Genomic DNA, 57,671 nt, shown 5'->3' on the forward strand with positions numbered 1-57,671 from the left:
TCGACGCGCGCGCGTTTCCGACAAGGGCTGTGTCAGGGTGTTTCGACAGTAGCTTCAGTGAGTGTGGGTGTCCATAGTCTGTCGAAGCGCTTCGACTCCCTCGCTCGCCTTCCCCGCGGGACGAGCGCTGACGCGGGCGGTGACCCGCGACCGGACTCCTCGGCCGATCCTCGGCGCAACTCCCCTGACCGGAACGTCCACCGTGTCATCATGGCGCTTGCCGTGGCACCGGGGGCGGTGCCGTTACGGGGACGCGAGGGGGGCTCGTGGGGACGACGGTGCTGGGGGAGCTGCGCGGGGCGCAGAAGTCGGCGAAGGGCGTGTCGCTGTACTCGCGGTACGTGAACCGGCCGGCGGGCCGCTACCTGGCGGCGGTCGCGTACCGGGCGGGGCTCAGCCCGAACCAGGTCACGCTGGTCAGCGCGGTGTTCACCCTGGCGGGCATCGCCGCCGTGGCCCTCGTACGCCCCTCCTGGCCGCTCGCCCTGGCGGTGTACGCCGCCCTGGCCGTCGGCTTCGCCTTCGACTCCGCCGACGGGCAGCTCGCCCGGCTCACCGGGAAGGGCGGACCGGCGGGGGAGTGGCTGGACCACGTGGTGGACTGCGTGAAGATGGTCGCCCTGCACACGGCGGTGCTGATCTCCTTCTACCGCTTCTTCGACCTCCCGGGCGACGGCTGGCTGCTGCTCCCGCTCGGCTTCCAGCTGGCGGCCGTGGTCACCTTCTGCGGGGGCCTGCTCACCGAGCAGCTCAAGCGCGCCGCCACCCGGGCTGGCGCCCCGGCCGCCACCCGGGCGGCCCCGGAGACGGCCGGGAACCCGGGCGGCGGCGCGCCGGCCGCGGCCCCGCCCTCCCGGCTGCGGGCGGTCGCCCTGCTGCCGGTGGACTACGGGGTGTTCTGCCTGGTGTTCCTCACGCTGGGCGCGCCCGGGCTGTTCCGCGCGGTCTACGCCGTCCTCGCCGCGGTGCACGCCGTCTTCCTCGTGGCGTTCCTCGCCAAGTGGTTCAGGGAGCTGTCCGCGCTTCCCCGGAACCCGGCGTGACCAGCGCGTCCAGCGCCCTGGTGAGCAGGGTGCTGGAGGTGTGGACGGTGTACGGGAAGTACACGACCTCCACGCCGACGGCCGCGAAGTCGCGCTCGAGCTTCTCCCCCTTCTCGGTGCCCCGCCAGTCGTCGCCCTTGAAGATCACGTCGAAGCGGACCTGCTTCCAGGTCTCCAGCTTGTCGGGCACGGTCTCCACGAACGCCGCGTCCACGTGCCGGACGCTGCGCACGATCTCCAGCCGCTCCGGCAGCGGGACCACGGGCCTGCGCCCCTTGGCGAGCTCGGCCATCTCGTCCGACACCACACCGGCGACGAGGTAGTCGCACTGGCTGCGGGCATGGCGCAGGATGTTCAGGTGGCCGATGTGGAACAGGTCGTAGACCCCGGGTGCATAACCGACACGATGGACCATGCGTTCTCCCCCCACGGTGAACGTCACGAGTGCGCGTCACGAGTGACCGCCACGGCGGACGCCGTGCGCATGCCGCGGCGAACGCCCACCCGTCGAAACCACTCGTCAAAGACGATTGACGGTCCAACGACCTTACTGTGAAGCCGCCCTGGAGATCCGGTGAACGGTTAAGGTGGACCAGGATCACTTCTGGGGGGAAGGGGACCAGTGTTGACCGGATTCGAGTCCGGCCGGGCCGGCGAGGGGCAGGACCAGGGGGGCGCGCTCACCGGCCGCTGCCTGCTGCTGGTCTCCACCAACTACGCGCCCGAGCACACCGGCATCGGCCCCTACGCCACCCAGCTGGCCGAACACTGGGCGGCCCGCGGCGCCGACACCCACGTCCTGGCGGGCATGCCGCACTACCCCTCCTGGCGGCTCGACCCCGAGTACGCGGGCTTCTGGCGGACCACGGAGTCGCGCGGCGGCGTGACCGTGCACCGGCGCCGGCACACCGTGCCCGCCCGGCAGACCGCCCTGCGCCGGGCCCTGTTCGAGGCCTCGCTGCTCGCCCACCAGCTCGCCGCCCCGCCCCGCATGCCCCGCCCGCACGCCGTGGTCGCCCAGATGCCGTCCCTGGCGGGCGCGGTGGCCGCGGCCCGCATCGCCCGCCGCCACCGGGTGCCGTTCGTGCCCGTCGTACAGGATCTGATGGGCGCGGCGGCCGCGCAGAGCGGGATCAGCGGCGGCGACAAGGCGGCCGCCGCGGCCGCCCGCGCGGAGCGGTACGCGCTCGGCCGGGCCGCCCTGGTCGGCGTCATCCACGACAGCTTCCGGCCCCGCGTTCAGGCCATGGGCGTCGACCCGGCCCGCATCCGGCTGGTGCCCAACTGGTCCCATGTCGCCCGACCTTTGCGCCCGCGCGCCGAGACGCGGGCCCGCCTCGGCTGGGCCGAGGACCGTCAGGTCGTCCTGCACTCGGGGAACATGGGGCTGAAGCAGGGCCTGGAGGTACTCGTGGAGGCGGCCCGGCTCGATCCGGGCGTCGACGTCGTCCTCATGGGCGACGGCAATCAGCGCGCCGCCCTCCAGGAGGGCGCCCGCGACCTGCCCAACCTGCGCTTCCTCCCGCCCGCCGCCGAGGCCGACTTCCCCGACGTCCTCGCCGCCGCGGACGTCCTCGCGGTCACCCAGCGGGCCTCCGTGCTCGACATGAGCGTGCCGTCGAAGCTCACCTCCTACTTCGCCGCCGGACGACCCGTGATCGCCTCGGTGGCGGCCGAGGGCGGCACGGCCGACGAGGTGCGCCGCTCGGGCGCCGGGGTGCTGGTCCCGCCGGAGGACCCGGCGGCCCTGCTGAAGGCCCTGAAGGACCTGGCGGCCGACCCGGAGGCCGCCGACCGGCTGGGGGCCCGCGGCCCCGCGTACGTGGACGAGCGGCTCAGCCGCGCGGCCGGACTCGGCCGCCTGGACGACCTGCTCGCCGAGGCACTGGAACAGGGCACCACCGCCCACGAAGGAGCGGCACGCGCATGAACGAAGAGGCACGGGGGCAGCAGGACGAACCGGAACTCCTGCGCGACCAGGTGCAGCAAGTCCTGCGGCACCGCGTCCTGGTGGGCTCGGGCCTGCTCGCCGGCCTGCTCGCCGGCTCCTGGTTCGCCTTCGGCTCGGCGCCGACGTACGAGTCCTCCAGCGAGGTCCTCGTCCGCGCGGCCACCGTCAACCCGTACGTGTCGAACGGGGTCTCCGCCGACAAGCAGATCAACATCGGCAGCGAACGCCAGACCGCCGCGGGCAACGCGGTGGCCGCCCGCGCCGCGCAGAGGCTCGGCCGCGGCACCTCCGAGGTCGGCGCGCTTCAGAGCCACCTCCAGGTCACCAACCCGCCCAACACACTGGTGCTGAAGTTCTCCTACGTCGCCGGCACCCCCAGGGCCGCCGCCGAGGGCGCCAACGCGTTCGCCCAGGCATACCTCGACTACCGGGAGAAGCAGACCGAGGGCACCGTCGCCAAGATGGTCCAGGGCTACAAGGCGCAGCTCGACCCGCTCGCCAAGCAGCGCGACGACCTGATCAAGCAGATCAACCGGCTCCAGGGCGACACCGAGAAGAGCACCGTGCTGGCCGCGCAGGCCAACCTGCTCGGCCAGATCACCCAGCTCACCAACAACATCACCGAGCTGAAGTCCCTGGACACCACGGCGGGCTACGTCACGGTGACCGCCGAGCCCCCGAAGAAGGCCGAGGGACTGGGCACCCCGCTGCTGATCGCGCTCGGCGGCGTGCTCGGCCTGGCGGTCGGCCTGCTCGGTGCCTGGCTGCGGATGATCTTCGACCCGGCGGCCCGATCGGCCGAGACCGTGGCGCGCGCCCTGCGCGCCCCGGTCCTCGGCGCCCTGCCCAAGGCCCCCGACGGGCCGCTGCTCGCCGCCGACGACGACGCCCTCGCCGAGCAGTACCGCTCGGTGGCGTTCCGGCTGGCCTACGACCGCCACTTCGCCGACCGCCGCAGGCTGCTCGTCGTCGAGCCGAACGGCGAGGGCACCACCGCCGGGGCCGTCGCCGTCAACCTCACCGCCTGCTTCGCCGAGACCGGCATGTCCGCGCTGCTCGTCGAGGCCGACCTGCGCCGCCCGGGCCTGGCCGGCCGGCTGCCGGAGGCGTCCCGCGGACGCGCCACATGGGCCACCGGCCGCTCTGGCGACGGCACGCCGTGGCCCGCCGGCCGGATCGTCACGGTCGACGCGGGCGAGTCCGGCACGTTCGAACTCGTCCCCGGCACCCGGGTGCCGCACGTGGCGCGCACCCTCACCTCCCCGGCGACCACCCGCCTCCTGGACCAGGCGGACGCGCCCGGCACGACGGTCGTCGTCCTGGCCCCGCCCGTGCTGTCCTACGCCGACGCGCTCGCGCTGGTCGACCGCGTGGACGGGGTGGTCGTGGTCTGCGACCCGCGCACCACCGCCCGCACCGCGCTGGAACGGGTCCGTGAACTCATCGACGGGGCCGGCGGCCAGGTCCTCGGCGCCGTCCTGCACCCCGGCGCGCGCCGGCGGGGGAAGAAACGCCGCCGGGCCCCGAAGGCCGCCACCGTCCCGGCGCCCTCCACCCCGCTGCACGACGAGACCGTCCCCCTCAACACCCTGTCCTCGGGCAGCCGGTGAGAGCCCGCACCGCCGTCGTCTGCTCCGTCCTGGACCAAGCGGTCAGCGCGCTCACCAACATCGCCGTCCTGGTCCTGGTCGCCCGGCACAGCGAGGCCGCCACCTTCGCCGTGTTCGCCACCGCCTACGTCGTCTTCAGCGTGCTGCTGGGCGCGTTCGGGGCCTACGTCGGCCAGGAACTGGTGCTGCACCGGGGCGAGCCGGAGACCCTCGGGCGCGCCTGCCGCGGCGCCGCCGCGTTCACGGCGACCGCCTCCACCGTGCTGGGCGCCCTGCTCGCGGGCGGCGCCGCGCTGGCCTCCTCGGACGCGGCCGTGTACGGGGCGCTCGGTCTCGTCCTGCCGATCACCCTCACCCAGGACACCCTGCGGTACTGCTTCTCCGTGCTGCGCACCCCCCATCTCGCGCTCCTCACCGACCTGGTGCGGCTCGGCGCGGCACTGCCCCTGCTGGCCGTGCAGCCGAACGGCGCCTCCGCCGCCCGGACGACGCTGGCGTGGGGGCTGTCCGCGCTGCCCGCCCTGCTGCTCGCCTTGATCCTGCTGCGCCCGCACGTCCGCGGCGCGCGCACCGACCTGAGGCGCTATGTCGCCCGCGGCCACCTGGGCCGCCGCTTCCTGGTGGAGTTCGGCGTCGGCAACGCCACCAGCCAGCTCGCCGTCCTCGCGCTCGGCCTGTTCGCGACCCCGCTCGCGGTGGGCGCGCTGCGCGGCGCGACCACCCTCTTCGGCCCGCTGAACGTGGCCTTCAACGCGGCCACCGGCTTCGGCCCGCCCCTGCTCACCCGGCATACCGCGCCCCGGCGCGCGGCCCTGGCCGCGGGCTGCGCGCTCGCCGCGGTCGCGGCCGGCTGGGCGGCCGTCCTGTACGCGCTGCCCACCCGCTACGGCCGTCAGCTCCTCGGCGACACCTGGGAGTCGGCGGCCAAGGTGCTGCCCGCGACCGGCGCCCAGTACGCGGCCATGGCGTTCGGCGTGTGCGGGCTGCTCGCGCTGCGCGTGCTGGCGCCGCGCACCACGCTGCCGGTGCAGCTGGTGTTCTCGCCGGTCTCGGCCGGGCTGCTGCTCGCCGGGTACGCCTGGTCGGGCGTCGCCGGTGCGGCCTGGGGGCTGTGCGTCGGCTCGGTGCTCAAGGGCGCGGCGGCCTGGTGGCGGGCCGCCCGCCGGCCCGAGAGCAAGGCGGCCGTCAGCGCAGCTGCCGCCACCGCTCCGGGCGCAGTGTCGTGATCAGCGCCAGGCACATCACCCCGATCGCGATCCGCCCGGACGCCTGGAGCAGCGGCCCCCGCAGCAGGATGAAGGAGTAGCCGGCGACGAGCGGGACGGCCAGGGTGAGGATGCTCGCGGGGCCGGCCCGCACCACCTTGTGCGCGTAGCGCCGGTCCACCCGGGCCGCCACCCAGCCGATCAGCCCGAACCCGGCGACCATCCCCACCGAGCCGAAGTCCAGCCACAGTTCGGTCCACAGCGGGGAGGAGCGGTTGGTGTTGGCCGCCGCCATCCACTCGCTCACCATCACCCCGGTGTCCTTGGGCTTGGACGTCCACACCGAGCGCGGCACGAAGAACAGCACCGAACCGGTCAGCTGGCGGCCGTAGGTGTGGCCGTTGCCCGCGTCGACGTAGGTGATGGTGTTGGCGAACATCGCCATCTGGTCGTAGTCCTTCTCCACCAGCGGGTCGAGGACCGAGGAGTTCTGCCGGGCGGCGGGCGTGTTCGCGCTGTCGTAGCGGAACTTGTCCGCGAAGGGGAAGATCAGTACGGCCGCGGCGACGCCGAGCGTCAGCGCCGTGCGGTACATGGTGGGGCTCTGCGGGAACACCGTGAACAGCAGGGCGAGCAGCACGGTAAGGAACCAGTAACGCGGGTTGGAGACCGGGTTGTTGACGACCAGGTTCACCCCGGCCAGCGCGGCCAGCGTCAGCCACGGCAGCGGGCGCCTGCGCGCCCTGGGCGAGGTGATCAGCCAGCGCGTCACCACCATCAGCGCCAGCAGCGCCGGGACCGTGCCGAAGCCGCGCAGCATCGCCGTACCGGCCTGCGAGCCGCCGTCGCCCAGCCCGCTGTCGTCGATCGACTGGGTGATCTCCATCCGGCTGGAGAAGAACACCCCGAGCCCGCCGAGCTTGAGCACGAACAGCCCGCTGCCCGCGAACGCCAGCGCCACCAGCAGCGCCAGGCGCCGCCGGGCGACCATCGCGGGCCGGAACACGGTACGAGCCGTCGGCCCTACCCCGGGCCGCACCAGCAGGGCGCCGGCGTCGAAGGCCGCGCACGCCGCCAGCACCAGCCCGACCGCCAGCGCCAGATCGCTGCGGGAGCCCGCCACCGGCACCGGGTAGGTGCCCATGACGGCCTGCGCGAGCGGCGCGATGCCCATCGCCATGTAGACGAACAGCCAGAACGTGCCCTGGAGCAGCTTGCGGTGCCGGCCCAGGATCATCGTGGACAGCCGGGCGCCCGCGTACACCGTGAGGACCACTTGCAGCCAGTACGCCTGGTCGCGCAGCCCCGCGCCCTGGCGCAGCGTGACGAACGCGGGCAGCAGCACGGTCAGGCCCAGCACCAGTGGCAGCGCCAGCACCCGTCGCAGGGCGCCGGGCAGTACCCGCGCGACGGCGGGCGCCTCGACCGCGTGCGGCGCACGAGCCGCACGCGTCGCGTGAATTCCCGCCGCCATGAACCCCCCTGTCGCCTTTCGTTCACAGAGTCTACGGATTTGTGTGCGAGTGACGGTGGAAATCCCTAGGGTGGATCACGGAGGGGGAACGCGTGCGCGATCTACGAACGTTCACACTGTCCGGATACGACAAGGGGCGCGGGATCGTCACCCAGGCGCTCTGGTTCTGCGTGATGAACACGCTCTTCATGGCGTGGTTCTGCCCGGCCCGGCTGCGCGTGGCGCTGCTGCGGGCCTTCGGCGCGCGGATCGGCGAAGGGGTGCTGATCCGGCACCGGGTCCGGGTGCTGTGGCCGTGGAAACTGACCGTCGGCGACCACACGTGGATCGGCGAGGGCGCCTGGCTGCTGAACCTGGAGCCGGTCACCATCGGCTCCCATGTGTGCGTCTCCCAGGAGGCGCTGCTGTGCACCGGCAGCCACGACCACCGCACCACCGACTTCCGCTACCGCAACGCGCCGATCCGGGTGGAGGACGGCGCCTGGATCGCCGCACGGGCCACCGTGCTCGCCGGGGTGACCGTCGGACGGCACGCCGTGGTCTCCGCGGGCACGGTCCTGAACCGCGACCTGCCGGAGCTGACCCTGCACACGGCCGACGGCACCCGCGCGCTCGAGGAGCCCGCACCGCACCCGGCTGCGAAGGCGATGAAGGCCGTGAAGGAGCGCGCCCGGTGAGAGTCCTGCACGCCGTCACCCTGCACACCCCCACCCAGTCCTTCGGCGGCCCCGTCCGGGTCGCCGTGAACCTCACCACGGGGCTCGCCGCCCGCGGCGTCGACAGCAGGATCGTCGCCCTCGGCTCCGGCTTCGACGGGCCGCTGCCCACCGACGTCGACGGGCGCCCCGCCCGCCTCTACCCGGCCCGCCGGGTCCTGCCCGGCGCCGGCTTCAGCGGGATCACCTCACCCGCGCTGCTGGCCGCCGCCCGCCGCCTGGTGCGCGACGCCGACGTGGTCCACGTCCACCTCGCCCGCGACCTGGTGACCCTGCCCCTCGCGCTGGCCGCGCTCGGCGCCCGGCGCCCGCTGGTGGTGCAGACCCACGGCATGGTCGACCCCAGCGACAAGGCGCTCGCCAAGCTGCTCGACCTGCTCGCCGTACGCCGGGTGCTGCGCCGCGCCTCGGCCGTGCTGCACCTGACCTCCTACGAACGCAAGGCGCTGGACGCCGTGCTCGGCGGCCCCGACCCCGGCAACGGCGTACGGCTGGTCAACGGCGTCCCCGCGCAGGACCGCCGCCCGCACCCGCCCGGACCGCCCCGGCTGCTCTATCTGGCCCGTATGCACGCCCGCAAGCGCCCCGCCGACTTCGTCGCCGCCGCCCCCGAGGTGCTGCGCCGCCACCCCGACGCCCGCTTCGTGCTCGCCGGGGCCGACGAGGGCGAGCTGGGCACGGCGCTGAAACTGGCCGAGGAACTGGGCGTGGCCGCCTCCGTCGACTATCTGGGCACCCTCGCTCCGGGCGCCGTCCTGGACGAGCTGCGCCGCACCCATGTGCACGTCCTGCCGTCGGTGGACGAGCCGTTCCCGATGTCGGTGCTGGAGGCGCTGTCGGTGGGGGTGCCGTCGGTGGTGACCCCGACCAACGGGCTCGCCGACGACCTCGCCCGCACCGGCGCGGGCCGCGTCTGCCCGGACCGGCGGCACCTGGCCGGGCAGATCCTGGACCTGCTGGACGCCGGCACCGGCGAGCGCGCCTCGAAGGCCGCCTGGGAGCTGTCCCGTACGTCCTTCTCCCTGGACGCGGTCACCGACCGGCTCCACACCCTGTACGAGTCCCTGCGCTGAGCCCGCCCGCCGTGGGGGCCGCGTTCCGGCGGTCCCCACGCACGGTGCCGTCAGGTACGGGCCCAGGCGTAGCACCCGGTGGACGTGAACGTCTTCGTCCCCTTCCGCACGGTGATCGTGTGCTGCCGGCCCGAGGCGCCGTCCAGCGACCAGGAGCAGTCCTTCGACTCGGTCAGCGCACGGTAGGTGCCGGGCGCCGGAGCGGCGTGTGTGCCGTCCGCGTAGCCGCCCTCCGCCGCCGCGAGCAGCGGTTTCTGATCCGGGCACAGGCCGTTGACGGCGGCGTCGGCCCCCTTGATGTCACCCGCGATGACCGCGCCCACGGCCGCGTCCCGGTCGACCTTCGCCGTGTACGCGAGCCGGTCGCAGACGTCCTGCCCGGCCTGGAGGATCGCCGCCGGGTCCATGCCCTTGGGCACCCGGCCCGACAGGTACTTCTTCTCCTTCTTGGTGAACGACCCGGTGGCCGGGGTGAGTTCGGCGTCGGGAACCGTGGTGCGCGGACCCTGGGCGGTGCCGCCCGCCGCCTTCCGGCCGCCCGCCGAGGGCGTGGCGGACGACGGCGGGGCGGACGGGTCGTCCCCGGACGGTGCGGAGGCGGCCGGGGAGGCCGGGGCGGCCGGGCGCGGCGTCGCGCTCCCGTCCGCCCCGGTGTGCCGCCCGCCCTTGTCCGAGCTGCCGCAGCCGGCCAGCAGCAGCGGCGCCAGCAGGGCGAGCGCGGCCAGCGAGACTCTCTTCATCAGCCGCCCGTCCCCGCCTTGTAGTGGGCCAGGACCTGGCTCGCCGTCAGCGCCTTGCCGTAGACGGCCACCTCGTCGAGCCGCCCCGTGTAGAACCGGCTCGACGGCTGGTTCGGCCAGCCGTTCACGTTGTCCCCGCCGATCCGCCAGTAGCCCGTGAACGACTGGTTGCCGGTGACGAGCGCGTTGGCGGCGCGCAGGCTGCCGTCGACGTACAGCTTGATGCCGTCGGAGCCCTCGGTGGCGACCATGTGGTGCCATCTGCCGTCGTTGTACGACTGGGAGGTGGTGATCGTCTTCGCCGTCGTCGGGTGCACGCCGAAGACGAGCCGCCCGTTGTCGGTCATGTACACGTGCTTGTCGTAGAGGTTCGACACCAGCTGCACCTTGTTGCCGAAGCCGATGAGCCTGCCGCCGGTGGTGCTGGTGGTCTTGAACCACAGCTCCAGCGAGAAGGCGGACGGCGCGCCGTGCGGCTTGTCGGTGTACGTCCACTCGCTCTGCGAGCCGGTGTAGGCGATCGAACGGCCCGAACCGGCCGCCCCGTCCGCGACGGCCAGCGTCGGCGCGTTCCAGTGCACCCCGCTGTCGTCGCCGCGGGAGCTGTCGGCCGCGTACGCGCCGGAGGTCTCGTTGAAGCGCCAGTACAGGGAGGCGCCGTCACCGCGGACCTTCGCGGCGTAGGCGTCCGCCGCCGAGGCCACCCGCACCGACTGGGCGGCCGACTTGCCGGAGGTGTTGGTGCCGTCCGAGGCGGTGATCCGGTACGAGTGCGTCTCGCCCGCCGCCACGCTCGAGTCCGTCCATGTCAGCTGCGGCCGCGACCAGGGCAGCGAGTTGCCGGTCACCTGGTAGACCGGGGTGGTGCCGTCGTCCTTGTAGACGCGGTAGGTCAGGCTGCTGTCGTCGGTGTCGTAGCTGGAGCGCCAGTGCACCGCGACCTTGCCCGCCTCGGTGCTCTCCACCTGCACCTGCGGCACGGTCGGCGCGCCGGTGTCCGGTCCGGAGGAGACCCGGGTCAGGGACTGCTGGGCGCTGCCGTTGACGGTGGTGAACTCACCGCCCACCCACAGGTAGTCGGTGCCGTCCTTGGGGGCGAGGGCGAACGCCCGCGGGCCGATGCCCTCGCCGATGCCGTCGTTGGTGTCCGGGGCCCAGCCCACCAGGTGCGGGTCGTTGATGCCCTCGGCCAGCAGATGGCGCCGCTGGCCGTCCGGGTACTCGCCCATGGAGGAGCAGTCGTGGGCGTGCGAGGCGCTGTAGACCAGGCCCTTGTACAGCTGGAGCGCCTGGGTGGCGCCGAGGCAGGTGTCGCGCCAGCGCTGGGCGAAGGTGTCCGGGTCGAAGGCCGTGCGCCCGTCGAACACGCCGCCGCCGGTGCCCTCGTTGGCGGTGTAGACGCCCGTCGCGTCGGCGGTGATGTCCTTGACGACGGAGGTGTCCGGGAAGAAGCCGCGCGGGTAGGACCGGGTCACCGCGCCGGTGGTGGCGTCGGTGACGGCCAGGGTGTGCGAGTCGCTGCCGTTGACGGTGAAGAAGTCGCCGCCGACCGCGACGTGCCGGCCGTCCGCTGTCACCTGCACGGCCCGGCCGGGCGCGTCGGCGTTCACGGTCCACCCGGTCAGCTGCCCGGAGGTGTCCACGGCGGCGAACCGCTGCCGGGCGGTGCCGTTGACGCTGGTGAAGTCGCCGCCGAAGTAGACCGTGTCGCCGGTGACGGACAGGGCGCGCACGGTGGCCGGGACGGACGGGCGGAAGTCGGTGCGGGGCGTGCAGGTGGCGATGTCGATGGCGGCCAGGCTGCTCGCGCCGACCCCGTTGACCGCGCCGAAGTATCCGCCGGCGTACAGGGTGTTGCCGTCCGGGGACACCGCGAGCGCGCGCACCGTCGCGGTGCCGCTGCTCACCGTGAACGACAGCCGGCAGTCGGTGGGGGCGCCGGTCGCCGCGTCGAACGCCGCGAAGTTCACCGCGGACCACTCAGCGGGGTCTCCGGCGGCGGTGCCGGCGGGCCGGATCGCCGAGAAGGTGCCGCCGGCGAACACCACGCCGTGGGCCTGGGCAAGGGCCCACACGACGCCGTTGGCCTGCCAGGTCGGCAGCTTGTCGGCGGTCAGGGCGACCGGCGGGGTGAGCGCCCCGGCCTCGCCGGCGGTGAGCGGCAGGCAGAGCAGGGGAGTGGCGCAGGCCAGGGCGAGCGCGGTGAGGGTCTTGCGGCGTCCTGGTCCGCGCTGTCCCGGTCGTCCGGGGCGTATGGATCTGCCGTGCATGGTTTCTCCTAGCGGTGCGAGCGGGTGCGTCTGTGCTGTGGGGGCATCCCTGTGGAGCGGGGTGCCGGGCGGCCCGGGGGAGGGGGAGACCGGGCCGCCCGGCGGTGGGAGAGGGCTCAAGGGGTGGCGTGCCGGCGGTTCACCGGTCCACGCGTACGGCGGTGCCGGCCAGCTCGGCCTCCAGGCGGGCCACATCGGCGTCCACCATGATCCGGGCGAGCTCCCGCACCCTCACCGAGGGCTTCCAGCCCAGCAGTTCCTCGGCCTTGGAGGCGTCCCCGATGAGGGCGTCGACCTCGCTGGGGCGCTCGTACTTGGGGTCGTAGCGGACGAACTCGGTCCAGTCCAGGCCGGCGTGCGAGAACGCGACCTCCACGAACTGCCGTACGGTCGCGGCCTCGCCGGTGGCCACCACGTAGTCGTCGGGCACGTCCCGCTGGAGCATCCGCCACATCGCCTCGACGTACTCGGGCGCGTACCCCCAGTCGCGCACCGCATCCAGGTTGCCGAGGTAGAGGCGGTCCTGAAGGCCCGCCTTGATCCGGGCGACGGCACGCGTGATCTTCCGGGTCACGAAGGTCTCGCCCCGGCGCGGCGACTCGTGGTTGAAGAGGATGCCGTTGACCGCGAACATGTCGTACGCCTCGCGGTAGTTGACGGTCGCCCAGTAGCCGAAGACCTTGGCGCAGCCGTAGGGGCTGCGGGGGTGGAACGGGGTCCTCTCGTTCTGCGGGGGCGGGGTCGCGCCGTACATCTCCGAGGACGACGCCTGGTAGAGCCGGGTCTCGACGCCGCTGGCCCGCACCGCCTCCAGGAGCCGGATGGTGCTCAGCCCGGTCACGTCGCCCGTGTACAGCGGCGCGTCGAAGGAGACCCGCACATGGGACTGGGCACCCAGGTTGTACACCTCGTCGGGCCTGAGGTCCCGCAGCAGGTTCACCAGCGCCACCCCGTCCGACAGATCGGCGTGGTGCAGCACGAACGTCCGCTCCGGCTGGTCCGGGCCCTGGTAGATGTGGTCGATCCGCTCGGTGTTGAACGTCGACGACCGGCGGATCAGGCCGTGCACGGTGTAGCCCTTGGCCAGCAGCAGCTCCGCCAGATAGGAGCCGTCCTGGCCGGTCACCCCGGTGATGAGTGCCGACTTGCCCATTCAAAACCCCCTCCGACGCGACCGATCGGTCACGTTTTCATGTGAATTAACCTGATCCGCCGAGGAACGGCCCCCGAGGTCATTCGGCGCTGGCACAATCCGCGCATGACAGCTGACGCTTCGCACCAGCCCACGGCGCCCTCGTCGGCGCACGCGCCCTCGCCCACGGCCCCTGGCGTGTCCTCGCCCTCGCCCTCGCTGCTCCCGCGCGCGGCCCGCGTGTTCGTCGCGGGCCACCGGGGCCTGGTCGGATCCGCGGTGGCCCGCCGGCTGGCGGCCGGCGGACACGAGGTGCTCACCCGCTCCCGGGACCGGCTCGACCTGCGCGACGCCGCGCGGACCGAGGCCTTCCTGCGCGACGCCCGCCCGGACGCCGTCGTGCTGGCCGCCGCCAAGGTCGGCGGGATCATGGCCAACAGCACCTACCCGGTGCAGTTCCTGGAGGACAACCTGCGGATCCAGCTGAGCGTCATCGCCGGCGCGCACGCCGCCCGCGTCCCGCGGCTGCTGTTCCTCGGCTCGTCCTGCATCTACCCCAAGCACGCCGAGCAGCCCATCCGCGAGGAGTCGCTGCTCACCGGCGCGCTGGAGCCGACCAACGAGGCCTACGCCATCGCCAAGATCGCCGGCATCACGCAGGTGCAGTCCTACCGCCGCCAGTACGGCGCCGCGTACATCAGCGCCATGCCGACCAACCTCTACGGCCCCGGCGACAACTTCGACCTGGCCACCTCGCACGTGCTGCCCGCGCTGATCCGCCGCTTCCACGAGGCCCGCGTCAGCGGCGCGCCGGAGGTCGTGCTGTGGGGTACCGGCACCCCGCGCCGGGAGTTCCTGCACGTCGACGACGTGGCGGCGGCCTGCGCCCTGCTCCTGGAGCGCTATGACGGCGACGGCCCGGTCAACATCGGCTGCGGCGAGGACCTGCCGATCAGCGAACTCGCCGAAGTGGTGCGCGAGGTGACGGGCTACGAGGGGTCCGTCGTCTGGGACACGAGCAAGCCCGACGGCACCCCGCGCAAGCTCCTGGACGTCTCCCGGCTCACCGGGCTCGGCTTCAAGCCGGCCGTGGCCCTGCGGGACGGCATCGCGGCGACGTACGAGTGGTGGCTGACCCAGCAGCGAAGCGGCTGAGCGGGCCCTCGGCTCCGGGGCCCGGCGCACGGCCGGGCCCCCGGGACGGGTGGCGACCATCGGGCCCCCTCAGTACGCCCCGCGGCCGTCGACGACCGCGCGCAGGGTCCGGGTCATGATCTCCACATCGGTGGCGACCGACCAGTTGTCCACGTACCACAGGTCCAGCGACACCGTCTCGTCCCAGGACAGGTCCGAGCGCCCGCTGACCTGCCACAGCCCGGTCATGCCCGGCTTGACGGCGAGGCGCCGCAGCTCGGTGCGGGTGTAGCGGGCCACCTCGTCGGGCAGCGGCGGCCGCGGTCCTATCAGGGACATGTCACCGCGGAGGACATTGAGCAGCTGCGGCAGCTCGTCCAGGGACAGCCGGCGCAGCACGGCGCCGAGCGGGGTGACGCGCGGGTCGCGCCGCATCTTGAACATGTGGCCGTCGTGCTGGTTGGCGCCCGAGTGGCTGAGTTCGGCCCGGCGGGCCTCCGCGTCGACGACCATGGTGCGGAACTTCCACATGGTGAACGGGCGGCCGTCCAGCCCGCAGCGGATCTGCCGGTGGAAGACCGGTCCCGGCGAGGTGCAGCGCACGGCCACCGCCAGCGCCGCGAACAGCGGTGCCAGCACCACCAGCCCGAGGGCCGCGCCCAGCCGGTCCAGCAGCGACTTCAGCAGCGGCTGCCCGAACTGCTGAGCGGGCGGTGCCACCTGCAGCACGGTCAGCCCGGCCGCCGTGGTGGGCCGTACCCGGGCCTCGGCGACCTCGGCGAGTCCGGGCACCACGGCGAGCTGGAGCCCGGCGCCGTGCAGCGCCCAGGCCACGTGCCGCAGCCGTTCGCCGGTCATCCGCAGCCCCGGCACGACCAGGGCGGCGTCCGCCCCGTGGTCCGCCACCGCCCGCAGGACGGCGTCCGCGTCCCCCGCGCGGTCGGTGCCGGTGTCCGGCAGCCGCTGGGCGACCGGCATGCCGCACTGCACGGCCCGCGAGCCGACCGGGACGACCCCGACGACCACGTAGGCGTGGTCCGTGCGGGAGGCGAGGCGGGAGACGACCCGGTCCACGGCGGCCGGCTCGCCCACCACCAGTGCCCGGCGCACCGCGCGCGCCTGGCGCCGCTGCCGGTTCAGATGCAGTTTCGTCGTCAGTGCGACGGCCGCGGCCAGGGCCAGACCGGGGGTGAGGGCGGCGAGCGCCAGGGTCGGCCGGGGACCGTCGTCCAGGCCGGCGAGGGTCAGCGCCAGCGCCAGTAACCCGGCCAGCAGCACCCAGTCCCGTACGGCGGCCAGCACGCCCCAGGACTCGCCGAGGCGCTGGGCGGCGTACCGGCGCCGGGTCGCCCGAATGGCGGTCCAGGCGCCCGCTCCGATCAGCCCGCCGAGCGCGGGCACGTCCTGGCCGTCCGCGGCCAGGGCCGCGGTCAGCGGGACACCGATGCCGCAGGTGTCGGCGAGCACCGCGAGCGGCCGGTACCAGCGGGCCTTCCCGTCACCCGTTCGGACCTGCGGTCTGAGCCGGCCCGGAGCGGGCCTCGCGAGGCGGCCGAAACCGGGCCTGGCGGGCCGCGACGCGTCCGGCGCCGTGGCCTCCGGCGCCGGCGTGGTGCGATGCACGGGCCGGGGAATCGTTTTGGCTGGTGCCGTTGGCCCCGGCACGTCCGAGCCCCGCGGCGCCGCGTCCGCCGATCCCACGGCGCCCGCGGTGCTCGCGTCCTCTCCTGTGCCCGCTGAGCCCGCTGTGGCGGCTCCCCCCGCCGTGTCCGTCGCTGTTGCCGCCGTCGCGTCCGTGGATCTCTCCGCCACCGGCTCCCCGGTGGACTCGGAGGTGGACTCCGACACGCCGACTTCTCGCATGCGCCCCCCAGCCATACGCCGTCGTCACGGGTCCATCCGTCTCCCTCGGTCCCCACCGAACGGATGTACCCAAGTGATCGTGGACCCTATGACAGAACTGTGGCCGTCGGCCGAGGTTTTCGAGAAATTCATAGGAATCCGGTGAAGAAGTTCACAACTGGCGTTCACACCTCCCTCATCCGATGCTGGCGGAAACCCCGACGAAACAGACCGTGTGTGGACGGTGGACCGTGAGTGTCCCTCCCCAGGGGTGGTGGGTCCGCCCGGTATCGGGTACATACGTTCCAGTAGCACCGGTCAGTAACGTACCGCCCCCAAGATCCCTATACGCGGCGAGGTGAGCCTCATGTCCGCACCAATGACCAACAAGCCCGCCGTCACCGAGCGCGAGGCGCGCCAGGTGGCGGAGGCGGCCCGGGAGCAGGACTGGCGCAAGCCCAGCTTCGCCAAGGAGCTGTTCCTCGGCCGCTTCCGGCTCGACCTCATCCACCCCCACCCGCTCTCGGCCGACGACGACGTCCAGCGCGGCGAGGAGTTCCTGGCCAAGCTGCGCGACTTCTGCGAGACGAAGATCGACCCGGCCCGCATCGAACGCGACGCGCGGATACCCGACGAGGTGGTCACCGGGCTCAAGGAGCTCGGCGCCCTCGGCATGAAGATCGACACCAAGTACGGCGGCCTCGGCCTGACCCAGGTGTACTACAACAAGGCCCTCGCCCTGGTCGGCTCCGCCAGCCCCGCGATCGGCGCCCTGCTCTCCGCGCATCAGTCGATCGGCGTACCGCAGCCGCTGAAACTCTTCGGCACCCCCGAGCAGAAGGAAACCTTCCTGCCGCGCTGCGCGCGTACCGACATCTCGGCCTTCCTCCTGACCGAGCCCGACGTCGGCTCCGACCCGGCCCGCCTGGCCACGACCGCCGTCCCCGACGGGGACGACTACGTCCTGGACGGGGTCAAGCTGTGGACCACCAACGGCGTGGTGGCCGACCTGCTCGTGGTCATGGCCCGCGTGCCGAAGTCCGAAGGGCACAGGGGCGGGATCACCGCCTTCGTCGTGGAGGCGGCCTCCGAGGGCGTCACCGTCGAGAACCGCAACGCCTTCATGGGCCTGCGCGGCATCGAGAACGGCGTCACCCGCTTCCACCGGGTCCGCGTCCCGGCGGCCAACCGCATCGGCCAGGAGGGCCAGGGCCTGAAGATCGCCCTGACCACGCTCAACACCGGCCGGCTCTCCCTCCCAGCGATGTGCGCCGGCGCCGGCAAGTGGTGCCTGAAGATCGCCCGCGAGTGGTCGGCGGCCCGCGAGCAGTGGGGCAAACCGGTCGGGCTGCACGAGGCGGTCGGCTCGAAGATCTCCTTCATCGCGGCCACCACCTTCGCCCTGGAGGCCGTCCTCGAACTGTCCTCCCAGATGGCCGACGACAACCGCAACGACATCCGCATCGAGGCCGCCCTCGCCAAGCTCTACGGCTCCGAGATGGCGTGGCGGATGGCCGACGAGCTGGTCCAGATCCGCGGCGGCCGCGGCTTCGAGACCGCCGCCTCCCTCGCCGCCCGCGGCGAACGCGCCGTACCCGCCGAGCAGATGCTGCGCGATCTGCGCATCAACCGCATCTTCGAGGGCTCCACCGAGATCATGCACCTGCTGATCGCCCGCGAGGCCGTCGACGCCCACCTCTCCGTCGCCGGCGACCTCATCGACCCCGACAAGTCCCTCCAGGACAAGGCGAAGGCGGGCGCGAACGCGGGCGTCTTCTACGCCAGGTGGCTGCCCAAACTGGTTGCCGGGCCCGGCCAACTCCCGCGCTCCTACGCGGAGTTCCACCCGGCGGGCCACATCGACCTCTCCCCGCACCTGCGCTACGTCGAACGCCACGCCCGCAAGCTCGCCCGCTCCACCTTCTACGCCATGTCCCGCTGGCAGGGCCGGATGGAGACCAAGCAGGGCTTCCTCGGCCGCGTCGTCGACATCGGCGCCGAACTGTTCGCGATGAGCGCGGCCTGCGTACGCGCCGAACTCCTGCGCACCCGCGGCGAGCACGGCCGCGAGGCCTACCAGCTCGCCGACGCCTTCTGCCGCCAGTCCCGCATCCGCGTCGACGAACTCTTCGACCGCCTGTGGACCAACACCGACGACCTCGACCGCAAGGTCGTCAAGGGCGTCCTCGGCGGTGCCTACGAGTGGCTGGAACAGGGTGTCGTCGACCCCTCGGACGACGGCCCGTGGATCGCGGAGGCGGAACCGGGCCCGTCGCAGCGGGAGAACGTGCACCGGCCCATCCGGTGACGTCGAGGATAATCAGAGGCTGCCCGGCGGCGCCGGCCACTGGGCGGGCCGACCGGTGACCGACGCGATGGTCTCGAAGTCCTTGTCGTAGTGCAGGACGGTGAGACCCCGGAGCTCGGCGGGCGCGGCGACCAGCAGGTCCGCCGCGCCCGCCGAGCGGTGCAGGCCCTTCGCGGTGAGCTGCTGCTGCACGATCCAGGTGGTTCTTTCGGCGGGAGCGTGTCGGCCGCCGCAGGATCCGGACCAGGGCGCTCGTGTCCATGAGGCATGGAGCAGCGGTCACCGACGGTAGTTTTTCTTGTCCAGGAGAATGCCGAAGTCACCCGCGTCGGCTCGCCCCCCGGTGAGGCCAGGGCGGCGAGGGCGCGCTTCTCGCGGTCGACGGCCTCCTTCAGGGCCGCGATCACGGCATCCGTCTTCGTCCTGGTGCCGGGAACCACTGCCGCGTCCGCCGGCAGCTGGTCGTCGATGTCGATCAGGATCTTGGCCGTGGCAGCGCCTCCGTATACGCGAAGCCGTCTTCGCCATGTCCCGGCGCTCGGGCCCGATGACGCACCTTCCGGGAAACGACTCACCTTCCGGGAAGGGCACGCCCTGTCCTGCCCACCGGTCCTTGCCGCCACAATGGGGGGATGAGCGACAGTCCAGCCCCTCTCGCCGATCCGCATCTCGTGTTCGATCCCGCCGCCGGGGACGGGCCCAAGGACGTGGTGGTCCTCGGGTCCACCGGGTCCATCGGCACCCAGGCCGTCGACCTGGTGCTGCGCAACCCGGACCGCTTCCGGGTCACCGGGCTCTCCGCCAACGGCGGACGGGTCGGCCTCCTCGCCGAGCAGGCGCACCGGCTCCGGGTCCGGACCGTCGCCGTCGCCCGCGAGGACGTCGTACCGGCGCTGCGCGACGCGCTCGCCGCCGAGTACGGAAGCGGGGAACCGCTCCCGGAGATCCTCGCCGGGCCGGACGCGGCCACCCGGGTCGCGGCCTCCGACTGCCACACCGTCCTCAACGGCATCACCGGCTCCATCGGCCTCGCCCCGACCCTCGCCGCCCTGGAGGCGGGCCGCACCCTCGCGCTCGCCAACAAGGAGTCGCTCATCGTCGGCGGCCCGCTGGTCAAGGCCCTCGCCAAGCCCGGGCAGATCATCCCGGTGGACTCCGAGCACGCCGCCCTCTTCCAGGCACTCGCCGCCGGCACCAGGGCCGATGTGCGCAAGCTCGTCGTCACCGCCTCCGGCGGCCCCTTCCGCGGCCGTACCAAGGACGAGCTGGCGGACGTCACCGTCGAGGACGCCCTCGCCCACCCCACCTGGGCCATGGGTCCGGTGATCACGATCAACTCCGCCACCCTCGTCAACAAGGGCCTGGAGGTGATCGAGGCACACCTGCTGTACGACATTCCCTTCGACCGCATTGAGGTCGTCGTGCACCCGCAGTCGTATGTCCACTCGATGGTCGAGTTCACCGACGGATCCACCCTCGCCCAGGCGACGCCCCCGGACATGCGCGGGCCCATCGCCATCGGTCTCGGCTGGCCCGAACGCGTCCCCGACGCCGCTCCCGCCTTCGACTGGAGCACCGCGTCGACCTGGGAGTTCTTCCCCCTCGACGACGAAGCGTTCCCCTCCGTCGGCCTCGCCCGGCACGTGGGGCGGCTCGCGGGCACGGCCCCGGCCGTGTTCAATGCGGCCAACGAGGAGTGCGTCGACGCGTTCCTGCGCGGCGCGCTGCCCTTCAACGGGATCATGGAGACCGTGACACAAGTGGTCGAGGAGCACGGCACGCCCGGCACGGGAACTACCCTGACCGTGCCGGACGTCCTCGAAGCGGAGGCCTGGGCGCGTGCCCGGGCCCGGGAACTGACAGCGCAGACGGCGACCGCGGAGGCGCGTGCATGACATCCCTGATGATGATCCTCGGCATAGTCGTCTTCGTGATCGGCCTGCTGGTCTCCATCGCGTGGCACGAGCTGGGGCATCTGTCCACCGCCAAGCTCTTCGGCATCCGCGTGCCGCAGTACATGGTCGGCTTCGGCCCGACCATCTGGTCGCGGAAGAAGGGCGAGACGGAGTACGGGATCAAGGCCATCCCGTTCGGCGGCTACATCCGCATGATCGGCATGTTCCCGCCGGGCGACGACGGCCGGATCACCGCGCGCTCCACCTCGCCCTGGCGCGGCATGATCGAGGACGCCCGTTCGGCCGCCTTCGAGGAGCTCGGGCCGGGTGACGAGAAGCGCCTGTTCTACACGCGCGCCCCGTGGAAGCGGGTCATCGTGATGTTCGCGGGTCCCTTCATGAACCTGATCCTGGCGGTCGCGCTGTTCCTCACCGTCCTGATGGGCTTCGGCATCTCCCAGCAGACGACCACCGTCAGCTCGGTCTCCCAGTGCGTCATCGCCCAGAGCGAGAACCGCGACAGCTGCACGAAGTCCGACCCGCTCTCCCCGGCCGCCGCCGCGGGACTGAAGGCCGGCGACAAGATCGTCTCCTTCGACGGTGTGAGGACCGACGACTGGAACCGACTCTCCGACCTCATCCGCGCCCACCCCGGCGAGCAGGTGCCGATCGTGGTGGAGCGGGGAGGCCAGGACGTCACCCTGCACGCGAAGATCGCCACCAACCAGGTCGCCAAGAAGGACTCCCACGGCCAGATCGTCCAGGGCCAGTACGTCACCGCCGGCTTCCTCGGCTTCAGCGCCGCCACCGGCGTCGTCCGCCAGGACCTCGGCCAGTCCGTGACATGGATGGGCGACCGCGTCGGCGAGGCCGTCGACTCCATCGCGAGCCTGCCCGGCAAGATCCCCGCCCTGTGGGACGCGGCCTTCGACGGCGCCCCCCGCCAGCCCGACTCCCCGATGGGCGTGGTCGGCGCGGCCCGCGTCGGCGGTGAGATCTTCACCCTGGACATCCCGCCCACCCAGCAGCTGGCCATGGCCCTGATGCTGGTCGCCGGCTTCAACCTCTCCCTGTTCCTGTTCAACATGCTCCCGCTGCTCCCGCTGGACGGCGGGCACATCGCGGGGGCGCTGTGGGAGTCGCTGCGCCGCCACCTCGCCCGGGTGCTGCGCCGCCCGGACCCCGGCCCGTTCGACGTGGCGAAGCTGATGCCGGTCGCCTACGTGGTGGCGAGCGTCTTCATCTGCTTCACGATCCTCGTCCTGATCGCCGACGTGGTTAACCCGGTCAAAATCTCCTAGCCACCGGCCGTTGGAAGGCGGCGGGGCGGGCCCGGTCGGCCGCCTTCCAACGAGTGGTTTGACGGGTGGGGGATGTGCTGGGCCAAGGTCGCGTGCCGTAATCTCGAAGCCTGGAGCCCGCCGCTGAACGGGGCCGGACCTTGATCCACGACTTGGGGTTGCACAGCAGATGACTGCGATTTCTCTCGGCATGCCGTCCGTTCCGACCAAGCTCGCCGAGCGCCGCAAGAGCCGGCAGATCCAGGTCGGACCCGTGGCGGTCGGCGGGGACGCTCCGGTGTCGGTGCAGTCGATGACGACGACGCGTACGTCGGATGTCGGTGCCACGTTGCAGCAGATCGCCGAACTGACGGCGTCGGGTTGTCAGATCGTGCGGGTGGCCTGTCCGACGCAGGACGACGCGGACGCGCTGGCGACCATCGCGCGCAAGTCGCAGATCCCGGTGATCGCGGACATCCACTTCCAGCCGAAGTACGTCTTCGCGGCCATCGAGGCGGGCTGTGCGGCGGTGCGGGTCAATCCCGGGAACATCAAGAAGTTCGACGACCAGGTCAGGGAGATCGCCAAGGCGGCCAGGGACCACGGCACGCCGATCCGGATCGGTGTGAACGCCGGGTCGCTGGACAAGCGGCTGCTGCAGAAGTACGGCAGGGCGACGCCGGAGGCGCTCGTGGAGAGCGCGCTGTGGGAGGCGTCGCTGTTCGAGGAGCACGACTTCCGGGACATCAAGATCTCCGTGAAGCACAACGACCCGGTCGTGATGATCGAGGCGTACCGGCAGCTGGCCGCCCAGTGCGACTATCCGCTGCACCTGGGGGTAACGGAGGCGGGTCCGGCCTTCCAGGGCACCGTCAAGTCGGCCGTCGCCTTCGGCGCGCTGCTCTCCCAGGGTATCGGCGACACCATCCGCGTCTCCCTGTCGGCCCCGCCCGTCGAGGAGGTCAAGGTCGGCCTCCAGATCCTCCAGTCGCTGGGACTGCGCCAGCGCGGGCTGGAGATCGTCTCCTGCCCGTCCTGCGGCCGTGCCCAGGTCGACGTCTACAAGCTGGCCGAGGAGGTCACCGCCGGGCTGACCGGCATGGAGGTGCCGCTGCGGGTGGCCGTCATGGGCTGTGTCGTCAACGGCCCCGGCGAGGCCCGTGAGGCCGACCTCGGGGTCGCCTCCGGCAACGGCAAGGGGCAGATCTTCGTCAAGGGCGAGGTCATCAAGACCGTCCCGGAGTCCAAGATCGTGGAGACCCTGATCGAGGAGGCCATGAAGATCGCCGAGCAGATGGAGGCCGACGGCGTGGCCTCCGGCGAGCCGGAGGTCTCGGTCGCGGGCTGAGCCCCGTACACGGCGGCGGGCTGAGCCCCGTACACGGCGGCGGGCTGAGCCCCGTACGGCGCACCGGCCCGGCTCCGCGCTCCCGATATGCTCACTCCTCCCGCGCGCGGCGCGTCGGGTCCTCCACCGGAGCGTCCTCCTGGACGGAGCCGGGCGCGGCCCGGTCCGGGGTGGCCGGACTGGTGAACGGCGACTGCGGGGGCGGCGGCGGGCTCAGGTCGCCGGGAGCGCCCGCGCCGATCGCCGGCAGCCGCAGCGCGAGCAGGGCCGCGTCGTCGCCGCTGGGCCTGACGCGCTCCAGCAGCGCGTCGCAGAAGTCGTCCACCGTCTTCTCGGTCAGCCGCCGGGCCAGCACCGACGCGTGGTGGCGGAGAGTGGCCATGCCCAGGTCGATGGGCCGGCCGCGGCTCTCCACCAGACCGTCGGTGTAGAGCAGCAGCGTGGACTCGGGCGGAAGGTACTCGTAGGCGTCCGGCCAGCTCAGGCCGAGGTGCAGGGTGGCGCTCATCCCGATCAGCGGGCCGTGCCCGGCGGTCAGGAACCGGGTGTCGCCGTCCCGGGTGATCAGCAGCGGCGGCGGATGCCCGGCGTTGACCCAGTTCAGCCGCCACGGGCCGCCCACGGGACCCTCGATCCGCGCGAAGACGAGCGTGGCCATGGGCGCGTCACTGGTGTTCGTCACCGCCTCGTCCAGGCGGCGCATGATCAGGCTGGGTGGCTTCTGGTGGTCCCACGCCAGGGCGCGCAGCATGTTGCGCACCTCCGCCATGTGCGCGGCGGCCTTCAGATCGTGGCCGACCACATCGCCGATCACCAGGGCCATCACGCCCTCGGCGAGCAGGAACGCGTCGTACCAGTCGCCGCCGATCTCCATGGCGCTCTGCGCGGGCAGATAGCGGGCCGCCATCCGCAGATGGTCCACCTGCGGGAGCGGGGCCAGCAGCTGGCGCTGCATGGTCTCGGCGACGTTGCGCTGCTCCTGGTAAAGGCGGGTGTTGTCCAGCACCAGCCCCACCCGGCGCCCGATGTCGGCGAGCAGCCGGATCTCGGCCTTGGCCGGGGCGGGCGAGTCCCCGGCGCGCCCCACCGTCAGCATCCCGTAGCGGTTCCGGCGGGCGCACAGCGGCACCACCACGGCCGAGTGGCCGCCGAGCCGTTCGAACAGCTTCCCGTGCGTCGCGGCGAGCGGGGCCTGCGGATCGAGCAGCTCCTCGGCGGTCAGCACCACGGGCTCGTCGGCGGCGATGACGCGCTCCACCGCCTCGCGGGTGGCGGAGGACAGCAGCGGCAGCGACCCCTCCAGCCGCCGGGCCCGGCGCGGATGCCCGGGAGAGCGGACGGCGACCCGCTCCAGCGTCCCGGACCGCTCGGAGCACAGGGCCACCGCCGCCCAGTCGCCCAGCCCCGGGACCAGCACCCGCAGCAGCCGGCGCATCCGCCCGGAGGCGTCCAGGCTGGACATCAGCATCGAGGAGACGTCCGCCAGCAGGTTCAGCCGGGCCGTCAGCGCCTCCAGGGCCGCGGTATGGGCGGCGGCCTGCTCCTCGGCCGCGCGATACATGCTGAAGTCGTCGAAGACGACCACCAGCCCGGCCCGGCGGCCCCCGACCAGCAAAGGAGTGGTCGCCCAGATGATCGGCACGGTGGTGCCGTCGCCGCGCAGGAAGTACTCCTCGCTGCCCTGCAGGGCGGACCGGCCGTCCTCCAGCGGGGTCCGCATCAGGCACTCCTCGCGCGGCACCGGGCTGCCGTCGGGGCGCCGGTGCAGCAGGTCGTGGGCGTCGTCGCCGAGCATCCGCTCCGCAGGCCGGTCCAGGAGCCGCTCGGCCCACGGGTTGACGTACGTGATGCGGCCCTCGGTGTCGATGGTGAAGACGCCGATGCCCAGGTCGCGCAGGACCGCGAGGGGGAAGGCCGGCTCCAGTGCCGCGCTCGCCGCGTTCATGGCTCCACCCCCCTCGTCGTCCCGGACCGTCGTCCGGCGAGATGCCACCGTGATCACCGCAATCAGCAAGCCGCGCCTGACCAAGCCTGCGCCTGAAAAACGCATACCCAAAACAGTACGAACTGCCACATTCCAGGGGCAGTGGCCCGGCATCCACGGGGGGCGGCGCCGCCCGGATTCGCCAGGTACAGTGCGGAGATCAGCGGAACCCCAGCATGAGGCCCCCACACGTGTTGACCCAGACCACCTCACGGGTGCTCGAACCGAGCGACCTGGACGCGGCGCTCGCCGTCCTCGACCGCGAGCCGGTCGCGAACGCCTTCGTGCTGTCCCGGGTCCAGGTCGCCGGCCTCGACCCGTGGCGGCTCGGCGGTGAGATGTGGGGCTGGTACGAGGACGGCATGCTGACATCCCTGTGCTACGCGGGCGCCAACCTCGTCCCGATCTGCGCCACCCCGCGCGCCGTACGCGCCTTCGCCGACCGCGCCCGGCGCGCCGGCCGCCGCTGCTCCTCCATCGTCGGCCCCGCCGAACCCACCACCCAGCTGTGGCGGCTGCTCGAACCCAGCTGGGGACCCGCCCGCGAGGTGCGCGCCCACCAGCCGCTCATGGTCACCGATCGCATGCCGGCCGACATCGCCCCGGACCCCTTGGTCCGCCGCGTCCGCAAGGACGAGATGGAGACGATCATGCCGGCCTGCGTGGCGATGTTCACCGAGGAGGTCGGCGTCTCCCCGCTCGCCGGGGACGGCGGCCTGCTCTACCAGGCCCGGGTCGCCGAACTCGTCGGCTCCGGCCGCTCCTTCGCCCGCCTCGACGAGCACGGCAAGGTCGTGTTCAAGGCGGAGATCGGCGCGGCGGCCGACCGGGCCTGCCAGATCCAGGGCGTCTGGGTCGCGCCGGAGTACCGGGGACGGGGCCTCGCGGCTCCCGGCATGGCGGCGGTGCTGCGCTACGCCCTGGCCGACGTCGCCCCGGTGGTCAGCCTCTACGTCAACGACTTCAACACGACCGCCCGGCGGACGTACCTGCGCGTGGGCTTCCAGGAGGTCGGGGCGTTCATGAGCGTGCTGTTCTGAACCACGGCAGTCTGCGCCCGCTGTTCCGGCCGCGGCTTTCCGTGCCTGCCGCTGCCGTGGCCGCTTCCCGCGCCCGGTGTTCCGGCCGCGCGTCGCCGGGCTGTTCTGGGGCCGGTGCATGCCGGGTAGTCTCCCCGGCATGGTGCACTTTCCCGGTCACGGCCTCCACCGCCCCGACGACGTCGTGATCGGACCGCTCGACCTCCCGGCCCGCGTCGACGAGGCGCTCGCCGTGCAGGCCGTCGCCTTCGGACTCGGTCCGGACGAGGTCGCCGTACGCCGCCAGATCGTGCTGCGCCACATGACCTGCCGGGGCGCCCGCGCGCTGGGCGCCACCACCGCCGACGGGCGGCTCGCCGGGTTCGTCTACGGCATGCCCAACGACCGCACCCACTGGTGGTCCACCGTCGTCGAACCGTATCTGCGCGCCCGCGGCCACGAGGACTGGCTCGACGACTCCTTCGTCATCACCGAACTGCACGTCCACCCCCGGCACCAGAACCGCGGCATCGGGCGCGCCCTGATCACCGCCATCACCGACACCGCCGACGAGCCCCGCTCGATCCTCTCCGCGATCGACACCGACAGCCCGGCCCGCGGCCTCTACCACTCCCTCGGCTACGTGGACCTGGTCCGGCAGGTCTTCTTCCCCAGCGCGCCGAAGCCCTACGCCGTGATGGGCGCCCCGCTGCCGCTGCGCCGCCGGACGGGCGGTCGCGGCTAAACGGATTTCCACCGCCGCAGCCCACCCGGCTAACCTCCTAGCCATCACCTTCCCCCACTCCGGGCGCCGCTCGAGCGGGGGGACCCGCATCCGGCAGGAGTACGAGAACGATGGCGAACGCACCGGTCCAGCGCATGTCCCAGTTGATGGCGAAGACTCTGCGCGACGACCCGGCGGACGCCGAGGTCCTCAGCCACAAGCTGCTGGTCCGCGCCGGTTACGTCCGCCGCACCGCCGCGGGCGTCTGGAGCTGGCTGCCGCTGGGCAAGAAGGTCCTGGCGAACGTCGAGCGGATCGTCCGCGAGGAGATGGACGCGATCGGCGCGCAGGAGGTGCTGCTGCCGGCCCTGCTGCCCCGGGAGCCCTACGAGGCGACCGGCCGCTGGGACGAGTACGGCGGCGAGCTGTTCCGTCTGAAGGACCGCAAGGGCGGCGACTACCTCCTCGGCCCCACCCACGAGGAGATCTTCACCCTGCTGGTGAAGGACCAGGCGTCCTCCTACAAGGACCTGCCGGTCATCCTCTACCAGATCCAGAACAAGTACCGCGACGAGGCCCGGCCCCGCGCCGGTATCCTGCGCGGCCGCGAGTTCCTGATGAAGGACTCCTACTCCTTCGACCTCGCCGACGAGGGCCTCGCCGAGTCCTACGCCCTGCACCGCCAGGCCTACCAGCGCGTCTTCGCGCGTCTCGGCCTGGACTACCGCATCGTCGCGGCCACCGCGGGCGCGATGGGCGGCTCGAAGTCCGAGGAGTTCCTCGCCCCGGCCGAGGCTGGTGAGGACGTCTTCGCCGACTGCCCGAACGGCGACTTCGCCGCCAACACCGAGGCGATCACGTACGAGGTGAAGCCGGTCGACGCCTCCGGGGTGCCCGCTGCCGAGGACATCCCGACCCCCGACACCCCCACCATCGAGACCCTGGCCGCCTCCCTCGGCGTCCCCGCCTCCGCGACCCTGAAGAACCTCCTGGTCAAGGTGGACGGCGAGATCGTCGCCGTCGGCGTGCCCGGCGACCGCGAGGTCGACATGGGCAAGCTCGAGGCGCACTTCGCCCCGGCCGTGGTCGAGATGGTCACCGAGGAGGACTTCGTCGGCCGCGCCGACCTGGTCCGCGGCTACGTCGGCCCGCAGGGCCTGGCCAAGGTGAAGTACGTCGCCGACCCGCGCGTCGCGCCGGGCACCGCGTGGATCACCGGCGCCAACAAGGAGGACACGCACGCGAAGAACGTGGTCGCCGGGCGCGACTTCGAGGTCGACGAGTACGTGGACGTCGTGGTCGTGCGGGACGGCGACCCCTGCCCGAAGTGCGGCACCGGCCTCAAGCTCGACCGTGCCATCGAGATCGGCCACATCTTCCAGCTCGGCCGCAAGTACACCGACGCCCTCAAGCTCGACGTCCTCGGCCAGAACGGCAAGCCCGTCCGGGTCACCATGGGCTCCTACGGCATCGGCGTCTCCCGCGCGGTCGCGGCGCTCGCCGAGCAGCACGCCGACGAGCACGGCCTGGTCTGGCCCAAGGAGGTCGCCCCGGCCGATGTGCACGTGGTCGCCGCGGGCAAGGCCCTGCAGACCGAGCTGGCGCTCGAGGTGTCGCAGAAGCTGGCCGCCGCGGGCGTCCGCGTCCTCGTCGACGACCGCGCCGGTGTCTCCCCGGGCGTGAAGTTCACCGACGCGGAGCTGATCGGCGTGCCGCAGATCCTGGTGGCCGGCCGGCGCGCGGGCGAGGGCGTCGTGGAACTGAAGGACCGCCGCACCGGCGAACGCGAGGAACTCCCGGTGGCCGAGGCGATCGCCCGCCTCACGGCCTGACGGCCGGCGTCGCCGCGGGCAGTCGTGCCTCCCCAGTGCTCGACGCCTGGGAGGTGTTCCCGGGGCGGCACGGGTGGGGTGGGGGTGCTCCCCCGCGAGCGCTCCGAGCGTGGCAGAGGTGCCCCGCACCGCCGGGCGCGGGGTGCCGCACGGCCGGCCCGGGCGCACCCGCAGACGGACGCCGGCCCTGCCTCACAGCCAGGACGCGAACTCCAGCAGGAGTTCGGCGTCCTTCCGGCGTCCCACCCGGCGGGCCCGCACCCCCGACTCCACCGCCCGGAACAGCGTCCACCCCCGCAGGCGGTCCTGGTCGACCTCCAGGGACTCGGCCAGCCGCTTGATCCGGCGCCGGGTGGTGGCCGGCCCGGACGGTGAGGCGATCAGGTCCTCCACCCGGTCGCGGACCAGCCGCGCCAGGTCGAAGGCGGTCTCCCCGACCACCGGATCGGGCCCCACGGCCAGCCACGGCATCCGGTCCCCGGCCAGCACCTTGCTCTGCCGGAACGTGCCGTGCAGCAGCAGCCGCTCGGGCGGCGCGGCCAGCAGCTCCCCGCGGGCCGCGAGCGCCGCGTCGACCAGCGGTGCGACCTCGTCGTCCGTCCGCGCGCTCGTGCGCATCGCCCCGGCCTGCCGCCCGGTCCGCTCCTCGACCGTCTCGAAGGGGTGCGCCAGTTCGCCCTCCGGGGGCTCCACCCACAGCCGCCGCAGCGTGCCCGCCGCTTCCAGCAGCGCCCGCGCCTCCGGCAGCGACCGCACCGAGACGTCCGGGTGCAGCCGCTCCAGCAGCAGCGCCCCCTCGCCCAGGTCCGCCGCCAGAAGCTGTACGGCACCCCGCCCGGCCCAGTGCGCCAGCGCCGCCCGCTCGCTCTCCGGGCGGGCCCGGGGCGGCGCCAGCTTCAGCACCGCCGGAGTCCCGTCCGCCCTGCGCACCAGGACCACCAGACTGCTGCGCCCGCCGGGCACCTGCACCCGCTCGGCGGTCAACTCACCGGCCGCGACGGCCTGCCCCGCGAACTCGGGCAGCTTCTCCAACCAGTCGTCACCGTCCGGTGCCGTCTCACCGAGCGCCCGCACCAGCCGCTGCGGCGGTTCGAAAGCCATGCGCGAGTCGTTCCTTCCTGGACCGCCGTACGCCACGCGTGCACGCGTGGACGTGTTTCCTGTCGCCGTGCGCCGGGGCGCCTCCTGCATCGCCGGTGTGCGCCGACCGTCCGTCTCACCGCGCCGGGGTCGCCGACGGGCTGCCGGACGACGCCGTACCGGCCCCCGCCCGTTCGGCGAGACCTGGGAAGGCTACGCTCTCGCCGCGCCAGCGCACCGCCCGGACCGCCGCCTCCCGCAGCGCCCCGGCGGCCTCGCGCCGCCGCTCGCCGTCGCAGGCCCGCACCAGGTCGGAGTAGACCCCGGCCACCCGGTCCTCCAGCTCGGCGGCGAACCGGACCGCCGCGGCCGAGTCCGGCACCGGGAACGGCAGCGCGTAACCCGCCGCCGCGGCCACCGGCCGGGCGCCCAGGTCCCGCACCTCGCGCACCAGCGCGTCCCGCCGCGCCCGGTGGGCGTCGTACGCCGCCCGGGCGTCCGCGCGCCGCTCCCTGCGGATCCGGCCACCGACCACGCCGTAGCCGTACACGGCCGCGTGCTCCGCGGCCAGCGCGGCCTGGAGTGCCTTGAGCCGCTGTTCCGTCGCCGCGCTCACTTGTCCCGGTCCCCGTCGTCCTCGTTCGTCAGCAGATACGCGTGCGCCGCCCCGGCCGCCGCCACCGAGGCCAGCAGCCGCGCCAGTTCGCCCGGCACCTCCAGCAGCGCGGCCGTCCGCCGGTCGGCGAGCGACCGTTCGGCGGCGGCGAGTCCGGCGAGGGCGTCCTTCGGCCTCGCGGGCACCGCGGACGGCGCCGCGGGGGTGGCGGAAGGTCCCTCGGACCCCTCCGCTGCGGCCGCCGCCTCGGTCCCCTCCGTCCCGGAGGGTGCCGGCGGGGCCGTACCCGCCGGCGACGAGGCCGTGGACGACGCCGTGGGCGACTCCGGCCCGGCCCCGCCGAAGGCGGCCACATGCCGTACCACCTCCGCCCGCAGCGGCCGCAGCCGCTCCGCGAGCGCGGGATGCGCGGCGAGCACGGCGTCGTACCGCCGCACCAGCCCCTGACTGTCCCGGGCCGCACCCGCGCGGACCCGGTCGGCGAGCGACGGACCGCTGCCCGCCCCGCCGGAGTCGTCGCCCCCGGCGGAGCAGCCCACGAGGCCTCCGGCGGAGCAGCCCACGAGCAGGGCGCCTCCCGCCGCCGAGGCGAGCAGGCTCCTTCTGCGCGGCCCGGCGGCGGCGCGCGAGGGTGAGGGGAACGGCACGGCAGACGTCCTCGGGTGCGTACGGAACGGAGCGGGAAGCGCGGCCAGGGACTCTCGAACAGGCCCTGGCCCGTGATCACCGTACCCGCGCACCCCACGGGCAGGACTCAGCGGCACCACCCCTGCCAGGTGGACGGCAACACCCCCTGGAAGCGGATACCCTTTGACCAGACACGCGACCATCCCACAACAGCACACGCGGCCGAGGAGTCACCCGGATGAGCACCACCCAGAGCGAGAGGCTGCGAGAACTGCTGGAACCGCTCGTCGCATCCCAGGGCCTGGATCTCGAAGAGATCGCCGTGGACTCCGTCGGACGCAAGCGTGTGCTGCGCGTCGTCGTCGACTCCGACACCGGGGCCGACCTGGACCAGATCGCCGATGTGAGCCGCGCGCTCTCGGCGAAGCTCGACGAGACGGACGCGATGGGCGAGGGGGAGTACACCCTCGAGGTCGGCACCCCGGGCGCGGAGCGCCTCCTCACCGAACACCGGCACTACCTGCGCGCCACCGGCCGGCTGGTGAAGTTCCAGCTGGCCGAGGGCGGCGAGCTGGTGGCCAGGATCCTGATGGTCGACGACGAAGGCCTCGACCTCGAAGTGCCCGGGGTCAAGGGCCGCAAGGCCACCACCCGCAGACTCGGCTTCCCGGACGTGACCAGGGCGCGCGTGCAGGTCGAGTTCAACCGCAAGGACAAGAAGGACATGAAGGAAGAGGAGGAGGCGTAGCCGTGGACATCGACATGAGCGCCCTGCGGGGCTTGGTCCGGGAGAAGGAGATCTCCTTCGACCTGCTCGTCGAGGCGATCGAGTCGGCCCTCCTCATCGCCTACCACCGCACCGAGGGAAGCCGCCGCCACGCGCGCGTGGAGCTCAACCGGGAGACCGGGCATGTGACCGTGTGGGCGAAGGAGGACCCGGAGGACCTCGAAGAGGGGCAGGAGCCCCGCGAGTTCGACGACACCCCGTCCGGTTTCGGCCGTATCGCCGCCACCACCGCCAAGCAGGTCATCCTGCAGCGGCTGCGCGACGCCGAGGACGACGCGACGCTCGGCGAGTACGCCGGCCGCGAGGGCGACATCGTCACCGGCGTGGTCCAGCAGGGGCGCGACCCGAAGAACGTGCTCGTCGACATCGGCAAGCTGGAGGCCATCCTGCCGGTGCAGGAGCAGGTCCCCGGCGAGACCTACCCGCACGGCATGCGCCTGAGGTCGTACGTCGTCCGGGTGGCCAAGGGGGTGCGCGGCCCCTCGGTGACGCTCTCGCGTACGCACCCCAACCTGGTGAAGAAGCTCTTCGCCCTGGAGGTGCCGGAGATCGCGGACGGCTCCGTCGAGATCGCCGCGATCGCCCGTGAGGCCGGTCACCGTACGAAGATCGCCGTGCGCTCCACCCGCTCGGGCCTGAACGCCAAGGGCGCCTGCATCGGCCCCATGGGCGGCCGGGTGCGCAACGTCATGGGCGAGCTGAACGGCGAGAAGATCGACATCGTGGACTGGTCGGACGACCCGGCCGAGATGGTGGCGAACGCGCTGTCCCCGGCCCGGGTCTCCAAGGTGGAGGTCGTGGACATGGCGGCCCGGTCGGCCCGGGTGACCGTGCCGGACTACCAGCTGTCGCTGGCGATCGGCAAGGAGGGCCAGAACGCCCGCCTCGCCGCCCGGCTCACCGGCTGGCGCATCGACATCCGCCCGGACACCGAGCAGACCGCCGAGTAGAGCCGGGCCGAACCGCCGCGCGGAGCGGCCGGACCGGGTCGGATCGAGCTGTGCGGTCCGGGAATAGATCCGGACCGCACAGTGCTGACGCCGTCATAACAACAACCGTTCGATTCCTGCCCCAAAGGGGTGAGGTGCGTACGGGGAGGTAGACTTAGCAGTGTCTGGCCGGACCGAGGCCCGAGCATGCCCTGAACGCACCTGTGTGGGGTGCCGGGAACGAGCGGCCAAGACAGATCTGCTGCGCATCGTGGCGATCAAGGACGCGTGCGTCCCTGATCCTCGCGGTACGCTGCCCGGCCGGGGTGCGTATGTACACCCCGCCCTGGTCTGTCTCGACCAGGCGGTGCGCCGCCGGGTGCTCACGCGGGCGTTGCGCGCCCCGGGAGCGCTCGACACAAAGGCGTTGCGCCGGTACGTCGAGCGGGCAACAGTTGCCGAGCAGGCAACACGGTAAGGAAGACGTGTCGTACGGAACCCCGTGCGGCCTGGTACCTCGCGAGTCGAAAGCAGGTCGAGATTGCGATGAGCACTCGATGAGTACGCGATGAGTACGCCCATGAACTAGCGACGGTCCGGCCGCAACCCGGACCTCAAAGGAGCGAAGTGGCTAAGGTCCGGGTCTACGAACTCGCCAAGGAGTTCGGTGTGGAGAGCAAGGTCGTCATGGCCAAGCTCCAGGAACTCGGTGAATTCGTCCGATCGGCGTCCTCGACGATCGAGGCGCCTGTAGTACGCAAACTGACTGACGCCTTCCAGCAGGGCAACGGTGGCGGCAGGTCCGCCGCGAAGCCGGGTGCCCCGAAGAAGGCCGCCCCCAGGCCCGCCGCGCCGTCCCCGGCGCAGGCTGGGGGCCCCTCCCGCGCCGTCAAGGCAGCGGGGGACCGTCCGGCTGCCCCGAAGCCGCCGGCCGCCCCCAAGCCCGCCGCGGCGCAGCCGCCGGCGGCTCCTGCCGCGCCCGCGCAGGCCCCCGGCCCGCGCCCGGTGCCGGGCCCCAAGCCCGCGCCGCGTCCGGCCCCGGCCGCGCCGACCACCCCGGAGTTCACCGCTCCGCCGTCGGCTCCGTCCCCGGCCGCCGCGCAGGGTCCGCGCCCCGGCGCCCGTCCCGGTGCCCCCAAGCCCGGTGCCGGCCGTCCCGGCGGCCAGGGCCAGGCAGGCCGTCCCGGCCAGGGCGCCCAGCGTCCCGGTGGCCAGGGCGCGCGTCCGGGTGCCCGCCCGGCCGGTCCGCGCCCGGGCAACAACCCCTTCACCTCCGGTGGCTCCACCGGCATGGCGCGCCCGCAGGCGCCGCGTCCGCAGGGCCCGCGGCCCGGCGGTGCCGGTCCCCGTCCGCAGGCGCCCGGCGCCCAGGGCGGCGGTCCGCGTCCGCAGGCTCCGGGCGGTGCGCGCCCGACCCCGGGCTCGATGCCCCGTCCGCAGGGCGGTCCGCGTCCCGGCCCGGCCGGTCCCCGTCCGAACCCCGGCATGATGCCGCAGCGTCCCGCTGCCGGCCCGCGCCCCGGCCCCGGTGGCCGCGGTCCGGGCGGTGCGGGCCGTCCCGGCGGCGCCGGTCGTCCCGGCGGCGGCTTCGCCGGCCGTCCCGGTGGCGGCGGCGGTCGTCCGGGCGGTGGCGGCGGCTTCGCCGGCCGTCCCGGTGGCGGTGGCCCCGGTGGCGGTGGCTTCGGTGGCGGCGGTGGCCGTCCCGGCTTCGGTGGTCGTCCGGGTGGTCCCGGTGGCCGTGGCGGCACGCAGGGCGCCTTCGGCCGTCCCGGCGGTCCGGCCCGGCGTGGCCGCAAGTCGAAGCGGCAGCGCCGTCAGGAGTACGAGGCCATGCAGGCCCCGTCGGTCGGCGGCGTGATGCTGCCTCGCGGCAACGGCGAGACCATTCGCCTGTCGCGCGGTGCGTCGCTCACCGACTTCGCGGAGAAGATCAACGCCAACCCGGCGTCGCTCGTCGCGGTCATGTTGAACCTGGGCGAGATGGTCACGGCCACGCAGTCCGTCTCCGACGAGACGCTGCAGCTGCTGGCCGGCGAGATGAACTACACCGTTCAGATCGTCAGCCCGGAGGAAGAGGACCGCGAGCTGCTCGAGTCCTTCGACATCGAGTTCGGCGAGGACGAGGGCACCGAGGAGGACCTGGTCGTCCGTCCGCCGGTGGTGACCGTCATGGGTCACGTCGACCACGGTAAGACCCGACTGCTCGACGCGATCCGCAAGACGAACGTCATCGCGGGCGAGGCCGGTGGCATCACCCAGCACATCGGTGCCTACCAGGTCGCGACCGAGGTCAACGGCGAGGGCCGGGCGATCACCTTCATCGACACCCCGGGTCACGAGGCGTTCACCGCCATGCGTGCCCGCGGTGCGAAGTCGACGGACATCGCCATCCTGGTCGTCGCGGCCAACGACGGCGTCATGCCGCAGACGGTCGAGGCCCTGAACCACGCCAAGGCGGCCGAGGTGCCGATCGTGGTCGCGGTCAACAAGATCGACGTCGAGGGCGCGGACCCGACCAAGGTGCGCGGTCAGCTGACCGAGTACGGCCTGGTGGCCGAGGAGTACGGCGGCGACACCATGTTCGTCGACATCTCCGCCAAGCAGGGTCTGCACATCGACAGCCTCCTGGAGGCCGTCGTCCTCACCGCGGACGCGGCGCTGGACCTGCGTGCGAACCCCAACCAGGACGCACAGGGCATCGCGATCGAGTCCCGCCTGGACCGCGGCCGTGGTGCCGTGTCCACGGTCCTCGTCCAGCGAGGCACGCTCCGCGTGGGCGACACCATGGTCGTCGGCGACGCCTACGGCCGAGTCCGCGCCATGCTCGACGACAACGGCAACAACGTCGCCGAGGCCGGCCCGTCGACGCCGGTCCAGGTCCTGGGCCTGACCAACGTCCCGGGTGCGGGTGACAACTTCCTCGTGGTCGAGGAGGACCGTACGGCCCGCCAGATCGCGGAGAAGCGCGCCGCCCGCGAGCGGAACGCCGCGTTCGCCAAGCGCACGCGCCGCGTGTCCCTGGAGGACCTGGACAAGGTGCTGAAGGCCGGCGAGGTCCAGCAGCTGAACCTGATCATCAAGGGCGACGCTTCTGGTTCGGTCGAGGCGCTGGAGTCCTCCCTGCTCCAGCTGGACGTCGGCGAAGAGGTCGACATCCGCGTCCTGCACCGCGGCGTCGGTGCGGTCACGGAGTCCGACATCGACCTGGCCATGGGCTCCGACGCGATCGTCATCGGCTTCAACGTCCGCGCTGCCGGACGTGCCCAGCAGATGGCGGAGCGCGAGGGCGTGGACGTCCGCTACTACTCGGTCATCTACCAGGCGATCGAGGAGATCGAGGCGGCCCTCAAGGGCATGCTCAAGCCGGAGTTCGAGGAGGTCGAGCTCGGCACGGCGGAGATCCGCGAGGTCTTCCGCTCGTCCAAGCTGGGCAACATCGCGGGTGTCCTCATCCGCTCCGGCGAGGTCAGGCGGAACACCAAGGCCCGCCTGCTGCGCGACGGCAAGGTCATCGCGGAGAACCTCACCATCGAGGGTCTGCGTCGCTTCAAGGACGACGTCACCGAGATCCGCGAAGGCTTCGAGGGTGGTATCAACCTCGGAAACTTCAACGACATCAAGGTCGACGACGTCATCGCGACGTACGAGATGCGCGAGAAGCCGCGGGCGTAACGCCCCGGTGGTACCGGCCGGCCGACGGAACCAGGTTCCGCCGGCCGGCCGGCCGTTGCCGGGGCGGAACCCCCGGCCGGCGGCCGCACCCACGGCGCCGAAACCCTGTCGAGTCATCGGCAGGTACGCGGTACCGTTTCTTGATGTCCCCGGCCGCACGGCTGAAGGGGCCATCGACCCCGTACCGGCGGGTGAACCGGTTACACACATGTACGTGGGGACTCTGTCCTTCGACCTGCTCCTCGGCGACGTCCACTCGCTGAAGGAGAAGCGTTCCGTCGTCCGCCCGATCGTCGCCGAGCTCCAGCGCAAGTACGCGGTGAGCGCGGCGGAGGTGGACCACATGGACCTCTACCGGCGAGCGATCATCGGGCTCGCCGCGGTCTCAGGCGACGCGGCGCACCTGACAGACGTACTCGACCGATGCGAACGGCTGGTCGCCGGCCGCCCCGAGGTGGAGCTGCTGTCCGTACGGCGGCGCTTCCACGGCGAAGACGACTGACGACCGACGACCAGACCACAGCACCATGACAGGAAAGAACGGGAGACGGACCAGTGGCCGACAACGCGCGGGCGAAAAGGCTGGCGGACCTCATCCGAGAGGTGGTGGCCCAGAAGCTGCAGCGCGGGATCAAGGACCCGCGGCTCGGTTCGCACGTCACCATCACGGACACCCGGGTCACGGGTGACCTGCGGGAGGCGACCGTCTTCTACACGGTCTACGGCGACGACGAGGAGCGGAAGGCCGCCGCCGCCGGCTTGGAGAGCGCCAAGGGCATCCTGCGCTCCGAGGTCGGCCGGGCCGCCGGAGTGAAGTTCACTCCGACCCTCACCTTCGTCGCGGACGCCCTTCCGGACACCGCCCGGACCATCGAGGACCTCCTCGACAAGGCCCGGCAGTCCGACGCCAAGGTGCGCGAGGCGTCCGCGGGCGCCGCGTACGCCGGTGGAGCCGACCCGTACCGGAAGCCGGGTTCCGAGGACGACACCGACGAGACGGACGACACCACCGAATGACCAGCAAGCCCACCCCGCCCGACGGCCTTGTCATCGTCGACAAGCCGTCGGGCTTCACTTCGCACGACGTCGTCGCCAAGATGCGCGGGATCGCCAAGACCCGCCGCGTCGGCCACGCCGGCACGCTCGACCCGATGGCGACCGGCGTGCTCGTCCTCGGAGTGGAGAAGGCCACCAAGCTCCTCGGCCACCTCGCGCTGACCGAGAAGGAGTACCTCGGCACCGTCCGGCTCGGCCAGAACACGGTCACCGACGACGCCGAGGGGGAGATCACCTCCTCCACCGACGCCTCCAAGGTCACCAGGGAGGCCGTCGACACCGCCATCGCCAAGCTGACCGGCGACATCATGCAGGTGCCGTCCCGGGTCAGCGCCATCAAGATCAACGGCGTGCGGTCGTACAAGCGGGCCAGGGAGGGCGAGGAGTTCGACATCCCGGCCCGCCCGGTGACGGTCTCCTCGTTCACGGTGTACGACATCCGGGACGCCGTGGCCGAGGACGGCACCCCCGTGCTCGACCTGGTGGTGTCGGTGGTCTGCTCCTCCGGCACCTACATCCGCGCCCTCGCCCGCGACCTGGGTGCCGACCTCGGTGTCGGCGGCCACCTCACCGCCCTGCGCCGGACCCGGGTGGGGCCGTACAAGCTGGACGCCGCGAAGACGTTGGACCAGCTCCAGCAGGAGCTGACCGTCATGCCGATCGCCGAGGCCGCCGCGGCCGCCTTCCCGCGCTGGGACGTCGACGCCCGGCGGGCCAAGCTCCTCACCAACGGCGTACGGCTGGAGATGCCCGAGGAGTACGCGGGCGCCCGCGCCGTGGCCGTCTTCGGCCCCGAGGGCCGGTTCCTGGCGCTCGTGGAGGAGCACCGGGGCAAGGCCAAGAGCCTGGCCGTCTTCGGCTGACGCACCGAGTGGATCTCTGCCCGTGGAGCGGCGGACACGGGGTGTTCCACGCCGCCGCTCCACGGTCCCCCCTCGGTTCCCCCACCCCTAGGGTGTATCCAGCCGGCCTCGGCTATTCACCCGACCGTGCGGGCGCTCGGAGTGAACCGAGGGAGTGCAAGGGGGCGCGTTCGCCACGCGATCTTTCCCGCTGATCATTCGGTGCCTACCGTCGAATCGTGCCCACCGCCGAAGAGGGAGGGCACAGCCGTACGACGGCACGGGCGGGGAGGATGGACCATGGCGGCACGGACTCCCGGGAGCGGCCCCGGCCGGCAGGCCGCGGTCCGCGCGGCCCGCACCGGTCCGGAGCCGGCGGCCACGACCGCGCGGCGGGACGCCGCCGCGGCCCGTGACCGCCTCCTGGACGCCTCCCTGGTCCGCGTGCGCGACCTGGCGGGGCGGCCCCGAGGCACCGGCTTCGCGGCCGACCACCACGGCACGGTGATCACCAGTCACGAGGCCGTCGACGGACTCGCCCGCCTCGTGCTCCATGTCGCGGGGGCCGGCGACCGGTCCTGCGTGGTGACCGCCGCCGACGTGACCCCGCTGCCCGAGCTGGACCTGGCGCTCGTCCGGACCGAGGGACTCGGCCTGGAGCCGCTGCCCGTCACCGTGCGGGACGGTGCCGAGACCGGCGCCTACGTCCGGATCGCGGCCGGCGGCTGGCGCGAGGCCCGGGTGCTGGGGACGGCCACCGTGACGTACACGGCCACGGACCGCTTCCATCTCCTGGACGGCGCCTTGGACCTGGCGATCGGCACGGCGGGCCGGGACGCGCTCCGGCTGGGCGGCGGGGCGGCCGGGGGACCGGTGCTCGACCTGGCGACCGGCACCGTGGTCGCCGTCCTCGGTACGGCGCTGCGAAGCGGACACCGCGACACCGGCTTCGCGGTGCCGCTGCGCCCTTTCGCCCTCGGCCCCGCCCGGACAGAGGCGGACGGCACCGCCGGACACCCGCTCGCCGATCTGCTCGCCCGCAACGCGGCCACGGTTCCCGCCTACGGCCCCGACCTCAACCTGGCGGGTCTGCTCGAACTCACGGCCACCTCGCTGGTCCAGGACGGCCCCCAGCGGGCCCTCCCGCACCACGCACCGTCTGCGGACCCCTCCCCGAGCAACCTCCGGCGTCATCAGCCCACGTCCACGTCCGCCCTGGCCGGGCCCACGGCGAGCCCCGGCCGCCGGCCCGGCGAGGCGGCACCGACCGGCCTGACGGTCACGGACCCGTCGGCTCCCGAGCCCGGCACGCCCCGGCCGCCATCGCCGCGCCGGGCTGCCGCCTGCCCGCCCCCCGGCGATGCCGTGCGGCCGGCCGATACGGCCGCGGACTCACATCCCGCCCAGGCAGCGGCTCCGGGCCGGGACGCCTCCACCCCGGTCCCCGGCGAACCGACGACACCGGCACCGGCCCCCGTACGCGCACCGCAGCCCGGCCAAGCCGCGCCACCGGCCCCGTCGGCCTCATGGGCCTCACCAGTCTCCTGGGCCTCACCCACTTCCACGCCGACCGGTCCTGCCGCACAGCCCGTCGAACGGGCGGCCGTCGTCCGCGAGTCGGGCGCGTTCGGCGAGAGCCCGGCGCTCGTGCTCGGGCTCGTCGGCGCGCCCGGCAGCGGCCGTACGACCGAACTCGCGGCGCTCGCCGGGCGCAGGGCCCGCGGCGACACGCCCGCGCCGACGATCTGGCTGCGCGGGGCCGATCTGGACGGCGCCGATGTCTCGATCGCCGACGCGGCGCGCCGGGCGCTGGACCGCGCGGCCCGGATCGTCGCCGCGGCCCGGGCACCCCTGCCGACCCAGCTCACCGACCTCACCCCGGAGCGCGTCGCGCGCCTCGCCCGCGCCCACGGCCGGCCGCTGCTGCTCCTGCTCGACGGCGCCGAGGAGATGCCCTCCGCCCTGGCCCACCGGCTCGCCGAGTGGACCGAGGGGACCGCGCGGTGGCTGCGCGGCACGGGGGCGCGGCTGGTGGTGGCCTGCCGCGAGGAGTACTGGGAGGGCGCGGGGGCGCAGTTCCCACCGGACCTGCTCCACATCCCGCTCGCGCCCGGCACCGCCGGCGCGACCCGCGACGCCGCTGCGGCCGACCACGGCCCCGACGCCGGCCCCGGCCTCCCGCCCTGCCTGCGCCTCGGCGACCTCACCTCCGAGGAGGCCCGCGAAGCCCGTGACCGGTACGGCGTCCCGGACGGAGCCCTCGTCGACGCCGACGCCCGCCACCCCCTCACCATGCGGCTCCTCGCGGAGGTACGCGCGGCCCTGCCCGACGCCCCGGCCCACCCCCGGCTCGACCGCGCCGACGTCCTCGCGGCCCATCTGGACCTGATGTGCCTGCGCGTCGCCGTTCGTCTCGCCGCGCAGAACGGCGTGCGCGGCACCGCCGTACGGCGCCTCGCGGCCAGGGTCTCCGGTCAGGTGCACGAGGCCGCCCGCCGCAGTCTCGGGCCGGGCCCAGGCGAGGTGGACCGGGAGACCTTCGAGGCCGTGTTCCCGTGGGGTGCCGCGCCCGCCCACCTCGGCGGCGGCACCGGCTGGGCGTCCGCCGTCCTCGCCGAGGGCCTGCTCGTCCCGGCCGGCGACGGCTACCGCTTCGCGCACGAGGAACTCGCCGACTGGATCCAGGGCATCCACCTCGATCTGGACGAGGCCCTGCGGGTCCTGGTCCACCGGCGGCACATCCCCGGTGAGCCGCGTCATCCGCTGCCCGTCCCGCACCACCGCATCGGCCCCGTCGTCCAGGCCCTGCTCCTGCTGGCCCGCCGGCACGGCACGCGCCGACTGGCCGTCCGGCTGGAGGAGCTGGTGTGCGCCCTGGACACCGACCCGCACTCCTGGTGGGCGTCCCGGCTGCTCGCCGGTGTGCTGCTGCGGGTGCCGGACGCGTCGCCGTACACCGGTGTGCTGCGGCTGCTGGCCGAGCGGATCGTGGTCCGCACGCAGTGCGACCTGCCGCAGCCGCACGGCTTCGGCCCCGCTTTCTGGACCGCGCTGCACCTGCCTGACGCCGACCGCTGCGACCTGCTGCGGCGCCTCCTGCTCGCCGACGGCGCCCCACGGAACACCGACTCACAGGAGACCTCCGCATCTCGTCAGATGTCCCAGGAGCCCCACCGGCCGCGGGCCCGCCGCCCCGGCCCCGCGCCCACCCGCTATCTCGACGCCGTCGCGCACCTCCTGGCCGCCGACCCCGCCGCCGTACAACCGCACCTGACCGGCTGGTTCGACGACGAGCGGCCGCTGCCCGGCGCCCCGCACGCCACCGTGGCCACGGCCGCCCAGGCGCTGCTGTACACGCACCGCGACCGTGCCCTGGACGACCTCACCGAGGTGCTGGCCGACTGCGCGCACCGGCGGGCCGAGGAACTGCTGGCCGTGTTCGCCGAGGAGGAGCCGGCCGCGCTGTGCCGGGCCGTCGACCGGTGGGCGCACGACGAGCGTCCGGACCGGCGGGCCGCGGCCGTCGCCCACGCACTGCGCACCGCCCCGCACACGCGCACCGAGGCCGACCGGGAACGGCTGCGCCGGGCCGCCCTCACCGTGCTCGCCCGGCCCGCGGACTCGGCGCTGCACGGCGCCGCGCTCGCCCTGCTCGTAGGGGATCCGCACACCCGAGCCGGCCATCTGCCACAGGCACTGCGGCACTTCGCGGCCGGCGACCCGCACCTGCCGCCCGGCGCGCTGGCCCCCGCCCTGACCACGCACCCGGAGGCGGTGCTCGCCGCCTTCGCCGAGCGGCTGCGACGCGGCCCCGACGCCGACGCCGCCGAGGCGCTGCGCGCCGTCGCCGACGTCACCACGACCACGCTCGCCCGCCGGGTCGCCGCCCTGGTCCGCGAGACGGTGGCGCGGCGGCCGGGCCTCGCGGGGCAGGTGGCCGCGTACGTGGACCGGCGCCTGCACCACGCACCGGCCGGAACGGCGGCCCGAGCGGGGCTGTTCGCCCTGATCACCGGCCTCCTGGAGGACGGTCCGGCGCGGCTGCGCGCGGCCCTGGGCGGCGTACTGGCCGCCCCGGGCACCACCCCCCGCACGCGCGGGGCGGTCACCCGGGCCCCCGGGGCTCCGGCCGACCCCGCGCCGCGCCGGGAACTTCTGGACTTCCTCCTGGCCCACGAGGACGACCCGGCCGTGCTGGACGCGGTGCTGCGTGCCGCGGCCCCCACCGCCGAGGAGGACCTCCGCGACCTCGTCCACCGCGTCGGACTGCTCCTGGTGCGCACGCCCGAGGGCGCGTCCGTGTTCGACCGTGCCTTGGTGGATCTGGGCCGGCACCTGCCGGGCTTCGCCGTCCGGGTGATCGGCTGGCTGACCGAGACCCCGCAGGACTGGGCGGCGGTGGTGGGCCCCAGCGCCCGCCGGACGCTCGAGAACCTGTCGTGCGCGCCCGTCCCCGCCTGAGCCACGCGGCGCGGGAACGTGCGCCCCGTCACAGCCTCGATGCCGATGCGGGCGGGGAACGCGGGGCATGGCACCCTTAGACCTGCGGACAACCGAAGCGGCAACGCAACAAGGCAACCGGAACAACACGGACACGGGTTCGACGAGGAGCGGTCACAGTGCAGCGCTGGCGTGGCTTGGAGGACATCCCCCAGGACTGGGGGCGCAGCGTCGTCACCATCGGCTCCTACGACGGAGTCCACCGCGGCCACCAGCTCATCATCGAGCACGCCGTGAACCGCGGCCGGCAGCTGGGCGTCCCCACCGTCGTCGTCACCTTCGACCCGCACCCCAGCGAGGTGGTGCGCCCCGGCAGCCACCCGCCGCTGCTCGCCCCGCACCACCGCCGTGCGGAACTGATGGCGGAGCTGGGCGTGGACGCGGTGCTCGTCCTCCCGTTCACCACGGAGTTCTCCAAGCTGTCCCCGGCCGACTTCGTCGTCAAGGTGCTGGTCGACAGGCTGCACGCCAAGGCGGTCGTCGAGGGCCCGAACTTCCGCTTCGGCCACAAGGCGGCGGGGAACGTGGAGTTCCTCACCGAGCAGGGCAAGCTCTACGACTTCGAGGTGGAGGTCGTCGACCTCTACGTCACCGGTGAGGCGGGCGGCGGAGAGCCCTTCTCGTCGACCCTGACCCGCCGCCTGGTCGCCGAGGGCGAGGTCACGGGCGCCCGGGAGATCCTGGGCCGCCCGCACCGCGTGGAGGGCGTGGTCGTCCGCGGCGCCCAGCGCGGCCGCGAGCTGGGCTTCCCCACCGCCAACGTCGAGACGCTCCCGCACACCGCGATCCCCGCGGACGGTGTCTACGCCGGCTATCTGCACGCCCAGGGCGAGGCGATGCCGGCCGCCGTCTCCGTCGGCACGAACCCGCAGTTCGACGGCACCGAGCGCACCGTCGAGGCGTACGCCATCGACCGCGTCGGCCTCGACCTGTACGGCCTGCACGTCGCCGTCGACTTCCTCGCCTTCGTCCGCGGCCAGGCCAAGTTCGACTCACTCGACGCCCTGCTCGAGACGATGGCCGAGGACGTCAAGAAGTGCCGCGAGATCATCGCGGCGGACGAGCAGCAGCCGTAGACGGAGCGCAGCCGTAGACGGAGCGCAGCCGTAGACGGAGCGCAGCCGTAGACGGAGCGCAGCCGTAGACCGACAGCTGCCGTAGACCGACAGCAGCCGTAGGCGAACAGCAGCCATGGGGGGTGGGGGCCCGAGCGGGCCCCCACCCCCGTTCACTGTGGTTCCGCGGCCGTCCCGGCCCCTGCTTCCGTGCCGGCCCCCGCGACCAGTTCCTCCGCCGTCCGGGCTCGGGCCCAGTGGCAGGCCACCTGGGTCGCGGTGGTCCCGGTCAGGACGGGCAGATCCTGGGTGCGGCAGGCGTCGGCGACGCCAGCCCGGGCCGCCTCGCCGCCGGCCAGGATCTGACAGCGTGCGTGGAAGCGGCAGCCGGAGGGGATGCGGGACGGGTCGGGCGGCTCGCCGGTGAGGACCACCGGATCGCCCGGGGCCTCGGGCAGGACGGACAGCAGGGCCTGGGTGTACGGATGCCGGGGGGCCGTCAGCACCTGCTCGACCTCGCCGGTCTCCACGATCCGGCCCAGGTACATCACCGCCACCCGGTCCGCGATGTTCCACGCCAGACCCAGGTCGTGGGTCACCACCAGCGCCGACAGCCCGAGTTCGTCGCGCAGCCGCAGCAGCAGCGCCAGGATCTCGCCGCGTACCGAGGCGTCGAGGGAGGCCACCGGCTCGTCGGCGACGACGAGTTCGGGCCGGAGGACCAGCGCGCCCGCGATGACCACCCGCTGGCGCTGACCGCCGGACAACTCGTGCGGATAGCGCAGGAAGAAACGCTCCGGCGGCCGCAGCCCCGCCCGGGACAGCGCCTCGGCGACCGCGGCCCGCTCGTCCCCGCCGTAGCCGTGGATGCGCAGCCCCTCGGCGACCGCGTCGTACACCGTGTGCCGTGGGTTGAGCGAGCCGCTCGGGTCCTGGAGGACCAGCTGGACCCGCTTCCGGTACGCCTTCAGCGCCCGCGAGGAGTACTCCAGCGGCGCTCCGTCGAAGGTGACACGCCCCGCCGTCGGCGGGACGAGCCCGAGCAGGGAGCGGGCCAGCGTCGTCTTCCCGCAGCCCGACTCGCCGACCAGCGCCACGATCTCGCCGGGCCGGATGTCCAGGTCCACCCCGTCCACGGCCCGGGCCGGTGGCGCGCCGTTGCGGCCCGGAAAGGTGATGCCCAGGCCCTCGACGCTCAGCAGCGGTGGCGTGGCCGTCATCGTGCCCGTCATGTGGTGCTGCTCCTCACTTCCTCGTCCTGAGCCGTCGCCGGGCCCGCGGGCGCGGCGACGCCGTCGCCACCCACGTGCACGCACGCCGCCCGCCGGCCCTCTCCGGCCTCCCGCAGCACCTGGTCCTCGGTCGCGCACACGTCCAGCGCGACCGGGCAGCGCGGGTGGAACGCGCAGCCCGCCGGCACCGCCGCCGGGTCGGGCGGGTCACCGGGCAGACCGCGCGGCGCGAACCGCGACGCCGGGTCCCCGATCCTCGGGAACGCCTCCGACAGGGCCCTGCCGTAGGGGTGCCGGGCGCCGTCGTAGACCTGGCGTGCCGGGCCCTCCTCCACCACCCGGCCCGCGTACATCACCGCGAGCCGGTCGCAGGTGTCGGCCAGCACGGCCAGGTCGTGGCTGATCATGATCAGGCCCACGTCCTGCTCGCTCACCAGCTCCTCGATCAGCCGCAGGATCTGCGCCTGGATCATCACATCCAGCGCCGTGGTCGGCTCGTCGGCGACGATCAGCCGCGGATCGCAGGCCAGCGCCATCGCGATCATCACCCGCTGCCGCTGCCCGCCGGACAGCTCGTGCGGATACGCGCTCGCCCGCGCCGCCGGCAGGCCCACCTGCTCCAGCAGCTCACCGGCCTTCTTCCGCGCAGCAGCCGGGGTCGCCTTGCGGTGCAGCAGGATCGGCTCGGCGATCTGGTCGCCGACCCGGTGCACGGCGTTGAGGGAGTGCATCGCGCCCTGGAAGACGATCGACGCGCCCGCCCAGCGCACCGCGCGCACCTGCCCCCACTTCATCGTGAGCACGTCCTCGCCGTCCAGCAGGATCTGCCCGCCGACCCGGGCCCCGGCCGGCAGCAGCCGCAACAGCGCCAGTGCCAGCGTGGACTTGCCGCAGCCGGACTCGCCCGCGATGCCGAGCTTCTCACCCGCGGCGAGGGTCAGGTCCACCCCGCGGACGGCGGCCGCACCGCCCGGGTAGGTGACTTCCAGGTTCCGGACGTCGAGCAGGCTCAACGGGACACCCCCAGCCTGGGGTTGAGAACGGACTCCACCGCACGCCCGCACAGCGTGAACGCCAGCGCCACGACGGCGATCGCGATGCCCGGCGGAACCAGGTACCACCAGTCGCCCGAGCTCACCGCCCCCGCCTCCCGGGCGTCCTGAAGCAGCCCGCCCCAGGACACGACCGTCGGATCCCCGAGCCCGAGGAAGGCCAGCGTCGCCTCGGCGAGGATCGCGGAGGAGATGATCAGGGTCGTCTGCGCCAGCACCAGCGGCATGACGTTGGGCAGCACATGGCGGGACATGATGTGCCAGTGCCCGCCGCCGAGCGCCTTCGCGCGCTCGATGTACGGCCGTGACTCCACCGCCAGCGTCTGCGCCCGCACCAGCCGGGCCGTCGTGGGCCACGTGGTCACGCCGATCGCCAGGATGATCGTGCCGAGCGAGCGGGACATCACGGTGGCCAGCGCGATGGCCAGCACCAGCGTCGGCATCACCAGGAACCAGTCCGTGACCCGCATCATCACCGTGGCGTACCAGCCGCGGAAGTGCCCGGCGGTGATCCCGATGACCGCCCCGATCGCCACCGACAGCACGGCCGCGAGCAGACCCACGAGCAGGGACACCCGCGATCCCCAGATCACCAGGCCCAGCAGGTTCCGCCCGAACTGGTCGGTGCCCAGCGGGAAGTGCCCGCTCGGGCTCTCCAGCGGCCGCCCCGGCGCGTCCGTCACGCTCGCCACGTCCGAGCCGACGGTCAGCGGCGCGGTCAGCGCCACCAGCGCGAACAGCACCAGCCCGGCCAGCCCGAAAACACCGGCGCGGTGCCGGCGGTACTCCTTCCAGAACCGCGCGGCGGAGGCCCGGCGCCGCCGCCATGCGAGCGCGCGCGGACCGAGGGCCGCGGGGGTCTTGGTGGTCTCGGCGGTCGTCATCGGCCCACCCTCGGATCGAGCAGCGGATACAGGAGGTCGGCGAGGGTGTTCATCAGGATCACCGCCGAGGCGAAGACGAAGAACAGCCCCTGCACCAGCGGCAGGTCGGGCACGCTGAGCGCCTGGTAGAACAGCCCGCCCAGCCCCGGCCAGGAGAACACCGTCTCCACGAGGATGACACCCGCCACGGTCCGGCCGAGATTGACGAAGATCAGCGTCACGGTCGGCAGCAGCGCGTTCGGCACCGCGTGCCGGCGCCGCACCAGGTCGTCCCTGAGGCCCTTCGCCCGCGCGGTCGTCAGATAGTCGCTGCCCATCTCGTCCAGCAGCGCCGACCGGGTGACCAGCAGCGTCTGCCCGTACTCCACCGCGACCAGCGTCACCACCGGCAGCACCAGATGGTGGGCGACGTCGACGACGTACGCGAAGCCCTCCTTGCCGCCCGACTCCATGCCCCCGGTCGGGAACAGGCCCGGGATCGGGCCCGCGCCGACCGACAGCACGATGATGAGCAGCAGCCCCAGCCAGAACGACGGGATGGAGTACAGCGTCAGCGCCAGCCCGGTGTTGAGGCGGTCGCCGAGCCCGCCGTGCCGCCAGGCCGAACGGGTGCCGAGGAAGACACCGAGGGCGGTGTAGAGCAGGAAGGCCGTGCCGGTGAGCACCAGGGTGTTCGGCAGCGCCTCCGTGATCTTGTCCATCACGGGGACGTGGAACTGGTACGAGGTACCCAGATCCCCGGTCAGGGCCTTGCCGCAGTACTCCGTGAACTGCTGCCACATGGGCAGGTCGAGCCCGAACTCACGCCGGTAGGCGGCGATCTGCTCGGCCGACACCGGGCGGCCACCGGTCATGAACTTCACCGGGTCGCCCGGGATCAGCCGGAAGAGGAAGAAACTGGTGACGAGCACGGCGAGCAGCGAGACGGCCGCACCGGCCAGCTTGCCCGCCACATACCGCAGATACGCGGTGGTGGTGCGCGCCCGGGGCGCGCGCCCGGCCCCCGCCGGCCCGGACTTCGCCGGGCCGGTGGCGGCCGCGTCCTCGACCAGCGAGGGTGTTGCTTCAGCGGTCATGGATACCTGCACCTATTCGCGGTCTTCTGCCGTGGCCCGGCGGCGCACCGTGAAGAGCACGGCGAGGACCACGAGCACGACGACACCCGCGACGATCCCGATCACGACACCCGTCGACGACGAACCGTCCGAGGAGTCCCCGGAGTCCGCCGGAACGGCGGACCACCAGCTCCAGTAGCCGTCCTGTCCGTAGATGTTGCCCGCCGACGACGGCATGGTGGTGATCGACTTGATCTGGTCCGTGCGGTAGGCCTCCACCGCGTTCGGATAGGCCATGACGTTCATGTACCCCAGGTCGTACAGCCGCGACTCCATCTGCTTGACCAGGTCCGCCCGTTTGGCGGGGTCGTACTCGGCGAGCTGCTTGGCGTACAGGTCGTCGTAGGTCTTGTCGCAGATGAAGTTGTCGGTGGCGCCGGTGTCCTTCGGGGTCTGCGGACGGGCGTCGCAGGTGTGGATGGAGAGCACGAAGTCCGGGTCGGGGTTGACGGACCAGCCGTCGAAGGCCAGGTCGTACTTGCCCGCCAGCCACGGGTCGGTCACGTTGTCCAGGCAGTCCAGGGTGATCCCGATGCCCAGCTTGCCCCACCACTCCTGGAGGTACTTGCCGACCGCCTTGTCGTTGGGGTCGGTGGCGTGGCACAGGACCCGGTAGTTCAGCGGCTTGCCGTCCTTGCCGACGCGCTTGCCGTCGGAGTTCTTCTTGTACCCCGCCTCGTCGAGCAGCTGCCCGGCCTTCGCCGGGTCGTACGCCAGTTCCTGTCCGGCCGACGGCTTCCAGAAGTACGTCGAGAAGCGCGGCGGGATGTAGCCCTGGCCCTCGACCGCGTGGCCCTGGAAGACCTTGTCGACGATCGCCTTGCGGTCCACCGCCATGAACAGGGCGTGCCGTACGCGCTCGTCGAGCAGGGACGGGTCGCCGTCGCCGAACTTCTGGCCGTTCTTGGCCTGCGCGCCCGGGTTGGTGGCGAGGGCGTAGAAGCGGCGGCCGGGTCCCTCGTTGACGTGGATGTTCTTGTCGCCCTTGAGGGAGGCGGCCTGAGCGGGTGTCAGCGAGGGCGAGCCGGCGACGAAGGAGACCTCGCCCTTGCGCAGCGCGGCGACGGCGGCGTCCTGGTCCTTGTAGTAGCGGAAGACCAGCTCGTCGAACTTCGGCGCGCCCCGCCAGAAGTCCTTGTTGGCCTTCAGCCGCACATAGCTGTCCGGCTTGTAGTCGGTGAGGACGAACGGGCCGTCCCCGACGATCGGGAAGGTCTTGTCGTTGTTGAACTTCGAGAAGTCGGTGACCTTCTCCCACACGTGCTTGGGCACGATCGGCACGTCCAGCGCCGTCATCGTGGCCTGCGGCTTCTTCAGCTGGATCACCAGCTGGGTGGGGCTGGGCGCGGTGACCTTCTCGAAGTTGCCGACGAAGCTGCCGTTGGCGGTGGCGGCACCCTCGTCGGTCATCATCTTGTTGAACGTCCACGCCGCGTCCTCGGCGGTGACCGGCTGCCCGTCCGACCACTTGGTGTTGGCGCGGATCGTGTAGGTCCAGGTCAGCTTGTCCGGCGACGACTCCCACTTGGTGGCGAGGGCCGGAACGGCGTGGGCGTCCTTGGGGTCGTAGTTGGTCAGGTACTCGTACATCAGCCGGTTGATGCTCGTGCTGAGCAGCCGTACCGCCAGGAACGGGCTGAGCGAGTCGACACTCTGGGCGACGGCGACGGTGAGGACCTTGCCGCCGCTCTTGTCGTCCTCCTTGGCCTTCGCGGCCGCCTGGGCCTGAGCGCCCTGCGCCGCCCGGGCCTGCGGCGCGGCCGAGGCCGCCGGGGTCGCGAGCCCGGACGCGAGGACGAGCGCGGCGGCGCCCGTGGCGGCGAGAAGCCGTGCCCTCCTCGGGCGGGGGCCTGTGCGTCCTCTGCCGTGCTGATCTTGTGTGTTCATGGCTCGGTGACCTCGCGTCATCGCACGCGCGGAGGTGTGGCCCCGCGCGGGGCGGCTTGAACAGTTGTGAACAGGCTTGAACGTGCTTGTGTGAGCTTGATCGGTTGACGCCGGCGGGATGGATTGAGTGTCTATCAGCGGCAGTCTGCGCGCGTCAACGGTATGTCAAACCCCATGTGGCCTGCGGAAATAACGAGTTGACCGCGATGTCACCCACATTGGTGGAGACCTCTGACGCCTTCCTGGTGAGGGCGTGGCGGCGGATTCCCGCCGGTTCTGTCTGCGAACGCGCGAAGGCCCGTGCCGTCGGGAACGGCACGGGCCTCGGGAGGGGTGGTCGGGTGAGCGGCGGCGTGCGGGACGCCGCCGGGTCACTGCTGGGGTGCGGGCGGCGGAGGCGGCGGGGGCGGGGTCTGGCCCTGTTGGCCCTGCTGGGGTTGCCGGCCGTGCGGGGGTTGCGCGGGCTGCGGAGCCTGCGGGTGGCCGGGGTGGGGGGCGTACGGCTGGCCCGGCTGCCCCGGCTGGGCGCCAGGGGCGGGGGGCTGGCCCGGGGTCGGCTGGCCGGGCTGCGGCGGGTACGGCTGTCCGGGCTGGCCGGGCTGCGGCGGGTACGGCTGGCCGGGTTGTACGGGTTGTACGGGTTGTTGCGGGGCGTACTGACCCGGCGTGGGCTGGCCCGGAGTCGGCTGTCCCGGCTGTCCGGGATACGGCTGCTGCGGCTGTCCCGGGTACGGCTGCTGCGGCTGCCCTGGGTACGGCTGCCCTGGGTACGGCTGTCCCGGGTGGGGCTGGGTGGCGTAGGGCTGCGGCTGGCCGGGCTGTCCGGGCAAGGGCTGGCCCGGCTGGCCCGGGAAGGGCTGGCCCGGCAGCGGCGGGGCCGCGACCGGGGGCGGGTTGCCGTCGGACGTCCACAGCCCGTGCGACTGCTGGTGGCGGACGAAGTCCTCCGCGACCATCGCCGCGAGGTTGAAGTACGCCTCGCGCACCTTCGGCCGCATCATGTCGAGGTTCACCTCGGCACCGGCGGCCAGGTGCTCGTCGAAGGGCACCACGACGACGCCCCGGCAGCGGGTCTCGAAGTGGGCGACGATGTCCTCCACCTTGATCATCTTGCCGGTCTCGCGCACCCCCGAGATCACGGTGAGGGAACGGGCGACGAGGTCGGCGTAGCCGTGCGCGGACAGCCAGTCCAGTGTCGTACTGGCGCTGGAGGCACCGTCCACGGACGGGGTGGAGATAATGATGAGCTGGTCGGCGAGGTCCAGCACGCCGCGCATGGCGCTGTAGAGCAGACCGGTGCCGGAGTCGGTGAGGATGATCGGGTACTGGTTGCCCAGCACGTCGATCGCGCGGCGGTAGTCCTCGTCGTTGAACGTCGTGGACACCGCCGGGTCCACGTCGTTGGCGATGATCTCCAGACCCGACGGCGCCTGGGAGGTGAACCGCCGGATGTCCATGTAGGAGTTGAGGTACGGGATCGCCTGCACGAGGTCACGGATGGTGGCCCCGGTCTCCCGGCGCACCCGGCGGCCGAGCGTACCGGCGTCCGGGTTGGCGTCGATCGCGAGGATCTTGTCCTGCCGCTCGGTGGCGAGCGTGGAGCCCAGCGCGGTGGTGGTGGTCGTCTTGCCGACACCGCCCTTGAGACTGATGACCGCGATCCGGTAGCAGGACAGCACCGGCGTCCGGATCAGCTCCAGCTTCCGCTGCCGCTCGGCCTCTTCCTTCTTGCCACCGATGCGGAAACGGGAGCCGGCCGCGGCCGGGCGGCCGCTGCGGGCCTTCTGCCTCTTGTTGTTCAGCAGCCGGTCGGAGGACAGCTCCACGGCCGCCGTGTAACCGAGGGGTGCGGCCCCGGGGTTGGTCGGCTGCCGCTGGTCGTGCTGTATGGGCTGCGGCCACGCGGCACCGGCCCGCGGATCGACGGGCTGCTGCGGCGGCTGCGGTACGGAGCCCTGGGGCTGCCCGGGCTGGGGGGTGCCCTGCGGGGCGCCGACCGGGGGGTGCGCCGTCTCGGGCTGCTGCTGCCCGTCGGCTTGCTGCTGCCCGCCGGGCTGCTGGGGCTGCGGTTGACCCGGCTGCGTGGACTGTGCGGGGTGGGCCTGCGGCTGACCTGGTTGCGTGGACTGTGCGGGGTGGGCCTGCGGCTGTCCGGGCTGTGGGGGCTGTGCGGGCTGCCCCGGCTGTGCGGGCGGCTGCGGGAAGCCGTAACCGCCGGGCTGTGGGAAGCCGTAACCACCCTGAGCCGGCGTGCCGGGTCCGGGGACGGGTCCGGTGCCGGGCTGACCGCTCTGCGGGAAGCCGTAGCCGCCGCCCTGCGATGCCGGGCCGGGCGGCGTCGGCTGCGGGAAGCCGTAACCGGCCGGAGGCGGCGGGGAAGCGGGCACGTCACTCTGCTGCGGTGCCGCGGGCGCGTTCCAGGCGGCGGGCGCGGGCTGCGGCGCCTGCGGCTGGAAGGGCGGCTGCTGGGGCGGCATCGACTGCTGGGCCTGCTGGCCCTGCTGGGGGACCTGTTCGGGGGCCTGCGGCTGGGGCTGCGCGGGCCACTGGGCCGCGGGAGCGGGAGCGGCGGGCTGGTACGACGGCGGCAGCGGCGGAACCGCGTCCTGGGGCGCCGGCGGGGGAGCCCAGGCAGGCGGAGCGCCCTGGACGCCACCGCCCGCGGTGGCGTCGGCGGGCACGGCCGCCTGAGGAGCGGCGTCCTGCACGTCGTCGGGCCGGCCGGCTGCCTCCGGGGCACCGCTCTCGCGGTCGCCGTCGATGTCGCCTTCGGTGCCGGTACCGGTGCCGGTGCCGGTGTCCGTGCCGGTGGCCGGATCGGCCGTGGCGGTCACGGGTTCCGGCACGTCGGAGCCGGAATCGGAGTCGGCAAGGCCGTAGTTCGCGTCGGTGCCGGCGTCGGAGTCGCCGTCCGCGTCGGCATCCGTAGCCGTTTCCGCATCCGCCTCGGCACCCGGGACCGGAGCGGGCTCAGTCTCGGAGTCGTCGTCCGCACGCTCCGCGTCAGCCCCCACTGAGGCGTCCCCCGAGCTTTCCGGGCCCTCCGAACCCTCCGGGCCCTCCGGGCTCTCGTCGTCTTCCGCGCTCTCGGTGCCGGCGTCGGACGTTCCGGAAGCCGGCGCCTCCGCGCCTGCCCGGCCCTCGCGCTCCGCAGCGACCTCCTCGGCCTCCGGGCCCTGCGCGGCAGCCTGCTGCGCCGCGTCGCGCTCCGCGAACTCCCGCTTGAGAGCGGCCGCGGAGATACGCATCGTGGCACCGCTGACGACGTCGCCGCTCCCGGCGGCGTCCTCCGCCTCCGGCGCCACAGGGGCGGTGGCGGGTGCGGGCGTGGCCGCCCAGGAGGACTGGAAGCCACTGCTCGGCGGCGGGCCCGGAAGCTCGACCGGGGGACCGACCGGCGGAGGCGGCGCGGGGGTCGCGGGCGTCGCCGGGGCCGGTGCCGGGGTCTGCGGCGCCTCGCCGGCCGGGCCCGACGCGTTCTGCGTGTACCAGGCGGGTGGCGCGTAGTCGATGGTGAACTCGCCCGTCGTCTCGATGGCGGACTCCGCGTCGGACTGGTCATCGCCGGGTGTGGCCCAGCCCCCGCGGATCCCGTCCCGATCGCTGTTCACAGTTCCTCCTGGTGTGGTCGAGCACCCTCATGTCGTGCTGGAGCGACCGTTCGTGTCGTACGGGATCGGTCGCGAGCGGTCGTACGGCGACCGAACCGGAACCATTCCGGCCTGTCCGGCCGTCTGGACCGCCCGGTCCTCCCCCGGAGCGCCGACGGCCCAGCCGCGGGTTCTGATGTGGCGCCCGGTCCCAGCCTAATCACCACGGGCAGGCTCATGGCAGGCCCGTCCGGCGCTCCGTGCTCGTCCACACCGCCCCGGCCCGGTCCCAACTCGCCCACCGGCGCGGACAGACAACCGGTCAAACCGGTCAACATCCCCCAATGTCGGTCAACAACGTCGACCGGAACAGTCGACCGACACTGTCGGTCGACAATGCCGGTCAGTGGTAGCCCCGTTCAGTCCATACGGCGCGGTGTACCCAGCAATCCGGTCTCGGCGTCGGTGGGTTGCGTCATCACGTACTGCCGGTCCCGGTCGCCGCACCACAGCGTGACGCCGTCGGGCAGCGTCGGCAGGGCTTCGACGTCGGTGCGCGGCAGCGCCATCGTGCGGCCCAGCTCGGCCGCCTCGTCCGGAGAGATCCGCTGCACGCCGACCAGCCGCGCCTGCCGTATCAGCCGGGGGGCCACCGGACTCAGGTAGGGCAGCAGCGTCACCACCGACTGCCAGGGACCCGAGACCACCCGGCCCCGGGGCGGACGCATGCCGCAGTCGCGCACCACCAGCACGGGTGTGCCGGCCGACGCGCCCTGCGGGGGGACCCGGCCCACCTCGTACACCGCCAGGCCGTTCTGCCCGCCGCCCATGGCGTGCACCATCTGCATCCAGGCCTGCGCCCGGCCTGTCTCCACGGCCACGCGGGCTCCGGTGGCCGCCGCACGCAGGGCGAGGACCTGCGTCGTCCACAGGCTGCCGATGAGCACGATGTCGTACGGCGTGGGCCGGTTCAGCCCGAGCACCGCGGGCTGTCCCTCCGGGTCCACGCCGATGACGACACCGTCGTCACCGATGGGCAGCGCGAGCGCGTCCACCTGCTCCGCCGTCAGCGCGTGCCGTCCGTGCCGCGGTCCGATCAGCCCGAGGCCGGTGCGCAGCCGCCCGCGCACCCGCTCGGCGACGGAGGGCGTGGTGGGATCCGGCGCACCGGGCGCCTGCGGGTTCACGGGGCTCATCGGGCTGTTCACCGGGCTGTTCACCGGACTGCTCGGGCTCGCCGGACTCATGGAGGCCATGGAGGCCATGGAGGCCATGGAGGCCATGGAGGTCATGGGGGTCCTGGAACTCACCGGGCACCCCCCAGGGGCAGCGTGGCGAGCATGCCGGGCACCTGCTCCCGGTCGAGGCGGGTAAGCCCCACGCCCGCCTGCCGTGCGGCGTCCTCCAGGGCCCGCCGCGCCGCGACCAGTTCGTCATCACTGCGCCCCGTCACCCGCACATGCCCGCACAGCGCCGTCGCCTGCCGCTCGCCGGGCGAGAGCGTCAGACTGAACGTGGTGGCAAGCGCCGGCACACTGGTGACGGCTGCCACGAGCTGCGGCAACGACGGCCCGTGGCCTCCGAGTTGCGGCCAGCGTCGCACCCAGTACGTGGTGTGCCGGCGGTTGTCGCAGCGCCAGCTTCGCCCGGACTCCTCGGTCCGCCGCTCCCGCGTCTCGGTCCGTCCGGCCTCCGCCGTCACCAGCGGGTTGGCGCACGCGGAGGTGGCGATGGCGGCGGTCAGCTCCTCCTCGTTGAGCACGGTCGTACGGAACCCGGCGCCGGTCAGCCGGCTCGCGAGGTGATCGGCCACGCGCACGAGGCACTTCTGCGCCCCGACCAGCCCGCCACCCCGTGCGTCCACCGCCTCCTGGCACAGCTCCGGGTTGAGCTTCAGCGCGATCCAGGTGATACGCACCGCGGGGGCGCCGGTCTGCTCCTGCAGCGGCGCGTAGTTGGTCACGGCCACCGAGTGCTGCGGAAGGTGCAGCGCCGGCGCCGGCTGAGTGTGCAGCACCACCTGCGCCGACTCCAGCCGTATTCCGTCCACCTCCAGCGCGTCCCGCACCAGCCCGACCGGCAGCGGCTGCCGCCCCCGCTCCGCCCGCAGCGCGGTGACATCGGCCTCCACCTGCACCACGGCACTGACGAAGGTCCCGTCCCCGACCATCCCCACCGGCCGCCGGTCCCGGCCGCCGTAGGAACACGTCCGCAGACTGGGGTCGCACTCGAAGGCCGGCGCGAAACCGGACTCGGTGCCCGGCGGCACCGGAGTGCTCGCCGCCCGCCGCTTGCGCGCCCGCAGCGCGAGCACGGTGCTCAGCCACTCCGGAAGCGAACGCCCCCGGCGGCGGACGAAAGCGAGCGCCACGAGGACGGCGGCGACCACGGCCGACGGCACGAGCGCGAACGGTCCGACCACCCAGCCGCACAGCACCAGGGCGGCGGCCAGCTCCAGCAGCACCAGCCGCCGGCGCACGAAGGAACCGCCACGCCCCGAGCGCGATGTCAGATGCGGTGCGAAGGGACCCTGGGAGCCGGAGGACCGCGTCCCGGAGGGCGCGACGGGACCGTGCGACCGCGCCCCGGACGGCCCGGCGGAGCGGGGAGCGCGCGAGCCCGACCGCCTCCCGTCGCCCGATCGTGATCCCGATTGCGATCGCGACCGGGCCCGTGTTGCGGAAGCCATCACTGCAAAACCCCCGAACTCTCCCGAAAACTCTCGTGCACGGCCCCTCCCGGGCCCCTGCACCCTACCCGTGCCACGGGCAGCACCCCACAACAGGCATAGTAGGGGCCGGTGCTGACAGTCGTGGCACCAGAGGCAGCCAAGGGGCGGGGCACGGAGCGCGCGCATTCTCCACAACCCCTTCACAGCTCTGCACGGGGAGAGAGCGAAAACAGATGGCATCACGGCGGGACGAACTCAACGCCTACACCTTCGCGAAGCGCCGCATGCTCGCGTCCTTCCTCCGGCCCTCGCCGTCGGGCTCCGAGGAGGCCGCTCCCAAGCCGCTGGGCGCCGTGGTGCCCGGAGTCGTCGTCGGCGTCGTGGTCCTCGCGGTGTTCGGCGGGATCGGCCTGTTCAGCCCGACCGCGCCCAAGGGCTGGGACACACCGGGAGAGCATGTCATCGTCGCCAGCGACTCCACGACCCGGTACGTGGTGCTCAAGACGGGCAAACAGACCCAGCTGCACCCGGTGTTGAACATGGCGTCCGCCAAACTCCTCCTCGACCCGAACAAGGACAGCGTCATCACCGTCGACGAGAAGGTCCTCGACAGCGGCAAGCCCCCGCACGGCGCCACCATCGGCATCCCCTACGCACCCGACCGCCTGCCCTCCCCGCAGGAGGCCGAGACCGCCAAGCGCTGGGCGGTCTGCGAACGCCCCGGCGCCGGCGGCCGGGCCATCCAGAAGGCGGCGTTCGTCTTCGCCCAGAAGGAGTGGTCCAGGACCGAGGGCAGCGCCCGGCTCAAGGGCGGCGACCTGATGTACGTCGTCGGCCCCGACGGCAGGAGCCAGTACGTCGTCGACGCGCGCGGCTACCGCTACCAACTGGCCGACCCGGCCGACAAGGAACTCCTCAAGGCCCTCGACACCCAGGGCCGCGCCCCGCAGCGCGTCTCCCAGGAATGGCTGGACACCCTCCACCCGGGCGCCCGCATCTCCATCCCCACCATCCCCGCGAGCGACGGCACACCCGGGGCCAAGGCGGGCGCCTTCAGCGGCCTTCAGCAGTACGACCGCTACGACAAGGTCGGCATGGTCATCAAGGCCTACGACGGCCGGCGCATGCAGTACTACGTGGTGCTGCGCGGCCACGTGGCCCGCATCTCGGAGTTCACCGCCACACTGCTGCTCAACAGCCGCGCCCTGGTCGCGGTCGGCCAGGCAGGCGAGGCCCAGCAGGTCAGCCCCGGCGCGGTCACCGACAGCACCACGTTCATGACGGACAAGACCTGGCCGACGTACAAGCCGCGCACGGTGAACGACGGCACCAGCGCCACCACCGGCCGCAACACGGTCTGCAACGTCCTGCGGTCGGTCGGCGCCAAGGGCGTGACGACCCTGTCCACCTGGGCGGGCACCGACTTCCCCGCGCAACTGCCCACCGGCTCCTCCAGCGCCTACGTCACCGCCGGCTCCGGCCTGCTCTTCCGCCAG

43 protein-coding genes (1 of these 43 only partly in view) are annotated in these 57,671 nt (G+C 73.1%); 24 read left to right on the top strand and 19 right to left on the bottom strand.

The window, feature by feature from the left end; translation table 11 throughout:
- Positions 1–266: 266 nt before the first annotated feature.
- Complete coding sequence (locus R2S09_RS12905) at positions 267–1,043, top strand: CDP-alcohol phosphatidyltransferase family protein (RefSeq protein WP_316741036.1); 777 nt, start codon at positions 267–269, stop codon at positions 1,041–1,043.
- Here R2S09_RS12905 and R2S09_RS12910 read toward each other — a convergent pair.
- Complete coding sequence (locus R2S09_RS12910) at positions 1,006–1,458, bottom strand: adenylyltransferase/cytidyltransferase family protein (protein ID WP_306190289.1); 453 nt, start codon at positions 1,456–1,458, stop codon at positions 1,006–1,008. The genes R2S09_RS12905 and R2S09_RS12910 overlap by 38 nt on opposite strands.
- Before the next feature lie 285 nt (positions 1,459–1,743).
- Between R2S09_RS12910 and R2S09_RS12915 the strand changes: the two genes are divergently transcribed.
- Genes R2S09_RS12915 through R2S09_RS12925 form a run of 3 tightly spaced genes read left to right on the top strand, consistent with a single transcriptional unit; the run spans position 1,744 to position 5,830 of the window.
- A complete protein-coding gene (locus R2S09_RS12915; protein ID WP_316741108.1) occupies positions 1,744–2,973 on the top strand; it encodes a glycosyltransferase in 1,230 nt (409 codons plus the stop codon).
- Positions 2,970–4,604, top strand: coding sequence for a lipopolysaccharide biosynthesis protein (locus R2S09_RS12920; protein ID WP_306190288.1), 1,635 nt, complete (start codon positions 2,970–2,972; stop codon positions 4,602–4,604). Before R2S09_RS12915 ends, R2S09_RS12920 begins: the two co-directional genes overlap by 4 nt.
- On the top strand, positions 4,601–5,830 hold the full coding sequence (locus tag R2S09_RS12925; protein WP_316741037.1) for a hypothetical protein: 1,230 nt from the start codon (positions 4,601–4,603) through the stop codon (positions 5,828–5,830). Before R2S09_RS12920 ends, R2S09_RS12925 begins: the two co-directional genes overlap by 4 nt.
- On the opposite strand, the gene R2S09_RS12930 is transcribed toward R2S09_RS12925, so the two are convergent.
- Positions 5,790–7,283 (bottom strand): hypothetical protein, encoded by a 1,494-nt coding sequence (locus R2S09_RS12930; protein ID WP_306190286.1) that lies wholly within the window; start codon positions 7,281–7,283, stop codon positions 5,790–5,792. The two genes, R2S09_RS12925 and R2S09_RS12930, sit on opposite strands and share 41 nt — an antisense overlap.
- 92 nt (positions 7,284–7,375) lie before the next feature.
- Here R2S09_RS12930 and R2S09_RS12935 point away from each other — a divergent pair, with 92 nt between their 5' ends.
- Positions 7,376–7,960, top strand: a complete 585-nt coding sequence (locus R2S09_RS12935; protein ID WP_306190285.1) for a WcaF family extracellular polysaccharide biosynthesis acetyltransferase — start codon at positions 7,376–7,378, stop codon at positions 7,958–7,960.
- Positions 7,957–9,072, top strand: a complete 1,116-nt coding sequence (locus R2S09_RS12940; protein ID WP_306190283.1) for a glycosyltransferase — start codon at positions 7,957–7,959, stop codon at positions 9,070–9,072. Before R2S09_RS12935 ends, R2S09_RS12940 begins: the two co-directional genes overlap by 4 nt.
- A 50-nt stretch (positions 9,073–9,122) precedes the next feature.
- Here R2S09_RS12940 and R2S09_RS12945 read toward each other — a convergent pair whose 3' ends face one another.
- From R2S09_RS12945 to gmd, 3 genes are all read right to left on the bottom strand, one after another.
- Complete coding sequence (locus R2S09_RS12945; RefSeq protein WP_316741039.1) at positions 9,123–9,812, bottom strand: hypothetical protein; 690 nt, start codon at positions 9,810–9,812, stop codon at positions 9,123–9,125.
- Complete coding sequence (locus R2S09_RS12950; RefSeq protein WP_316741041.1) at positions 9,812–12,082, bottom strand: LamG-like jellyroll fold domain-containing protein; 2,271 nt, start codon at positions 12,080–12,082, stop codon at positions 9,812–9,814. Before R2S09_RS12950 ends, R2S09_RS12945 begins: the two co-directional genes overlap by 1 nt.
- 139 nt (positions 12,083–12,221) lie before the next feature.
- A complete protein-coding gene (gmd, locus tag R2S09_RS12955) occupies positions 12,222–13,235 on the bottom strand; it encodes a GDP-mannose 4,6-dehydratase (protein ID WP_316741043.1) in 1,014 nt (337 codons plus the stop codon).
- Between the two features lie 105 nt (positions 13,236–13,340).
- Between gmd and R2S09_RS12960 the strand changes: the two genes are divergently transcribed.
- A complete protein-coding gene (locus R2S09_RS12960; RefSeq protein WP_316741044.1) occupies positions 13,341–14,369 on the top strand; it encodes a GDP-L-fucose synthase in 1,029 nt (342 codons plus the stop codon).
- A gap of 69 nt (positions 14,370–14,438) precedes the next feature.
- On the opposite strand, the gene R2S09_RS12965 is transcribed toward R2S09_RS12960, so the two are convergent.
- Positions 14,439–15,971, bottom strand: a complete 1,533-nt coding sequence (locus R2S09_RS12965; RefSeq protein ID WP_316741045.1) for a sugar transferase — start codon at positions 15,969–15,971, stop codon at positions 14,439–14,441.
- A gap of 586 nt (positions 15,972–16,557) precedes the next feature.
- On the opposite strand from R2S09_RS12965, the gene R2S09_RS12970 reads away from it, so the two are divergent.
- Positions 16,558–18,498: an acyl-CoA dehydrogenase family protein gene (locus R2S09_RS12970; protein ID WP_316741046.1), complete on the top strand. Its 1,941-nt coding sequence runs from the start codon at positions 16,558–16,560 to the stop codon at positions 18,496–18,498.
- 12 nt (positions 18,499–18,510) lie between these two features.
- On the opposite strand, the gene R2S09_RS12975 is transcribed toward R2S09_RS12970, so the two are convergent.
- Complete coding sequence (locus R2S09_RS12975) at positions 18,511–18,690, bottom strand: hypothetical protein (protein WP_372337766.1); 180 nt, start codon at positions 18,688–18,690, stop codon at positions 18,511–18,513.
- Positions 18,691–19,130: 440 nt separating this feature from the next.
- Between R2S09_RS12975 and dxr the strand changes: the two genes are divergently transcribed.
- The 3 genes from dxr (at position 19,131) to ispG (ending at position 23,021) form a co-directional block, all read left to right on the top strand.
- Positions 19,131–20,393 (top strand): 1-deoxy-D-xylulose-5-phosphate reductoisomerase, encoded by a 1,263-nt coding sequence (gene dxr / locus R2S09_RS12980; RefSeq protein ID WP_316741047.1) that lies wholly within the window; start codon positions 19,131–19,133, stop codon positions 20,391–20,393.
- Positions 20,394–20,401: 8 nt separating this feature from the next.
- Positions 20,402–21,694, top strand: a complete 1,293-nt coding sequence (locus R2S09_RS12985) for an RIP metalloprotease (RefSeq protein ID WP_306190357.1) — start codon at positions 20,402–20,404, stop codon at positions 21,692–21,694.
- 169 nt (positions 21,695–21,863) lie between these two features.
- Positions 21,864–23,021: a flavodoxin-dependent (E)-4-hydroxy-3-methylbut-2-enyl-diphosphate synthase gene (gene ispG / locus R2S09_RS12990; RefSeq protein ID WP_316741048.1), complete on the top strand. Its 1,158-nt coding sequence runs from the start codon at positions 21,864–21,866 to the stop codon at positions 23,019–23,021.
- A gap of 91 nt (positions 23,022–23,112) precedes the next feature.
- Here the strand turns inward: ispG and R2S09_RS12995 are convergent, their stop codons facing one another.
- Positions 23,113–24,966: a SpoIIE family protein phosphatase gene (locus R2S09_RS12995; RefSeq protein ID WP_316741049.1), complete on the bottom strand. Its 1,854-nt coding sequence runs from the start codon at positions 24,964–24,966 to the stop codon at positions 23,113–23,115.
- Positions 24,967–25,196: 230 nt separating this feature from the next.
- Between R2S09_RS12995 and R2S09_RS13000 the strand changes: the two genes are divergently transcribed.
- From R2S09_RS13000 to R2S09_RS13010, 3 genes are all read left to right on the top strand, one after another.
- Positions 25,197–26,045, top strand: coding sequence for a GNAT family N-acetyltransferase (locus tag R2S09_RS13000; protein WP_316741050.1), 849 nt, complete (start codon positions 25,197–25,199; stop codon positions 26,043–26,045).
- Between the two features lie 139 nt (positions 26,046–26,184).
- On the top strand, positions 26,185–26,769 hold the full coding sequence (locus tag R2S09_RS13005) for a GNAT family N-acetyltransferase (RefSeq protein WP_316741052.1): 585 nt from the start codon (positions 26,185–26,187) through the stop codon (positions 26,767–26,769).
- Between the two features lie 110 nt (positions 26,770–26,879).
- Positions 26,880–28,580, top strand: a complete 1,701-nt coding sequence (locus R2S09_RS13010; protein WP_306191572.1) for a proline--tRNA ligase — start codon at positions 26,880–26,882, stop codon at positions 28,578–28,580.
- A 192-nt stretch (positions 28,581–28,772) separates the two neighbouring features.
- Here the strand turns inward: R2S09_RS13010 and R2S09_RS13015 are convergent, their stop codons facing one another.
- The 3 genes from R2S09_RS13015 to R2S09_RS13025 form a co-directional block, all read right to left on the bottom strand.
- Complete coding sequence (locus tag R2S09_RS13015; RefSeq protein WP_306191571.1) at positions 28,773–29,681, bottom strand: aminoglycoside phosphotransferase family protein; 909 nt, start codon at positions 29,679–29,681, stop codon at positions 28,773–28,775.
- A gap of 115 nt (positions 29,682–29,796) precedes the next feature.
- Positions 29,797–30,276, bottom strand: coding sequence for a ferritin-like domain-containing protein (locus R2S09_RS13020; RefSeq protein WP_306191570.1), 480 nt, complete (start codon positions 30,274–30,276; stop codon positions 29,797–29,799).
- Positions 30,273–30,923, bottom strand: a complete 651-nt coding sequence (locus R2S09_RS13025) for a hypothetical protein (RefSeq protein WP_316741061.1) — start codon at positions 30,921–30,923, stop codon at positions 30,273–30,275. The genes R2S09_RS13020 and R2S09_RS13025 overlap by 4 nt, the downstream gene beginning before the upstream one ends.
- Positions 30,924–31,141: 218 nt before the next feature.
- On the opposite strand from R2S09_RS13025, the gene rimP reads away from it, so the two are divergent.
- From rimP to R2S09_RS13070, 9 genes are all read left to right on the top strand, one after another.
- Positions 31,142–31,651: a ribosome maturation factor RimP gene (rimP, locus tag R2S09_RS13030; RefSeq protein WP_306191568.1), complete on the top strand. Its 510-nt coding sequence runs from the start codon at positions 31,142–31,144 to the stop codon at positions 31,649–31,651.
- Between the two features lie 2 nt (positions 31,652–31,653).
- A complete protein-coding gene (gene nusA / locus R2S09_RS13035; protein ID WP_306191567.1) occupies positions 31,654–32,640 on the top strand; it encodes a transcription termination factor NusA in 987 nt (328 codons plus the stop codon).
- Positions 32,641–32,800: 160 nt separating this feature from the next.
- Positions 32,801–33,097: a YlxR family protein gene (locus R2S09_RS13040; protein ID WP_316741063.1), complete on the top strand. Its 297-nt coding sequence runs from the start codon at positions 32,801–32,803 to the stop codon at positions 33,095–33,097.
- 149 nt (positions 33,098–33,246) lie between these two features.
- A complete protein-coding gene (gene infB, locus R2S09_RS13045; protein ID WP_306191565.1) occupies positions 33,247–36,291 on the top strand; it encodes a translation initiation factor IF-2 in 3,045 nt (1,014 codons plus the stop codon).
- 208 nt (positions 36,292–36,499) lie between these two features.
- Positions 36,500–36,793 (top strand): DUF503 domain-containing protein, encoded by a 294-nt coding sequence (locus R2S09_RS13050; protein ID WP_306191564.1) that lies wholly within the window; start codon positions 36,500–36,502, stop codon positions 36,791–36,793.
- A 53-nt stretch (positions 36,794–36,846) separates the two neighbouring features.
- Positions 36,847–37,308: a 30S ribosome-binding factor RbfA gene (gene rbfA / locus R2S09_RS13055; protein WP_030177507.1), complete on the top strand. Its 462-nt coding sequence runs from the start codon at positions 36,847–36,849 to the stop codon at positions 37,306–37,308.
- The gene (gene truB / locus R2S09_RS13060) at positions 37,305–38,210 is read left to right on the top strand and encodes a tRNA pseudouridine(55) synthase TruB (protein ID WP_316741068.1); all 906 of its coding nucleotides are present in this window, start codon (positions 37,305–37,307) and stop codon (positions 38,208–38,210) included. Before rbfA ends, truB begins: the two co-directional genes overlap by 4 nt.
- A 279-nt stretch (positions 38,211–38,489) precedes the next feature.
- The gene (locus R2S09_RS13065; RefSeq protein ID WP_316741069.1) at positions 38,490–42,650 is read left to right on the top strand and encodes a trypsin-like peptidase domain-containing protein; all 4,161 of its coding nucleotides are present in this window, start codon (positions 38,490–38,492) and stop codon (positions 42,648–42,650) included.
- A gap of 158 nt (positions 42,651–42,808) precedes the next feature.
- Positions 42,809–43,765 carry a bifunctional riboflavin kinase/FAD synthetase gene (locus R2S09_RS13070; protein ID WP_306191561.1) on the top strand — a complete coding sequence of 319 codons (957 nt, stop codon included), beginning with the start codon at positions 42,809–42,811 and terminating at the stop codon, positions 43,763–43,765.
- A 152-nt stretch (positions 43,766–43,917) separates the two neighbouring features.
- On the opposite strand, the gene R2S09_RS13075 is transcribed toward R2S09_RS13070, so the two are convergent.
- The 8 genes from R2S09_RS13075 to eccE form a co-directional block, all read right to left on the bottom strand.
- Positions 43,918–44,964, bottom strand: a complete 1,047-nt coding sequence (locus tag R2S09_RS13075; protein WP_316741110.1) for an ABC transporter ATP-binding protein — start codon at positions 44,962–44,964, stop codon at positions 43,918–43,920.
- 8 nt (positions 44,965–44,972) lie between these two features.
- The gene (locus R2S09_RS13080) at positions 44,973–45,989 is read right to left on the bottom strand and encodes an ABC transporter ATP-binding protein (protein ID WP_306191560.1); all 1,017 of its coding nucleotides are present in this window, start codon (positions 45,987–45,989) and stop codon (positions 44,973–44,975) included.
- Positions 45,986–46,912: an ABC transporter permease gene (locus R2S09_RS13085; protein WP_306191559.1), complete on the bottom strand. Its 927-nt coding sequence runs from the start codon at positions 46,910–46,912 to the stop codon at positions 45,986–45,988. The genes R2S09_RS13080 and R2S09_RS13085 overlap by 4 nt, the downstream gene beginning before the upstream one ends.
- On the bottom strand, positions 46,909–47,988 hold the full coding sequence (locus R2S09_RS13090; RefSeq protein WP_316741072.1) for an ABC transporter permease: 1,080 nt from the start codon (positions 47,986–47,988) through the stop codon (positions 46,909–46,911). The genes R2S09_RS13085 and R2S09_RS13090 overlap by 4 nt, the downstream gene beginning before the upstream one ends.
- Before the next feature lie 12 nt (positions 47,989–48,000).
- Positions 48,001–49,914 carry a peptide ABC transporter substrate-binding protein gene (locus tag R2S09_RS13095; RefSeq protein WP_316741074.1) on the bottom strand — a complete coding sequence of 638 codons (1,914 nt, stop codon included), beginning with the start codon at positions 49,912–49,914 and terminating at the stop codon, positions 48,001–48,003.
- Positions 49,915–50,285: 371 nt separating this feature from the next.
- On the bottom strand, positions 50,286–53,525 hold the full coding sequence (locus tag R2S09_RS13100; protein WP_316741075.1) for an SCO5717 family growth-regulating ATPase: 3,240 nt from the start codon (positions 53,523–53,525) through the stop codon (positions 50,286–50,288).
- A gap of 398 nt (positions 53,526–53,923) precedes the next feature.
- Positions 53,924–54,796: a hypothetical protein gene (locus tag R2S09_RS13105; protein ID WP_316741076.1), complete on the bottom strand. Its 873-nt coding sequence runs from the start codon at positions 54,794–54,796 to the stop codon at positions 53,924–53,926.
- A 14-nt stretch (positions 54,797–54,810) separates the two neighbouring features.
- Positions 54,811–56,193 carry a type VII secretion protein EccE gene (gene eccE, locus R2S09_RS13110; RefSeq protein WP_316741078.1) on the bottom strand — a complete coding sequence of 461 codons (1,383 nt, stop codon included), beginning with the start codon at positions 56,191–56,193 and terminating at the stop codon, positions 54,811–54,813.
- Between the two features lie 215 nt (positions 56,194–56,408).
- Here eccE and eccB point away from each other — a divergent pair, with 215 nt between their 5' ends.
- A protein-coding gene (gene eccB, locus R2S09_RS13115) for a type VII secretion protein EccB (RefSeq protein WP_306191554.1) crosses the window boundary here: on the top strand, positions 56,409–57,671 show its 5' portion. The gene runs 279 nt beyond the window's last position; only the first 1,263 of its 1,542 coding nucleotides appear in the window; the start codon lies at positions 56,409–56,411; its stop codon lies beyond the right edge, outside the window.

Origin of the sequence: Streptomyces sp. MK7 (assembly GCF_032658145.1) — a bacterium.
Classification (GTDB): Bacteria; Actinomycetota; Actinomycetes; order Streptomycetales; family Streptomycetaceae; genus Streptomyces; species Streptomyces spiralis.

Bases quoted from the DNA above. Each gene is read 5' to 3' on its own strand.
- R2S09_RS12910 (WP_306190289.1), bottom strand. From the start codon at position 1,458: ATGGTCCATCGTGTCGGTTATGCACCCGGGGTCTACGACCTGTTCCAC.
- R2S09_RS12920 (WP_306190288.1), top strand. From the start codon at position 2,970: ATGAACGAAGAGGCACGGGGGCAGCAGGACGAACCGGAACTCCTGCGC.
- R2S09_RS12930 (WP_306190286.1), bottom strand. From the start codon at position 7,283: ATGGCGGCGGGAATTCACGCGACGCGTGCGGCTCGTGCGCCGCACGCG.
- R2S09_RS12945 (WP_316741039.1), bottom strand. From the start codon at position 9,812: ATGAAGAGAGTCTCGCTGGCCGCGCTCGCCCTGCTGGCGCCGCTGCTG.
- R2S09_RS12950 (WP_316741041.1), bottom strand. From the start codon at position 12,082: ATGCACGGCAGATCCATACGCCCCGGACGACCGGGACAGCGCGGACCA.
- gmd (WP_316741043.1), bottom strand. From the start codon at position 13,235: ATGGGCAAGTCGGCACTCATCACCGGGGTGACCGGCCAGGACGGCTCC.
- R2S09_RS12960 (WP_316741044.1), top strand. From the start codon at position 13,341: ATGACAGCTGACGCTTCGCACCAGCCCACGGCGCCCTCGTCGGCGCAC.
- R2S09_RS12970 (WP_316741046.1), top strand. From the start codon at position 16,558: ATGTCCGCACCAATGACCAACAAGCCCGCCGTCACCGAGCGCGAGGCG.
- dxr (WP_316741047.1), top strand. From the start codon at position 19,131: ATGAGCGACAGTCCAGCCCCTCTCGCCGATCCGCATCTCGTGTTCGAT.
- R2S09_RS12985 (WP_306190357.1), top strand. From the start codon at position 20,402: ATGATGATCCTCGGCATAGTCGTCTTCGTGATCGGCCTGCTGGTCTCC.
- ispG (WP_316741048.1), top strand. From the start codon at position 21,864: ATGACTGCGATTTCTCTCGGCATGCCGTCCGTTCCGACCAAGCTCGCC.
- R2S09_RS12995 (WP_316741049.1), bottom strand. From the start codon at position 24,966: ATGAACGCGGCGAGCGCGGCACTGGAGCCGGCCTTCCCCCTCGCGGTC.
- R2S09_RS13005 (WP_316741052.1), top strand. From the start codon at position 26,185: ATGGTGCACTTTCCCGGTCACGGCCTCCACCGCCCCGACGACGTCGTG.
- R2S09_RS13010 (WP_306191572.1), top strand. From the start codon at position 26,880: ATGGCGAACGCACCGGTCCAGCGCATGTCCCAGTTGATGGCGAAGACT.
- R2S09_RS13015 (WP_306191571.1), bottom strand. From the start codon at position 29,681: ATGGCTTTCGAACCGCCGCAGCGGCTGGTGCGGGCGCTCGGTGAGACG.
- rimP (WP_306191568.1), top strand. From the start codon at position 31,142: ATGAGCACCACCCAGAGCGAGAGGCTGCGAGAACTGCTGGAACCGCTC.
- R2S09_RS13050 (WP_306191564.1), top strand. From the start codon at position 36,500: ATGTACGTGGGGACTCTGTCCTTCGACCTGCTCCTCGGCGACGTCCAC.
- truB (WP_316741068.1), top strand. From the start codon at position 37,305: ATGACCAGCAAGCCCACCCCGCCCGACGGCCTTGTCATCGTCGACAAG.
- R2S09_RS13065 (WP_316741069.1), top strand. From the start codon at position 38,490: ATGGCGGCACGGACTCCCGGGAGCGGCCCCGGCCGGCAGGCCGCGGTC.
- R2S09_RS13075 (WP_316741110.1), bottom strand. From the start codon at position 44,964: ATGACGGCCACGCCACCGCTGCTGAGCGTCGAGGGCCTGGGCATCACC.
- R2S09_RS13085 (WP_306191559.1), bottom strand. From the start codon at position 46,912: ATGACGACCGCCGAGACCACCAAGACCCCCGCGGCCCTCGGTCCGCGC.
- R2S09_RS13090 (WP_316741072.1), bottom strand. From the start codon at position 47,988: ATGACCGCTGAAGCAACACCCTCGCTGGTCGAGGACGCGGCCGCCACC.
- R2S09_RS13095 (WP_316741074.1), bottom strand. From the start codon at position 49,914: ATGAACACACAAGATCAGCACGGCAGAGGACGCACAGGCCCCCGCCCG.
- R2S09_RS13105 (WP_316741076.1), bottom strand. From the start codon at position 54,796: ATGACCTCCATGGCCTCCATGGCCTCCATGGCCTCCATGGCCTCCATG.
- eccE (WP_316741078.1), bottom strand. From the start codon at position 56,193: ATGGCTTCCGCAACACGGGCCCGGTCGCGATCGCAATCGGGATCACGA.